Below are 56850 nucleotides of genomic sequence, written 5' to 3'. Positions count from 1 at the left end.
TGGGCTGCGGCTGCTGTGGGACCGGCTGCAGGCATGAGATCCGGGTTGCCAAGGGCAGCGAAGAAATCCTCGCCGGAGATTTCCGCACCTTCCATCTCGAAGCTCGGCATCTCCTCCTTCGAGTAGGTGGTGTAGAAATCCTGCAGGCGTATGGAGGAGCCATCCTCAAATGTCAGAACGAGGTCGTCCCCATCCCTGGCAAAGAGCGCGGCGTCGGAGGGAAATTCCAGCACAAAGCGGCTGTCTGCCGCGCAGGAAACGGTTTGGGCTGTGTTGGCCTGGGGCTTGACAAGACGTATGTCGGCCATGATGTTCTCCTAAAATATGAAAAAACAAATGCTGTATTCGAATGAGTCACGCAAATTGACTTGTTGTCGCTTTTTTTGAACGCAAAAAGCCCCGTGCCGGCATAGAACTATATGCCGGTACGAGGCGTACGTATGAGAAGAATATCAGAAATCTTTCTGTATTCGCTAATTGTATATTCTTGAGCAGAGAGGAACATTGCAAAAACCTTGTTATTTCAAACAGTTACAAGGATAGTTACTGTTTTGCAAAAGTTCCAATCTCTAGCAGGAACCAACATCCTCCCCGACTCGCAATTTTGGAGAGCACGTTCGCCTCTTCTATGCCTTCTGTGCCGAAATCTGTCAAGATCGTTTTCGCCTTCTCCCAATGCCGCGATATCCTGCAAAATGCGCTTTTGCGAGGAACCTCCCCCCAGTGCCACACAAAGCTCTTAGCCAGACCACACCCTGCGCGCAGCCGCCATGCCACTTTTTGATGCAAGGACGAAAATGGCTGCCCGCTTGAGAGGCGAACCTCCCAAACGGACAGCCACGTGATGTACAAATGACGAAAAAGCTACTTGACGCCCAGGTACTCGTAGCCGGCACCGGTCACTGCGGCTTTGAGCTCATCCTCGCTCACGTCGCGGCTCATCTCCACGACCACCTGGCAGGCCTTGTGGTCAGCAGTTGCGCAGACAACGCCGTCGATCTTTTCCAGAGCTTCCTTTGTGTGCTTTTCGCAATGGGGGCACATCATGCCCTTGACGCCAATGGTCTTGATCATGGTCTTCTCCTCCCTGGAGACTTTTCCTTGCGCAGCGTCCCCTTGAGGAGCCGCTGTGATTGTTGTGGGTTGTGTCTGTGGTTCTGATGGTGCGGGTGCAGACTGATTCCCGGAACCTGCTTCCCTGTCGTTGGCATCCCTGTACACCTTCGCAAAGTTGAGGCGCAGGGCATTGGAAACAACGCAGAAGCTTGAGAGACTCATGGCAGCCGCGCCAAGCATGGGGCTCAAGGCAATGCCGAAGCTGTGTACCAGGGCACCTGCTGCCACGGGTATGCCGATGATGTTGTAGATAAAGGCCCAGAACAGGTTTTCGTGGATGTTGCGCAGGGTGGCCTTCGAGAGCCTGATGGCAGCCGGAACGTCGCGAAGCGTGCTCTTCATGAGCACCACGTCCGCAGCGTCAATGGCCACATCCGTGCCTGCGCCAATGGCAATGCCTGTGTCCGCGCGGGTGAGCGCAGGGGCATCGTTGATGCCGTCGCCGACCATGGCCACCTTGCCCTGCAGTTTGAGCTCGCGGACAACGCGCTCCTTGCCCTCTGGCAAGACACCGGCAATGACCTCGTCCACACCTGCCTGTCTGCCTATAGCCTTGGCAGTGCGCTCATTGTCGCCCGTGAGCATGACAACACGTATGCCCATTGCGCGCAAGTCCGCTATGGCCTCTGCGCTGTCTTCCTTGATGACATCGGCAACTGCCACAAGCCCCAGGAAGACATTGTCCCTTGCAAAGAAGAGCGGTGTCTTGCCCTCTGCAGCAAGCTCCTTGGCCCTCTCGCGCATGTCCTTTGATACTTCGGCCCTTGAGGAAACAAAGGCGAGGTTTCCGCCGCAAAGCCTTGCACCGTCCAGCATGCCCTCAAGCCCCTGTCCGGGCAGGGCCTGGAAGTCCGTCACTTCCCGAACCTCTCCCAGGCCCTTTTCGGCTGCGTGGTGCACAATTGCACGCGCAAGAGGATGCTCGCTGCGACTCTCAAGGGCATGGGCAAGCGCAAGCAGTTCTTCGGAACTCACACCGGCAGGCACGATGTCCGTGACCCTGGGCTCGCCCTTCGTGATGGTGCCGGTCTTGTCCAGAGCGACTATCTGTGTTCTGCCTGTCTCCTCAAGAGAGGCCGCGGTCTTGAAAAGAATGCCGTGTCTTGCGCCAAGGCCGTTGCCCACCATGATGGCAACTGGCGTGGCAAGCCCCAGGGCGCAGGGGCAGGAGATGACGAGCACTGCTATGCCGCGGGCAAGGGCAAAGCCCAAGGTCTCGCCTGCCAAAAGCCAGATGACAGTGACGAGCAGGGCTATGGAGATGACCACGGGTACGAAGACGCCTGAGACGCGATCCGCTATCTTGGCAATGGGAGCCTTGGTGGCAGCTGCGTCGCTCACCATCTGTATGATCTGCGCCAAGGTTGTGTCCTGGCCCACGCGCAGGGCCCTGCAGCGCAGATAGCCCGACTGGTTGACAGTAGCTGCGGAGACGTGATCGCCCGGAGCCTTGTCCACGGGGATGCTCTCGCCCGTGAGGCTTGCCTCGTTGACTGCGCTCATGCCCTCGATGACTTCGCCGTCGACAGGGATGTTTTCGCCCGGGCGCACCACGTAGATGTCGCCGACCTTCACCTCCTCGACAGGGACATCCTTCTCCACGCCGTCCTGCCAGAGGGTGGCGCGCCTGGGTGCCAGGCGCATGAGGGCGCGCAGGGCGTCCGTTGTGCGGCCCTTGGATCTGGCCTCGAGCATCTTGCCCACTGTGATGAGGGCAAGGATCATGGCTGCGGACTCGAAGTAGAGGCCGTGCAGCCCTTCCTGCAGGGCGGCTGCGTTGCCGTCTGCGGCACTCCTTGTCATGCCGAGCAGGACCACAATGCTCCACACAAAGCTCGCACTTGAGCCAAGGCCCACCAGGGTGTCCATGTTGGGAGCCCTGTTGACAATGCCATGCCAACCATTCACAAAGAACTTCCTGTTGATGATCATGATGGCGACTGCCAAAAGCATCTGCACAAGGGCAAGCCCTATTGGATTGCCGTTGAGGAGCGCGGGAACGGGAAAGCCCGCCATGGTGTGCCCCATGGACATATACATGAGCGGGACAAGAAGAACGAGGGATGTGACAAGACGCCTTTTCAGGATCGGCGTCTCCTTGTCTGCCAGTATGTCCTCGGACATGGCTGCATCGGCTGCGGGGACCTTTTGCCCCTGCCCGGCATCGCTTGCCTTGCCGTCAAGGGAGGAGGCGCCGTAGCCGGCCTTGATCACGGCATCGATAATCTCCTTGCTCGTGGCCGTGCCCTCCACACCCATGGTGTTGGTGAGCAGGCTCACGGAGCAGGAGGCAACACCGGGAACGCCGGAGACGGCCTTCTCCACCCTGGCGCTGCAGGCTGCGCAGCTCATGCCTGTTACGAGAAATTTTTCCATGACAATATGCCTTTGCGAAGCGTCATGCTTCGGGAAAAGGGTTGCAAAACACTATGAAATAGAAATTCTATTTCTATTCTTTGCCCCATTTTTAGCGTGAATGCAAGAGCCCCAAATGGGGAGCGTACACTGTTTTCGGTGTACTGAGCTGTTTTCCTTGCGGCTATTGCCCTGGCGGACACTTGTTGTGCTTGCACTGATGCGGCTGCCTTTCGGCCCTGGCCCACGTGCCCCATGCCTTGTCCATGATGTATCCTGCGGGATCTGCATCCCGTTTGCATGAAATGGAAATTCGTTTTTTCCAAAGCTCTTTGCAAGAGTACGGAGAAAAAATGTATCGACCAACCAAAAAGTCAAGGGGAGACGGCAATCTGACGACAAAAACGCCCTTGTGCCTGCGCGAGTGAAACAGTTTTATGAAAAATATTTCATAATTCTTCTTGACATGAAAAATTTATTGGCTATATATGAAATATATTTCAAACACAGGGAGAACACATGCAGCGCAGAAACAAGACCCGCAACATCGGCTTCGTGCCGGGCTGCACGCGCTTCGCAGCCCAGGGGGGCTCTGAGGAAACGGGCGACGTAACCATTGGCCTGGACATGATTGAGGCCATGCGCCTCGTGGACGCGGAAAACCTTTCCCAGCAGGAAGCGGCAGCCAGCATGGGGGTCTCCACTCCCACTCTCTGCCGCATTCTGGGGGAAGCCAGGCGCAGGACCATCACGGCCCTTTTGGCCGGACAGAACATCCTGATTGAAGGAGGAAACATTATGCTTACAGAAGAACGCGGAATGGAAAACCGTACAAACGGTGGATACGGAAGGTATGGCCAGCAGGGCATGCGCGGCAACGGTGCAGGATACGGCAGGGGCCGTGGCCAGGGGCACGGCCAGGGCCATCACCCGGATATGAAGGACAACGGCACATGCTCCGGCGAGAGTGCCACATCCGCTGCCAACGAGGCCTCTCGCGGAACAAACGGTCACTGCCATGGCAGGGATCATGACCAGGAGCAGGGACATCACGGCATGGGACCTGTCGTTCACTACCACTACCATTACCACTACAACTGCGCAGCACCCGAAGACAGTGAAGCACCCCGTCTGCCACAAGACAACTGCGCTGCGCAGACAAGCCGGGAAAGACAGGGGGATTAACCGGAGACGCAACTAATCGGAATGCACTGGTGCGGACTGTATCATTTGTGTTTTCGTTTTTTTTGTAACACAAATATTGCGCAATCGAGACCATGAATTTTACAATCTGCATACCATATGCACCATACAGACAAGAAATTCCGGCCACAATCATGAAAAATACAGGACATGTTCTTGCAAGAGAGTGCGCTGTCCTGTACTTTCACAATAACTCACAGGACATGGTCCCGTAGGCGACACCAGGCGCGGACCCGGGGAGAGGCCCGAACACGGGAGGTCCCTGTCCGCACAGAACAAACACCCAACATCTGAACACTTTTTGCGGGGGCCCTTCCCCGACAACCGGAGGCCCTATGGCAGGCAGACTCCTTGGCAGCGCAGGCGGCGTCATGGGCGCAATGGCCCTTATCAAAATCTTTTCCGCGACATCCAAAACAGGCTCTACCCTAGCAAAGGTGGCCGGTACCCTCCTGAACAGCGGAGGAGGAGCCGGCAAGGGAGGCGGCAAGGGCTCCGGTCAGGGCAAGAGAAGCGGCAAGGGAAGCAGCGGCGAGGGAAGCATTGCCGAATCAATGCTTGCAGCCCTGAAGGAACTGAAAACGAACGGCGCAGAAGGAGGGAACAGGCGCAAGCCGGCAGGAAACGCCAGGGGACAGTCTGGCGCATCCGCTCCTGCTCCTGTCAGTGACACAGTTGTGGACACCACCGCGCTCGGACAGGAATCTCGGGAATCCGGACTGGATGCAGACAGGCAGGCCCTGGCAACCCTTGCGGGAAATATAGCGAGCTTTGTGGACGGCCGCGTGCGCATCCGCCACGCTGGCCTCTCCTCTCCCGAGGCTGCCTCTGCGCTGCAGACACTGCTTGCGGCAAACGGCCTTGCCGCCTCCTTCAGTCCCAGGGGCTCCTCGGTGCTCTTGACCTACGATGCGAAGCAGCTGGACAAACCGGGCTTTTTGCTGCGTGCCCTGCCCCTCGGACGCTACCTGCGCGACTGCGACGCGGCCTTCGGAAGGAGCGAGGCGTAGGAAAATACGGCCCTGAAACGGATTTTTCCTGTCTCGGGGCCCTGAACCCGCAAAATTTGCGGCCAGTCGAAATTGTATAGAAAAGTGCTTGTCTTTGTCGTCTTTCCGTTGTAGCTTTTTTGGGCCTTTGATTTTTTTGAGCTTTGGTCTATTTTGCGCGAGACTGCATGAAGGGGATTTGTCCCTTTCGTGCAGTCTCTTTGATTTTCGGATACGGCAAGGGGCTGGGTGCGGCCCCCGTTCCCTTGCGCAAGACGACCTGCCCGCACATGGTGGAAAGTTATGAGCACGTGTATTGGCGTCATTGGTGGCAGTGGCCTGGACAACCCTGACCTTTTTGTGCCCGAGTCCGAGAACGAGGTGGAAACCGCGTACGGCAAACCATCCAGCCCCCTGCGCAAGGGGCGCCTCAAGGACACCGATACGGAACTTGTCCTGCTTTCCCGCCATGGAATTGGGCACACCATTCCTCCCCACAAGGTCAATCACAGGGCCAATATCGCGGCATTGAAGGAAGCAGGCTGCACACATATCGTGGCAACTACTGCCTGCGGCTCCCTGAGAGACGACCTGCACCCGGGCTCTCTTGTCGTACCGGACCAGTTCATAGACTTTACGCGCAATCCGGTCACCTTCTTCGACTCCTTCGCGGACGGCGTACAACACCCTGCCATGGCGGATCCCTTCTCGCCTCTAGTTCGCAGGGCTCTCCTGGACGCTGCCACAGAATGCGGCATGGAGGCCAGGGACGGAGGGTGCGTTGTGAGCATTCCGGGCCCCAGATTCTCCACCAGGGCAGAGTCGCGCATGTTCCGCGTCCTTGGCTGTGACATCATCAACATGACTGTCGCGCCCGAATGCATCCTCGCATTTGAAGCACAAATCCCCTACGCGGCCGTCGCCATGGTCACGGACTACGACAGCTGGGACGAAAAAAGGCCTGCCCTGAGCATAGAGGACATCTTTAAGGTCATGGGAGAAAACGTGGACCACATCCTGCAGATCCTTCTGAAGACTTTCCCGCGCCTTGCCTGACACAATTTCGTGAAAACAGAGTGGCAGATACAGGCAAAAACACTGATATAGCCGCAACAACGGCATCTGCCACTCTGAACAAATCGTTTTTTTGCGAACGTGTTCACTCTTGCATGACACAAAATTTGGGTCATAACCACTTTCTCCATATTTGATAAACCATTCTCGAAAAACAGCAGGGCGTTCTTTTACGGGACGACCTGCCTTAAGGATGCTGTCTCAGTATGTGAAGATCCTGACGAATTGTGCGAATTGCTGCAACAGCTGCTCTAGTATCCTTTTCAGAAAGAAAAGATACCAAAGTCGTATATCCTCTATTGCCTGTTGGGCAAATACTGCTTGTGGCATTTAGGGGGCTCCACATTGTTTCCAGCCTCAAGCAGGGCAAGCCAGGAATCCACTTCCTCTAATGTCAGATGAAGGCCGGATTGCTGAAAATCCTGCCAGGACGCCATTGCTTCCTCCCAGCAGCGTTGCTGCTTTTCTTCTTTCTCCACATATTCTCGTATTGCTTCACACAGTATCCAGTGCGGCTTTCTCTTCCGTGACTCGGCAGGAGCCATCACACGGTTTCGCAAGTCATTGTCTGGCTTGATACTTGTGACAGTGCCGGACATACTGCTCCTCCCTGAATTGGTATTCTTTGGTATTACCAATTTTTGCATTGATTCCACAGAGCGGCAAGTTGTGTTCTGACAAGGCTCAAAAAAACGGGCGGCAGATGCCGCTGTATATGGCTTGGCCTACCGGATGACATCCACAACATCCTTGGGCTCTGTATCGGTGTTTCCACCGACATCTGCCTCTGTGCGTGAAAAAGGGAACAAAGGGCGCGCCAAAAAAATCAAAAAGACATTCCGCAAACTTGCGCGTTTGCGACCAGGCTTGTTGCGCCAGGCAGGCATTGACATTGGGGGCGGGCAATGAGAAGTTAAATCGTCGCCAACAAAACCTTGTTTCAGCCCCTTTTGGGGGACAGGCAAGGGGGCGAGAGCCAGGCACAAGACGTACCTGCCAATCAATCCTCTTGGGGTCCCTGCTGCAGCAACATTGTCCCTGCTGCCGAAAATGGCCCAAGGGAAAATTTCCGGGAGGAATTTATGAATATATCCTTCACCTTCAAGAACTTCGAAGCTTCCGAACACCTCAAGAAGTACGCCCGTCGCCGCATGGAAAAGCTCGGACGCTTTTTCGGCAAGGCCGCAGGGCTTGAAGTCGGAGTCGTTCTGACTGTGGACAAGATTCGCAACCGCTGCGAAGTCACAGTCGTGGGAGAAGGACTTCATCTTGCCGCGAGCGAGCAGACGAACGACATGTACGCTGCCATAGATCTGGTCTACGACAAGCTCGAAAGCCAGATTAAGAAGTACGTCTCAAGGGTCAAGGAGCAGCGCAGGCAGGCGCGCAACGCGACCATCGACGTCTTTACCTACAACCTCGAGGCAGAAGCTCCCGAAGAGCAGGAGAATATCGGCACGGATCGCTTCAATCCGAAGCCCATGCCAGTTGAAGAGGCCATGATGCAGCTCGACAGCATAGGCAGTGACTTCTTTGTCTTCCTCAATGCCGACAACGGCCGCATCAACGTCATCTACCGCCGCCGCACCGGCGACTACGGCCTCATTGACCCCATAGTCTAACTATCCCAAAAATCTTCCCGCGCATGAGCGGGGCATAACACTGCAAAGGGCTCATGGCACGCATGAGCCCTTTTGCGCAAAAGGCCGGGGAAATCCCCTGCCAAAACTCAAGGGCGGTCAGCCATGGACAAGTCCCCTTCTCCCGCAGGATCCCCGCAAAACAAAAAGGATGCCGAAGCCCCGGCGCCCCAGACTCTGGGGAAAAGCGCAGCTCTTCCCTCCGGCACTCCGGCCAGGGCCCTGCCCGAGGCGCGCGCGAGCAGCAGACTGTGCGTGATCACTGGCCTCTCGGGATCCGGCAAGAGCACAGCCATGCAGGTCTTCGAAGATCTCATGTATTTCACCGTGGACGGCCTTCCTGCCAGGATGGCGCCGGAGATGGTGAATCTCATGTCGCGCCCCTCCATGGCGCACTTCAAGGGCATTGCCCTGGGCCTCGACATACGCCAGTCCGCCTTTCTGAACGAGATCGACGATGTCCTGGACGAATTGCGCAGGCAGGGTTTCAAGCCCCAGCTCATCTTTCTCGAAGCCGAGACATCGGAAATCATGCGCCGCTACGCGACCACAAGGCGCCCCCATCCCCTGGAGAGGGAAGGCGTGGGTCTCGAGAGCGCTGTGCTCATGGAGAGAAAGCGTCTGTCACAGCTGCGCAGCCAGGCGGATATGGTCATCAACACAACAAAATACTCCATCCACGACCTGCGCCGCGTGATCCAGAAACGCTTTCGCGACGGCGAGAACAACGCCCGCGCCCTGAGGGTCTTTGTGACCAGCTTCGGCTTCAAGCACAGGGTACCCAAGGAGGCGGACTACGTCTTTGACCTGCGCTTTCTGCCCAACCCCTACTTTGTGAGCGAGCTCAAGGAGAAGACGGGCCTTGACCAGGACGTGGCAGACTACGTCTTTGCCACCCCAAAGGCCAGGGAATTTCTGAACAAGCTCGAGGACCTCATCTTCTTCATTCTGCCGCTCATGGAAAGCGAGGGCCGCTATCGCCTTACCCTGGCCTTTGGCTGTACAGGGGGGCACCACAGGTCCGTGGCGGTGGCCGAGGCAGTGGGCAGGGCCATAAGCCAGGCAGGATACCCCACAACCATCGAACACCCCCATCTTGAGCTCGGCTAGGAGCAAGGGACAATATCCCCAAAAAGGACAGGAGAGCCCCTTCCCCGCATATGCAGGGGACAAGGAAAACCTTTGCGCACACTCAGCACACGCGTGCGCGAAATTGCGTGCTTTCTTGCCATTTTCGGGAAAAAGGGGTAGTTCCTTTTGTGCTTCTTTCCCCCTGCAACTGCAGATCCTCGCGGATACAAAACGGAGATTGCGCCTATGGCTGCGGAGACAAACGACGGTTCCCTGGATGTGGGTATCATTGTGGTGGCCCATGCCGACTATGGTTCGGTGCTTTTGCGTACTGCCGAATTCATTCTCGGCCCCTTGAGCGACTGCACATCCATCAGCGTGGACATTGGCCAGGAAGTTCCGGAAACGGTACGTCGTCTCAAGGACGCTGCGCAGCGCCTGGACAAGGGTGCTGGCGTCATCATCCTCACGGACATGTTCGGAGGAACGCCCACCAATCTCGCCCTCTCCCTGCTCGCCTCTCACAACGTGGAAGTGGTGACCGGTGTGAACCTTCCCATGGTGCTCAAGGTCTTTACTTCCAGGACAACGCCCCTGGCAGAGCTGGCAAAGACTGCCTGCGAGGCCGGCATCAAGGGCATTGTGGTGCCTGGCGCCATGCTGAAGAACCGTCCGGCGGACAAAACGCCCAAAAGCCCAGACAGCGGGAGGTAGCCACCTTGTGGTTTCGTGTGGACAACAGGCTTATTCACGGCCAGGTCATTGAGGGCTGGATGCCCTACACAGGCGCGCGCCATCTGGTTGTTGTCAATGACGAGCTCGCAGGAGACTTTCTGCGCCAGCAGATCATGACTCTGGCAGTCTCGCGGCACATCCAGGTTCATTTCGTACGCCTTGAGGATCTTCCTAGGACGCTCTCCCAGTGCGGCCCGGACACCTTTGTCCTGTTCGAGAACTGCCAGGACGTGGGCGCTGCAGCAGGCCGAGGCGTGCAGATTCCCGTGCTCAACATAGGCAACATACACTATTCCGAGGGCAGGCATCAGATCTATCCCCACGTGGCCCTGTCCGACAGCGATATCGAGATGCTGCGCGAGCTCATCAAGGCGCAGCACACGGAGCTGGATTTCAGAGCCGTTCCCTCCGAAAAGATGAGGCCCCCGCATGTACAGCTTTTCTAATCTCTTTTTGTCGGGGATTCCCTACTGTTTTTTTTTGTGCTCATAGGCATAGCGCGCTTTTCCCACATCATTGGGCTTGTTGAGCGCCCGCTTGCCTTGAGCCTTGTGGCAGCCTTTGCCACGGATCTGTGGGATGTGGCCCTGCCCCTGGGCATAACCCTTGAACTTCTGTGGCTGGACGTGGTTGCCATGGGTTCCATCATTCAGCCCTTCGGGGGCATGGCCTTCCTTTTGCTCTTCCCCTTAAGTGCGACACTTTCCTGGACACAGCCGGGTGTTCTGCTCCTGCCGCTTGTCCTGTGCATTCTGGCTGCCCATCTGGGGGCCTACTGCGAACTCAAATACCGCATACAGCAAAACTGCCTGCTCGACAGGGTGGGCAGGATGCTCGCCAGGGAGAGCGAGGCAGGCGAGGTCATGGCGTGTACTGCGGAAAGTCCGGACATACGGAAAACGCTGTCGAACCGGCCACCGAGTGCCGTGAACGCGCAGACCGAGCAAAACATTCCTGAAAGCCTGCTGCGCGAGTGTTTTGTAGGCCGCATCTGCTGGCACATCCTGCTCTATCTGGCAAGCTACTCCATCCTGTGTCTTGTGATCTCCACGCTCATAGACTGGAACCTCTATCCAGTGCTTCCCAATCTGCAGTGGGTCTTTGTCTATGCCCTTGCCGCCATTGGGGCCATCCTCTCCCTGCGCCAGCGCAGGGCCTATATCGTCTGCGGGCTGAGCATTCTGGTCATTGTGGCCCTGCTTGCGGGCGGAGAGCTGATCAAGACAGCGAACTAATCCCTGCGAGCTTTCCTGCCGAAAGCAGACTGCCGAGCATGGGGCAGCTGCCCGCAACTCCCGACGACATTCCCTCAAAACAGCCTGTGCCCGAACGGTCAGGCCTGTCTGTCTGCCCGCTCCTGCCTTCTTGCCTGAAGCGAGAGCCTGTAGGCCTCGCGCAGGCTCTCGGCGCTGGAAAGCGCAAGGCCAGCCAGGGTCAGGACAGTGCCAAGACAGATCATGGCCGTGAGCGGCTCATCAAGCAGCACGTGGGAGGTGAACACTGTCACTACCGGAGTGAGGTAGATATAGACCGAGGTTTTCAGGGTGCCAAGCACGTGTATGGAAAAATTCCAGGAAACAAAGCAAATGGCCGAGGCTCCCAGGCCCAGAAAAACAATGTTGGCAAGGCAGACAGGATCCGTCAGAGCCTGCGGCAGGGGACTTGCGTCGCAAAGCCAGAGGGCAGGCAGCATGAAGACGAGGCCATAGAAAAAACTGTGTCTGGTGACCTGTATGGAAGAATAGCCGAATTCGCCGGCCTTGCGCACAAGCAACGAATAGCAGGCCCAGGCAAGAGCTGCCAGAATGGCCAGCATGTCGCCCCTGGGGGAAAGATTGAAGCTTGCGCCGTTGAAGCTGATGAGCGCAATGCCAGTCATGGCCAAAAGAAAGCCCGCAAAAAAGCTTGGCCGCAGCTTCCCTTCCGCGGGAAGAAAGACGCGCTGCAAAAGAGCAGTGAACAGGGGAGCCACAACGACCATGACGCCCACGTTGGAGGCAAAGGTATACGTCAGGGCAATGTTTTCCAGAAGGTAGTAGAGGAAGATGCCGAAAAAGCCCACAGCGGCAAAGTGCAGCTCCTGGCGCGGGGAAACATTGCACATGGGGTGTGGCGCGACAATCCACAGGGCGATATAGCCAAGCAAAAAGCGTGAAAAGAGGATTTCGATGGGTTGCATGGAATCAAGCAGCACCTTGGTGGCTATAAAGGTCGTACCCCAGAAAAGGATGGTGAGAAGGGCCGCGACATGCCCCCTCAAAAGTGCGCAGCCTGCGCCTTGCGTATTCATTTTTCCTCCTTGTCTTGCTGCCGAGCGCCGAAGCCTGCCATGTCCTTGTAGAGGCCAGGGGGAATGCCGATGCAGGCCGTGAAGATCCGCGTGAAATGGCTCTGATCGCTGAAGCCCGTTTGCGCGGCCACTTCAGCTGGGGAGACGCCCTTCTCGAGCAACTTTTTGGCCGCATCGACACGAATATTGGCAAGGTATTGATGCGGCGTGATACCTTTTTTGCGCACAAAGCCTCTCAACAGGGTAGATTTGCTCAGTCCACTTCCTGCGCAGAGATCGTCCAGAAGAACATGCTCTGTGTACATGGTCTCGAGGTAGTGGCAGGCCCACTCGATCTCTTCCCTGCAGGCGGGAACGCTGTCGGAAGGAGCATACGCATAGCGGGCAAGGGCAAGATCAAGCAGATAGCCGAAGACTTCCTTTCTGCGCAGGACACTTTCCCCCTGGGCAATGGCAGTGTGGAGCAGGCGCAGGTATAGGGCCATGTCCATGTCCGGTACGGTATTGGGGGAAAAGACGGGCAGAGAGTTCCTGCCAGAGGATCTCGCCCAGCTCTCCATGACCCTGACCGGTATGCCAAGGCTCAAATAGGTGAGCGATGCTCCCTCCTGTTCGCAGCCATGGTTGTCACCCGGATTGATGAGCAAAACATAGCCAGGGCTCAGGTGGTACACCTTGCCCCTGCACTGCATGACTCTGCCGCCTTCCTCAACAAGGCCGAAGACATAGTGGGTATGAAAATGCCTGGCAAAGGGACGGACAATGCCCTCGAAGCGGTAGCTTTCCACTCCGAGCTCCTTGTCCCAAACAAGCTCAGTCCGTGCAGTATCCATGCGGCAACCTCCGGCGCTTTTTCTAGCACAGACCCTCCCTCTCAGGCTTGTACAAAATCTTCATCACCAAATACCGGTGCTCTTTCCCGCAAGAGTGAGGCTTGCCTGACACAAGGGGCACAAAATGCATGGGGGCGCGGCAAAGGCCGCGCCCCCATGCATTTTCATTCCCTGCGGATCAGAGGATCGACTTCTTTCTCCTGGACGATGTGGGAATATCCATGACGGATCTGTATTTCGCTACGGTCCTGCGGGAAATCTTGACCCCCAGCTCTCTGTACAGGATTTCGGCAATATTCTCGTCCGGCAGGGGAGAAGACTTGTCTTCCTCGGCTATGAGCTTCTTTATCATATTCTTGACGCTTTCCGAGGCCAGCTGGCTGCCGTCGCTCCTGGAGACTCCGGAATTGAAGAAATACTTGAGTTCGAAAAGGCCGTGAGGGGTGGCAACGTACTTGTTGCTCGTGATGCGACTTACCGTGGATTCGTGCATGCCGATGTCCTCGGCTATTTCGCGCAGGATGAGCGGCTTGAGCGCAGTGGGGCCTGTTTCGAAAAATTCGCGCTGATGCTGGACTATGCTTTCCATGACCTTGTACAATGTCCTGTTGCGCTGTTCCAGACTGCGTATGAGCCAGTTGGCTGCCCTCTTCTTCTCGGCGCAGAAATTCTTTTCCTCGGGCGTTCCCTGTATGCTCGTTTCGAAGGTCTCGGACAGGGTGAGCTGGGGCAGATTGTCGTCGTTCAGGACAATCACAAAATCCTCGCCTACCTTGCGCACGTAGACATCGGGGCTGATGTAGGTCGGCTCGCTGCTGCCGAAGCTGGCTCCGGGCATGGGATCCAGACTCTGGATCATGAGAAGGTATTCCTTGAGATCCTCCTCGTCGAGCCTGAAGCGACGCATGACAGGCTTGAAGCGCTTGGCCTCGAAATCTTCCAGATACTCGGACACAATACCCACAAGGACGGGATCCTTGTCCAGACCACGGTCGTAAATCTGTGCCAAAAGGCATTCCTTGGCATCGCGGGCTGCCACACCCACGGGATCGAAGGTCTGGATGCGCTTCAGAACGGTGAGTGCTGTTTGCGTATCCGTGCCAGCCATCTCGGCAATACCCTCGATAGATTCCGTGAGATAGCCGGAGGAAGAGAGGTTGCCAATGATGAGCTCGCCTATGGCCACTTCCTCGTCCGTCAGACTGGAAAGATGCAGCTGCCAGAGCAGATGCCCCTCAAGGGTTGTTTTCTCGGCGTAGCGCTGCACGGGAGAGGTGTTCTCCTCCTCTTCCTGAATCTCGCGCTGCTGATAGTCCTTCGGGGCGCTGGCAAAATCTCCCAGATAGTCTTCCCAGTCCGCATTGCGGGAGGATTCGTCCTCGTAGACAGCGTCCTTCCTGTCTCCCTCGCGAATGTCCTCGCTCGAAGGCGCCTCCTCGACGCGTTCCGGGAGCTTTTCCTCAAGGTAGGGATTTTCCAGAAGTTCCTGATGGACAGTCTCTACAAGTTCCAGTCTGGAGAGCTGCAAAAGCCGTATTGCCTGTTGCAGCTGCTGGGTCATCATGAGCTTTTGCTGCAATTTGAGCTGCTGACGAAGTTCAAAGGCCATAACTTGAGACACAACCTCGCGAAAAAAGAAGTCTATCCTGCCAAAAGAACATGGTTTCCGCGGGATTGTGCGTTCAAGAGGGGATCGCAAGCGAGCATGCACTCTCCCGAAGAAATTTTTTGTTCACAATGTCCAAGATTGTTTCGACACTGCCATAATCCGGAAGATTGTGCAAGTTTTCTCTTGCATTTTGGCGCAAGCATTCTCCCTGGCAAAGCCATTGAAAGCACGAATATTCCTGTCTTTTTTGGGAACAGACTCTTCTTTTTTTGCACCCTTGCAAGAATGGGGCCGAAACGTTCTGTCCCACTGACTTTCTTCGCCCCACATTCGCTTCGACCTCTTGAGTAGGGCCTGCCCCAAAATGGCAAGGGGGAGCCCTTTGGGCTCCCCCGCATCCTGAAGATTATTGTTCTTGGCTCAAACTCTGCGCCATCCTGACACCTGCCTCATAGGCCATGTGCAGATCCTTCGGGAACTGCTCGTCCCTGTGTCTGGCCTTGTGAGCCTCGTCGAAGAGGATGCCACATACTTTTTGCAGTCCGCGAACTGACAGGTGCCAAAGATCCTGCTGCCCCTGAACTTGCAGGCAGGGCAGCTGCGGCAGCCAGTGAAACTGATGTCGCAAAGGGCTAGCCCTTGAGGGCCTGCGCGACCCTGTCGAGCTCGTCGCGAATGGCGATGTGCTGGGGACAGGCATCTTCGCACGCGCCGCACTTGAGACACTCGGAGGCAGGTTTTCTGTCGTGACCTTCCACAAGCCAGCTCTCCCAGTGGCGGGCAGCCGCCAGATCCTTGTAGAGGGTGAGATAGTTCATGGCCGTGAAGGAGCCGGAGATGCCGATGTCATTGGGACAGACCTTGGCGCAGTAGTTGCAGGTGGTACAGGGGATGAGCGGAATCTTCGCAAGCTCTTCCTGGGCCTTCTTCAGGGTCGCGAGCTGTCCCTCCGAGAGGCCCGCAAAGTGCTGCATGGTGGCAAGGTTGTCCTTCATCTGTTCAATATTGCTCATGCCGGAGAGCACAGTGATGACGCCTTCCAGATTGGCAGCAAAGCGCAGGGCCCAGGAGGCAGCAGAGCTTTGGGGCTCGGCTGCCTGCAGGACATCGAGCACGGGCTTTGGCGGATTGGCAAGAAGGCCGCCCTTCACGGGTTCCATGATGGTGACGGGCTTGCCGTGCTTTCTTGCGACCTCGTAGCAGCGGCGAGACTGGACAGCAGGGTAATCCCAGTCCGCGTAGTTTATCTGCAGCTGCACAAATTCTGCCTCGGGATGGGCTGTGAGCACTGCTTCCAGCTCCTCGGGGGTGGAGTAGAAGGAGAAGCCGATGTGTTTGACGAGCCCCTGCTCCTTCTTCTTCTGTACAAAGGACCACATGTCGTAGTCCTCGAAAAAGTGCGTGCGGCCCTCGCCCACGTTGTGCAGAAGGTAGAAGTCGAAATAGCCTGCCCCTGTCTGGCGCAGGGAGGTCTCGAACTGGGCAATGGCCTCTTCCCTGGTCTTGCAGTTGATCCAGGCAGCGTTCTTGGTAGCGAGCTGGAAGCTTTGGCGGGGATGGCGCTCGACAAGAGCCTTGCGGATGGCGTCCTCGCTGCCGGGATAGGCCCAGGCCGTATCGAAATAGGTGAAGCCCGCGGCAAGGAACATGTCGACCATTTCCTTCACCTGTTCGACGTCGATGGCGCCGCCCTGAAGGGTAGGAAGGCGCATGAGACCAAAGCCGAGCTTGCCAATATTTTCACCGAGATAACCCATGATCTTCTCCTTGGGCCAGCCTTGTCTTCTGCGTGAACAATGTCACTGCAGGCTTTTGCCAGGCTCGCAGGCCTGTGCGAGGCATGCCTTTTGTAAGTCTTGTCACACATCTACTGCAAAATGACGCTTGCGGGAACTGGAAAAATGGTTAGCGTTGCATGAACTAAAAATTAATACAAAATGGAAGCGCAGGAAATCCTGCGCAAAAGCATGAGCAGGAACACCCCACAAGTTTCGGTCACTGCTCCAGAGAGCGTGCCTGTACTCACAAGTCCCCTTGCGGCTTTTCTTGCGAGATCCTTACATGGTAGCGATCGAGAATGTCCTGCAGGCTTATTGCCCGCATGGCCTCTTCCGCCTGCTCCTGCACTGTGTCGTAACATTCACGCAGGACATACTGGATGTTGACCCCCACCCCGCACTCGGGATTCGTGTGTGTGTCCTGATGCAGCAGGGGCTTGTCCCCTTCCACGGCCCTGTAGATGTCGAAAAGGCTTATGTCGCTGGCAGGACGTGCAAGCGAGGGTCTGGGGTGTCCCCTGACGGAAGTGACAAGGCCAGCCTTGCGCATGACGGACATGAGCTGGCGCACAAAGGCCGGATTTGTGCGTATGCTTGTGGCAATAGCGTCGCTTGTGAGGGGTTCGTCCGCACTCATGGCCACAAGGGCAAGAACATGGGCAGCGTCGCTCAGTCTGGTAGAATACTTCATAGACCTCTCCTTAGATGTAATTTTTATTCTAACAACCTATTGACAGGAAGGCAAACTCAGCCTACATCTTGCACACTGGTTGTTAAAAATAAATTTACATCTATTGGAGGAGCATGCATGAGCTTCTACGAAGATCTGGTTATCGAAACCCAGGGCGCCTACACCCGCTACCATCAGGTCTACGCTGCCGGAGGTACACCCTATGAGCTGAGCACAAGGGCAGCCCTGCCCTATACGGAACAGATCGCGCACCTTGTGAGGGAAATCAAAGAGGCGGACTGCGTCCTTGTTGGCGGCGCCTCGGGACTTTCCGCAGCCGGAGGCGGGGACTTCTACTACGAGGACAACGCCTCATTCCGAAAGTATTTCGGCAAATTTGCGGAAAAGTACCATCTGAAGGGCGCCTTTGACGGCACCATGCGTCGCTGGGACGACAGAAAGGAGTTCTGGGGATACCTTGCCACCTTCCTGTACACCACCCAGACGGCACCTGTGCGCTCGCCCTATCTGGACCTCGATGTCCTGCTTCGTGACAAGGACTTCTTTGTGCTCACGACCAATCAGGACACGCAATTCCTAAAGCTTTATCCGGAAAACATGGTCGCGGAAATCCAGGGGGATCACCGCTTCTTCCAATGCTCTGTCTGCTGCACGGACACCACCTGGGATGCCCTGAAACCCGTAGAGGACATGATCACAGCCATGGGCGAGGGAACCTCTGTGCCAGAAGACCTCATCCCCCGCTGCCCCCACTGCGGCAGGGAGGCCTTTCCCTGGGTGCGCGGCTACGGAAACTTTCTCACAGGCGCGAAGTACGAGGAAGAGTACGAGAAAGTCTCCCAATGGCTTTTTGCCCACAAGGATCAGAAAATCCTCTTCCTGGAACTGGGCGTGGGGCGCCTGACGCCCATGTTCATCCAGGAACCCTTCTGGTATCTGACGCTGCGGCTGCCAAACGCCCGCTACATTGCCGTGAACAACAAATACAACTTCCTGCCCAGGGTACTGGAGGACAGGGGCATGGTCATTGTGGAGGATCTGGCCAGGGTTTTGGCCGACGCGCACAAACTGAGTAAACAGGATACAAGGGAACTGTCTCCTGCAGGAGGAAACCATGTTGCTGGCTGAAGCTGCTGCAAGAATATGCGAGGCAGACGCCATCCTCGTGGGCGCAAGCAACGGTCTTTCCATCAGCGAAGGCCTGCATCTTTTCGCGGACAACAAGGCCTTCCAGGAACTTTTCGGGGATGTGCGCGAAAAGTATCATCTGCACAGCATCCTTGCCTGCATGTGCGCCAACTGGCCCACAGAGGAAGAGAAGTGGTCCTTCTGGGCGAGACTCATAGGGCACTACTGTCTTGCCTACACGCCAACTTCCCTCATGCGGGACCTTGCGGCTCTGCTTGCCGGCAGGGACCATTTCATTGTGACTTCCAACGGCGAGGGGCACTTCGCGCGCTGCGGCTTCGAGGAAGAGCGCATCTTCGAAATCGAGGGCAACTGGCTTTTCATGCAGTGCGCAAGGGCCTGCCACGAGACACTCTACAAAACTGAAGACACTGTCAGGGCCATGCTTGCCTCGCTGCAAGAGTCCGGGCGCATCGGGGAGGAGCTCATCCCAAAATGCCCTGTCTGCCAGGGCCCCATGCAGGTCCACGCGGCCACAGACGAACACTTTTTGCCTGATCGCGACGGAAACGAGCGCCTTTCCACCTTCCTTGACAGGGTCCGCGACAAAAGGCTTTGCGTGCTGGAGCTTGGCATAGGCTCACGCAACCAGCTCATCAAGGCCCCCTTCATGCGCCTTGTGGCAAGCCTGCCCAAGGCAAGCTACGTGACCATAAACCTTGGCGAAATCTGTATTGCCGACAACATCCGCGACCGCGCAACAGGCCTCGACGGTGCACTGAACGACATCATCCCCGCTCTGCGCAGGGCCTGCGAGAGGCACAGGCACTGAACACGTTCCTTCCACGATAGGCGAAGCCATTGGGCCACAAGGGGCAGGATTTGTTCCTGCCCTTTTTTCGCGCCCGTTCCAAAGGCAAGCGGGCCTTGTTTTTTCCCCGTCCCCTGCGCTTTTCTCAAAACCGGATCCGAAACTGGCACGCTCCTTGACTTTGTGAAAGGTATGAAGGAAAAAAATGCTTTCTGCATTAACCTCTAACAGGCTGCACAGGGGCCTTGCCCCATGTCAGCGCGAGACACACATCACATGAAAACCAACGCAAGCTGGGGTGGTCGCTTTAGCGAGGGACCCAAGGAAGCAGTTGCTGCCTATACCGAATCCGAATCCTACGACAGGGCCCTGGCCTTCCAGGACATCAGAGCCTCCAAGGCCCATGCCCGCATGCTGGCCCGCCAGGGGGTCCTCACGCCTGAAGACGGCGCTGCCCTTGAAAAGGGCCTCGACATGGTCGCAGAGGAGATCTCCAGGGGCGAGTTCACCTGGAAGCCCGAGCTCGAAGACGTGCACATGAACATCGAGGCCAGGCTCACCCAACTCGTGGGCGAGGTGGGCAAACGCCTGCACACCGGTCGTAGCCGCAACGATCAGGTTGGCCTCACCTACAGGCTCTACGTGAGCGACACCCTCGCCGAATGGCAGCGCCTTCTGCTCGCCCTGTGCAAGCGCTTTGTGGCAAGGGCCGAGGATCACGCTGAGCACATCTTGCCTGGCTGCACCCATCTGCAGCCAGCCCAGCCGGTGAGCCTTGCGCACCACCTCCTTGCCTATGCCTTCATGTTCAAGAGGGACTACGAGCGCATCGAAGACACGTTGAAGCGCGTGCGCATCTCGCCCCTTGGTGCTGCAGCCCTTGCCGGCACAACCTACCCCCTGGATCCTGCCTCTGTGGCAAAGGAAGTGGGCTTTGGCGGCATCTACCCCAATTCCATGGACGCTGTCTCGGACAGGGACTTTGTGCTCGAAGCCCTTTTCGACGGCTCCCTCATCATGACCCACCTCTCGCGCTTTTGCGAGGAAATCATCCTCTGGGCCAACCCCAACTTCGGCTTCGTGAAGCTGTCCGACGGCTATTCCACAGGCTCCTCCATCATGCCCCAGAAGAAGAACCCGGACGTTGCCGAACTCATGCGCGGCAAGACTGGCAGGGTGGACGGAGCTCTCATGGCCCTGCTCACAGTGGTCAAGGGCCTGCCCCTTGCCTACAACAGGGATCTGCAGGAGGACAAGGAAGGCTTCATGGACGCCTCGCATACGGTCATGACCTCCCTCTCCGTCATGGAGGGCATGCTTGGCGAGCTTGGCTTCAATACCGAGCGCATGGAAGAGGCCTGCCGCAGGGGCTTTCTGAACGCCACGGAAATGGCCGACTACCTTGTGGGCAAGGGCGTGCCCTTCCGCGAGGCCCATCACATCACAGGCCACGCAGTGGCCCTTGCCGAACAGCGCAACGTGGGTCTGGAAGACCTTTCCCTCGAGGACTTCCGCTCCCTGGATGCCCGCATCGGAGAAGACATCTACCCTGTGCTCGACTGCCACGCAGCAGTGCGCCGCAGGGAAACGCCCGGAGGCACTGGCCCAAAATCGGTGCAGGCCCAGCTTGAGCTTTTGCGCTCCTGGCTCAACAGCCAGGGCTAGGGGTGGCAGATGGCTGAACGACGCTACACGCGCAGGCAGAAAAGAGCGCAGGCCCAGAACAAGTCCGAGGCAGCCCAGGCGCCTCAAAAGGCACCATCCACGCGCAGGCAAAAGGCTACAGGCTGGAAGGTGCCCCTCATCTTCTGCGCTGTCATCCTTCTTCTGACCGGAGCAGGCTGGCTCTACCGCAAGGTGACAGCGCCCCCGCCCCTGCCCATCAACGCGGAGCTCTTCGACTACGCCTCGAAGGCCCACTTTGACCTGGACGCGGACGAGGAAGGCCGCAAGTTCAAGGAAGAGCTCATCTCGGCTGGCCGGGGCTTCAGCCCGGCCTACGCCAAGGACGAGAAGATCGCTGCCGTGGCTGGTCAGGCCATTGATGCCGGCCGCCTGGACGTTCTGGTCACTGCCATTGGCGTTATCCGCGACGGGGACAGGCGCACAAAGCTTCTGAAGCTTCTGGCACCAAAGGCCATGGAGCGCTGCGAGGATCTGCCCTGGGCTGTCTTTGCAGTGCGCAACCTGACCCACGAGTACGGTACGGCCATGGATCTGACGCGTACCCTGAACGCTCGCTACGAGGAGTGCAAGCGCACAATGCCCGAGGGCTGGCCCATGACGCTCATTCCCACAGCCCCTGTGGGCCAGGACACCAAATACTCGCAGGGCGGCGACACCCAGACCGATGCAAAAGCGCAGACAAAGGGTGCAGCCGACACTGCGCAAACAGGCAAGTAACGCAAATTCGGGGCAGGGGGCGCAAGCTCCCTGCCCGTCATGGAAGAGGCCCGGAACATTCCCAAAAAAACAATATTTTCGAGGTGGTCATGCCGCAGCAAACACAGATTTCCGTTTCCTGGCCTTCATGGGTCGAGCAGCATCGCATTGACGACGCTCTCACAGCCGCTGCCTACGAAAACGCAGGGCCAGCTGCCAGGGCTGCACTCAAGACGGCCATGGCCATGTACTTTCGCTACGACGACTCCACGCGTGAGATCATCCACGAATACCGTTCGGACCACATGTCGGGCTTTTGGAGATCACGCACGGTCTTCCCTGCACCCTGGGCCATTGTCGCGGTAACACCCCGCTACGTTGCTGCAGCCCGCGTGCTGGCCGCCCTCATGCCTGCCATCATAAGCGGCGTCTCGGCCATAGCCTGCGTGTGCGTGGACGGGGAGCCCACAGCCTCCTGCCTTGCCACCCTGGATCTCGCAGGCATCGACGATGTCTTCAGCCTCAGCGCAGCAGAGCTCTCTGCCCTGCTCGAAGAGACCCAGCCAGGGCCCGGCCGCCTGGTCCTTTTGCACACAGGCGAGCTCGACATCTTGCGCAGGCAGGCCCGCTCCCTGCACATCCCCTGCTTCGAGGAACGCAGGGCACCTGTCCTGACCATACCAAGGCCCGAGCTCTTTGACCTCGACGTTTTGACCTTTGCCCAGGGCGAGGACTGCGTACAGCGCGCGCTGCACAGCCCGGCCCCGGCAGCCCCGGACGTGCTCTACGCCTCCGGGGAGGCTGTGCAAAACCACTGCCTTGCCAAGACCCATACGCCCTTCTCGCTGGGCATGGCGCCATTGGCCCTGGCACCCGGCTGCGAAGGCTTCTGGCTGCACCACGGCCTTGGCAGAAGCTTCTTTCTGGCCCACAGGGTGGGCTTTGGCACAAGCGACGGGGAATAGCCTGCACGCCACAAGGCAGGCATGAAAAAGACCTTGATGGACGCCCCTGAAGGACGACAAAAGGCACAACGGGAAGCTGACATGGACCTTCGCAAACTTCGCAACATAGGCATCATAGCGCACATTGACGCGGGCAAGACCACGCTCACGGAGCGCATTCTCTTCTACACCCGCAAGATCCACCGCATGGGCGAGGTGCACGACGGCACGGCCACCATGGACTTCATGCCCGAGGAGCAGGAACGGGGCATCACCATTTCCTCTGCCTGCACCACCTGCCTGTGGAAGGAGCACCAGATAAACCTCATCGACACGCCAGGGCATGTGGACTTTACCATCGAGGTGGAGCGCTGCCTTAGGGTGCTGGACGGGGCTGTGGGCGTCTTTTGCGCTGTGTCCGGCGTGGAGCCCCAGTCCGAAACCGTGTGGCGCCAGTCCGAGCAGTTCGGAGTGCCGAAGATCGCCTTTGTGAACAAGATGGACAGGCCGGGCGCCAATTTCGAGGCCTGCCTCGAGGCCATGAAGACGCGCCTTGGGGCAAATCCCGTGCCCATCGTTCTTCCCTGGGGCGCTGGCGACAGCTTTGAGGGTGTCATAGACCTTATTTCCATGAAGTACCTCACCTTCAGCCCAGAGGACGAGGGCCGCACCATACAAGAGCACACGCTTTCCAAAGACATGGAAGCAAAGGCCGAGGAAGCCCGGGACAATATGCTCAATCTCGTGGCCGACCAGGACGAGGAGCTTCTCGAGGCCTATCTTGCAGGAAGCGTGGACGAGGCCCTCATCCGCGCAGCCTTGAGAAGGGCCACGCTTGCAAGGACCATCACTCCTGTCCTTGCCGGCTCTGCACTCAAAAACACCGGCGTCCAGCCCCTTGTCGACGCCATCTGCGACTTCCTCCCCTCCCCTTGCGACATGCCAGAAATTGAAGGCTTTTCCACCAGGGACGAGCCTGTCCGCATAGTGCCTGACGGCGCAAAGCCCCTGGTTGCCCTGGTCTTCAAGGTGGTCATGGACGGCGGCCGCAAGACTGCCTTTTTGCGTGTCTACCAGGGATCCTTTGCAGAAGGGGATGTTCTCACCAACACTGGCGAGAAGAAGGACGATCGCGTAAACCGCATCTTCAGACTGCACGCGGATCACCAGGAACAGCTGGAGAAAGCCTGTGTAGGCGATATCGTGGCTGTGGTGGGCCTGCGCAGCGCGCACACTGGCTCGACCTACGCCAAGGGCGTTGACGTGCGCCTTGAGGCCATTGAGAGCCTGACACCCGTCATCACCCTGGCCCTCGAACCCAGGAATGCGGACGAGGGCAAGGTCCTTGACGAGGCCCTTTCCCGCTACTGCGAGGAGGATCCCACGCTTGTGAGCCGCATGGACGAGGAGTCCGGCCTGCGCACCATCTCGGGCATGGGCGAGCTGCACCTTGACGTCATCCTCGAGCGCATGCAGCGCGAGTACAACATCTCCCCGCGCGTGGGTGCCCCCCAGGTCATCTTGCGCGAGACCATCACGAAGGAGGCCGCAGCCCAAGCCTGCTTTGACCGCGAGCTTGGCAAGGTTCCGCACTACGGCAACGTGGAGCTTGCCGTAAGCCCACTTCCCCGCGGCCAGGGCAATGTGGTTGAGACCGGCGATTTTCTGCCAAAGGACAAACAGGCTGCCATCAAGGTCATACAGACGCAGTTTGTGGAGGCAGCCCTGGAAGGTGCCAGGGACTGTCTGCAAAGCGGTGATCTCACAGGCTACCCCGTGGTGGACACCAAGGTTGTCATAACGGGCATAGAACGGCGCGATGGTGTAACCACCGTGCCTGGCTGCCACATGGCAGCTGTGCAGGCCTTGAAGGAGGCTCTCTCCAAGGCAGGTCCTGTGACACTGGAACCCATCATGCGCGTGACCATGAGCCTTCCGGAAAGCGAGCTTGGCTCTGCCATCTCCCTCTTCAACTCCGTGGGCGGTCGCATAGACAACATGGAGGATCAGGCAGGCCAGAAGATTGTGCACGGCACTGCCCCCCTGCGCCAGCTCTTCGGCTTTTCCACAAGGCTGCGCAGCGCAACCCAGGGACGTGCCGGCATGGTCATAACCTTCGAGCGCTTCGACAGACCCTGACAGGGAGCCCAAAATCACGCCTCTTCATTTCACGCCACCCCGGGCCCCAGTCCCGGGGTCCAAGGACCTTTCATGCAGACCACGACAAGACAGGGCACTCCTGCCACTTCCCCTGCTCCCAAGAAGAGCCTTGGGCAGCACTTTTTGCGCAACCCAGATATCTGCAAGAGGATAGCCGCGCTGGCCAACCTGCAGGATGAGGACCTTGTGCTCGAGATTGGTCCAGGGCCAGGCGCGCTTACAAAGGTGCTCGAGACCCTGCCTCACTCGAGGCTCCTCTTGCTCGAAAAGGACACCCACTGGGCAAATGTGCGCAAAACAGAGGCAGAGGCAAGAACGGAAGTTCTTTGCATGGACGCTCTGGCCTTCCGCTGGGAGGAGCTTGAAGGGCCCTGGAAGATCGTCGGAAATCTCCCCTACAACGTGGCCTCCCCGCTTATCTGGGACATAGCGGCAAGGGCCAAGGCCACGAAGCGCGCTGTCTTCATGATCCAGAAGGAAGTGGGGGAGAGGCTGTGCGCAAGCCCCGGCTGCAGGGACTACGGCGCCCTTTCCGTGTGGGTGCAGGCTTTCTGGCAGGCAAGCTACGACTTTGTGGTGAAGCCTGGCGCCTTCACTCCTCCCCCGAAGGTGGACTCTGCCGTGTGCTCCTTTGTGCCAAGGCCGACAAGGCCGGACGATATGCAGGCAAAAAAACTTTCCAGAGTGATAAAGCTCTGCTTTGGGCAGCGCCGCAAGCAGCTTGGGGGCACATTGCGCAAGGCAGGTCAGACAATCCTTTTGGAGGGCCTTGAGGAGCGGGGTATTGCCCCAAGCGCCAGGGCAGAGGAGCTGAGTGTGGAGGATTACCTCTTCTTGAGCGCCTTCGATGGGAGAAAGGCCGAGCAGGCATAAAAGCCGAGGCAGCGTATCAAAAGCAGCTTCCTTGACGGCCTTTGTCATCTTCCGTATTTTGCCGCCCCGGGATACCCATCCCCTGTCACGCACACTGTTCTCTTCGCCTTCACAAGGTGCTAATTTTCCACGAGATTTTTCATGAAAGTAGAATGCCAGCACTGCGGCTACATTGAGCACGTCAACGCCCATATAGGTCCCAAGCTCTGGGCCTTTTCCATAGCCTTCGGCCTGCTCCTTCTGGGCAAGGCCTATTTCTTCGATTCCTGGGGCGTTTTTCTGCAGGTATGCCTGTGCATGGTCCTGGGCTTCATAGCCCTTGTAGTTTCCTCGGACGAAATCGCCAGCATCAACAAACTGGACCACTACTGCCCCGAGTGCGGCAAACGGGCCTGGCGCATACGGCTCTGAGCCATCATGCCTTGTGTCTGCCTGACCTACAGGCAGGGCACCATGTAGTACGGCAAAAAAACAATGCCGCCCTCTTCCCGCATGTCCCTTGGGTGAACGACATAGGGGATGCGCACCATCCCGGCGTACTTTGTCATGAACTTTTTGAGCGACGAGAGCGTGTAGTTTTTGCCGGACTTCACCTCAATGGGCGAAATGTTGTGTCGTGACGACAGGGTGCTGCTGGCAATGAGAAAATCGATTTCCATGCGCGAGGCCGCGTCTTCCCGCGAGGAATTGGAGTAGAAATAGAGTTTGTGGTTTGATGCTGCGAGCATCTGGGCCACAATGTTTTCCACCAGCATGCCCCTGTTGATCTCGAGCCTTTCGAAGAGCTGCGGATAGAGCCCCTGGGAAACGATGGCTTTCTCGTCGAAGGCGTGGCTGAGCAAAAGGCCTGTGTCCGCCATGTAGCACTTGAGTGTTGTGCGCCCGCTCCCCAGATTCAGGCCAACGTTGGGCTCTGTAGAATTGTAACAGGTGTTGACGATCATGGCGTCGTCAAGCCAGAAAAGCGCATCCTTGTAGTCGCGAAAACGCGCCTCCTTCTTGAGAGAAGAGAGTCGAAACTTTTTTTCGTGTTTTTGCAGCTGCGAGGGGATTTCCTCGAAAATACTGCGTACTCTGGTCTCGTACCCCACAGCGTGTTTTGCAATGTCCGCGCGGTAGAGGTCGAGAATGGTACGCTTTACTCTGTCTGCAAGGGCAAAGTCCCTGTTTCTTGCAAAATTGTCCACAACCTGGGGCATGCCACCTACAATCATGTACTGGCGAAAGAGATCCATGGCCTTGTGATGCAGGGCCTGCCCCAATGCCCTTTTGTTCGCAAAGCACTCCTGTATGAAGGGCATGAGTGTCTCGTATCCCAAAGCCCAGAGGAATTCCTCGAAGTCCATGGGAAACATCCTCACGTGCTCTTCTTCAGAGGGAATGACAATGTCCTGTACGTTCCTCTTGATGGACATGAAGGAACCGGTTTCCAAATAATCAAAGCGCCCGTCCTCGACAAGGTACTTGATTGCCGCGCGGGCGCGGGGAAAGAGCTGTACCTCATCGAAAACGACAAGGCTTTCCCGCCTGTGAAGCCGGACGTTGTAGAGAGCAGACAGTGTGGCAAAAAAGGTATCAAGGTCTTCGAGGCCCTCGTTGAAGAGGGTTTTTACTGCGCTGCCAGCCCTGTTGAAGTCGATGAAGAGGAAGGTTTTGTACTCCCTCTTGGCAAACTCAAGGGCAATATGGGTCTTGCCCACGCGTCGTGCACCGTCGATCAGTAGAGCCGTGCGCCCGCCCTCCTCCTTCCATTGCTTCAGTCTCTGGTAGATTTTTCGCTCCATCCTGCTCTCCCATAAAAACCATGAAATTCCAGTGTATTGCAATATGCCGACAACACGAATTCATGATTTTTTTCTCGCAAGTCAACACCTTTTCAAGGTTTTTGTATGCCACTTGTCACACGTTTTCAAGATTTTTATCGAGACAATTTTATACTTTTTCAGGATTTTTTCTTGTTGGCAGTTTTGTGCCACCGTATGCGTTTAGGAAGAGGAAAGGCTGAAATCAAATATAGTACGCTAATATTTCCTGTTTTTTCAGGTTTTTATTTTTCAGACTTGTAGCGCGTCAAAATTTCTTTCTGGCAATGTTCGTATATCTGAACAGCAGTACGCAGACAACGAGAGAGCCCGGCTTTTTCCCAAACACCGGGCTCTCTTCCACAGCAATCGCTGTGGCGTTCAATATCCTTGCAAATCCCTACTTCAGATTGGCCCTGAAGAAGCTCTCCATCTTGTCCCAGGGAATGACGTCCATCTGATCGTAGAGATCCGTATGCGACGCTCCGGGGATGATGAGCAGCTCCTTGTTGTCGCCCTTGAGCAGCTTGAAGGCCGTCTCACTGAAGTAGCGGGAATGGGCCTTTTCGCCGTGCATGACAAGGACAGCGTTTCTGATCTCGCCTGCATAGGCCAGGATGGGCATGGTCATGAAGGAGAGTGCAGAGGTAGCGTTCCAGCCCTGGGCGCTGTTCAGGCAACGGGGATGGTAGCCGCGCTCTGTCTTGTAGTAGTCGTAGTAGTCCTTCACGAACTGTGGTTCTTCGCCCGTGATCTTGTCGGGAAGACCGCCACCTGCTGCGTAGCTGCCGCTCCTTGCGTCCTTCGTGCGCTGTTCGCACAACTGTTCGCGCAGCTTGTAGCGCGCGTTGGCGTCCATGGAATCAAAGTAGCCGTTGGCAGTCACGCGGGTCATGTCGTACATGGTCGAGGTCACAGTAGCCTTGATGCGAGTGTCCATGGCTGCAGCGTTGAGGCCCATGCCGCCAAAGCCGCAGATGCCGATGATGCCTATGCGCTCCTCGTCCACGTCGGGCCTTGTCACAAGGTAGTCCACGGCAGCGCAAAAGTCCCCCGTGTTGATGTCGGGAGAGGCCACGTTGCGCACCTCGCCCCCACTCTCGCCCACAAAGGAGGGATCAAAGGCAAGAGTCAAAAAGCCGCGTTCCGCCATGGTCTGGGCATAGAGGCCTGCAGCCTGCTCCTTCACTGCGCCAAAGGGGCCTGCGACAGCTATGGCAGGCATCTTGCCTTGCGCGTTTTGGGGAACGTAGACGTCCGCGACCAGGGTGATGCCGTAGCGGTTTTTGAAAGTGACCTTGGAATGGTCCACCTTGTCGCTCTTTTGGAAGGTCTTGTCCCACTGCTGTTCCAGTTCCATGGCTTTGCCTCCTGATTGTGTGCTATTTCCGTCCGCAGCCTGTGCTTCTCCACCAACAACCAGCATGCAGCCAAGCAGAGGAGCCAGCGCCAGTGCGCCGAGTCTTTTTCCTATGTTCATGAGAGTCCCCTATCCTTTTGGGGGCCTTGGGATTGGCCCATTGATGGTTTGCACCCTCAACCTAGCGCAGGCGACTCAAAAATAGCAAATACTTATATTTTATGGCATAGCATACGCCAAAAGCATGGCTGAACCTTGTTGCATGACCTTGCGCGCCCCTTTGTGCAAAGCGGCTTCTTGCCACCCTATGACGCAGGGATCGCAGGAATGCATGGCTCGACATCCCGAGACCATAGGCTTTCCTTTCACTGACATCAAATTCTGCGCCCGTACCTGTCAGAGCGGCAAACGCCGCCCAAGCGCCTGTTCCTCTTTGCGCACCCAAAACAAAAGGGGCTCCCCCAACAAAGGGAGTCCCCTCTTCATTATCTTTCCAAGCAAAGGATGGCGTTAGCCCAGTTCGCGGCGCACCACGTCCGCCAGTTCCTTCGTGTAGAGCTCGACCTTTTCCGGATCCTCGGCCTCCACCATGATGCGGCACAAGGCCTCGGTTCCGGAGTAGCGCAAAACAACCCTGCCGCGATTGCCGAGAGCCTGCTCGATCTTTGCGACAGTCTCGCCAATGACCGGCTTTTGCTCGAAGGGCACCTTCTGCTCCACGCGCACGTTGAGGAGCTTCTGGGGGAAGAGCTTAAGAAGTCCGCCGATCTCCGAAAGCGGCTTGTCCTTCTCGCGCAGGATGCGCAGTATCTGCAACGCTGCCAGAAGGCCGTCGCCAGTGGTGGAGAATTTGCGGAAAATAAGGTGTCCGGACTGCTCGCCGCCGAACATAACCCCTTCCCTGCGCATCATCTCCATGACGTAGCGGTCGCCCACCTTGCTACGGAGGAGCTTTCCGCCATTTTCCTGCATGAAGACCTCGAGGGCCAGATTGCTCATGGCAGTTGCCACTATGGCATTGCCTGGCAGCTCGCCCCTGTCCAGAAGGTCCTTTGCGCACATGGCCATGAGCTGGTCGCCATCGAGGATGGTGCCGTGCTCGTCTGCCATGATGAGGCGGTCTGCGTCGCCGTCCAGGGCAATGCCCACGTCCGCGCGCACTTCCTTTACCTTGGCTGCCATGGTCTCGGGATGCAGGGCACCCACGTGATCGTTGATGTTGAGGCCGTTGGGAGATGTGCCTACGCGCACAACCTCGGCTCCGAGTTCCTCAAGGGCCAGGGGAGCCACCTTGTAGCTTGCACCGTTTGCGCAGTCCACCACGATGCGCAGGCCGCTCAGCGTCATGCCTGCAGGGAAGCAGCTTTTCGTGTAGACAATGTAGCGGCCGCCAGCGTCCTCAATCTTGGAGGCCCTGCCCACCCTGTCGGAAGGCGGATAGGGCCAGCGGTAGTCCGCGTCCAGGACCATGGCGGAGATGGCGTCCTCCTGATCGTCGGGCAGCTTGAAGCCCTCCTCGTCAAAGAACTTTATACCGTTGTCCATGTACGGATTGTGGGACGCGGAAATGACCACGCCGAAATCCGCGCGCATGCTCCTGGTCAGAAAGGAGATGGCCGGGGTCGGCAAAGGGCCTGTCATGATGACCTTCATGCCGGCTGCGCACAGGCCGGCAGTGAGGGCGGATTCGAACATGTAGCCGGAAAGCCTCGTGTCCTTGCCTATAACCACCTTGTGCTGGCAGTCGCCCTTTCGCTTGAAGAACATGCCTGCGGCAAGCCCCAGGCGCAGGGCCACGTCCACGGTCATGGGCCAGGTGTTCGCACGGCCGCGAAGGCCGTCAGTGCCAAAAAAACGATCCGACATCACTTGTCTCCAAAATGCCGTTTGTGCCAGGACCCGGCAGGATCCTGGCACAGGCAAAAAAACGCTTGTGGCCTAGCCCCTGGCCTTCTGCTCCACTGCAGCGCGGATAAAGTCCCTGAAGAGCGGATGGGGCTGCATGGGCCTGGACTTGAACTCGGGATGGAACTGGCAGCCGAGGAACCAGGGATGATCCTTCAACTCCACGATTTCCACCAGACTGTCGTCCGGGGAAACACCGCTGTAGACAAGACCCTTTTCCGCCAGGACATCCTTGAAGGCGTTGTTGAACTCGTAGCGGTGGCGGTGACGCTCGTGCACAAGGTCCGTACCGTAGGCTTCCGCAGCCCTGGTGTCGGGAGCGATCTTGCAGGGGTAGGCGCCAAGGCGCATGGTGCCGCCCTTGTCGCTTGTCTCGTTGCGGCGCTCCACGTTCTTGGTGTGCACATCGTACCATTCGGTCATGAGATAGATGACCTTGTTGGCGCTGTTCTTGTTGAATTCCTCGCTGTTGGCGTCCTCAAGGCCTGCCACGTGGCGGGCGAACTCAATGACTGCGCACTGCATGCCAAGGCAGATGCCAAAGAAGGGAATCTTGTTCTCTCTCGCATAGCGGATGGCGTTCACCTTGCCTTCCACGCCGCGGTAGCCGAAGCCGCCGGGCACAAGAATGCCGTCCACGCCTGCAAGCAGGGTGGCTGCAGATTTCTCGTCGATCTGCTCGCTGTTCACGTAGCGCAGGTTCACTGCCACGCGGTTGGCAACGCCACCGTGCATGAGAGCCTCGTGCAGGCTCTTGTAGGCCTCCTTCAGATCCACGTACTTGCCCACAATGGCAATGGTCACCTCGCCCTTGGGGTGGGCAAAGTTGTAGACCATCTCCCGCCAGGGCTCGAGATGGGCGTTCCTGGCAGGCAGGCGCATCATGATGGCCACCTTCTGGTCAAAGCCCTCCTCGAAGAAGGACAGGGGCAGTTCGTAGATGTTGCCAACGTCAATGGAACAGAAGACAGCGTCCGGATCCACGTTGCAGAAGAGTGCGATCTTCTTGCGCAGATCCTCGGGCATGACCTGCTCGCAGCGGCAGAGTATGATGTCCGGCTGGATGCCGATGGAGAGAAGCTCCTTTACACTGTGCTGGGTGGGTTTGGTCTTGAACTCCCCTGCTGCGCGCAGATAGGGCACAAGTGTCAGATGGATGTTGAGGCAATTGTCCCTGCCAAGATCGGAGCGCAGCTGACGTATGGCCTCAAGGAAGGGCAGACCCTCGATGTCGCCCACAGTGCCGCCGATCTCGATGATGGCAACGTCCGGCGCGTCCTCACCCTCGCCAAGGGCCAGCACAAAGCGCTTGATCTCGTCCGTGATGTGGGGGATGACCTGCACTGTGCCGCCGAGATAGTCGCCCCTGCGCTCCTTGGCGATGACGTTGTTGTAGATGGCGCCCGAGGTGGTGTTGTTCTTGTGGGACAGGGAAATGTTGAGATAGCGCTCGTAGTGACCGAGGTCGAGATCGGTTTCTGCGCCGTCGTCGGTCACGAAGACCTCGCCGTGCTGGAAGGGGTTCATGGTGCCCGGGTCCACATTGATATATGGATCCAGCTTCTGGATGGTGACCGAAATGTTGCGGGCCTTGAGCAGGGCCCCGAGGGAAGCCGCAGCAAGCCCCTTGCCCAGTGAGGACAACACGCCGCCTGTCACAAAGATAAATTTGGTTTTCAAAACTCCTCCCGCGCTGCGTTGGCAGCCCTGGCTGTATGGCAGGAAAGGGACCTGCTCTCTAAGGTGCAAAACTCTCCAAAAAAAATGCGCAACAAAACGAAAAAAAACGCAAGAAAACGCAAAAAAAGACAGATCCTCCGGCCCCTTTCGAGGATCCGCTTGGGGATATGCAAGGGGCGCAGGAACCGGAAAAACTCGCAACGCGCCTCCTTATAGCCGAAAAGACAGGATTGTGCCAGATTGACGAGCGGCAAGGCAATGTGTAACTTAAGGACCCATTTCAGCTAAGGAGCTTCTCATATGGGCAGAGTCAACACCCTCGTTATCCAGGGCTACGGCACCAACTCCCAGGAGGAAACGGCCTACGCGGCCCGTCAGGCCGGAGCAGACAAGGCGGACATCGTCTTCTTCTCGGACATTGCACAAGGGCGCGTCATCCTGGACGAGTACGACTTTCTCATCTTCCCGGGCGGATTTCTGGACGGGGACGATCTCGGCGCTGCCCAGGCAGCGAGCATGCGCTGGCGCTACATGCGCGACTGCACAGGCACACGCCTCTACGACAGGCTGGAAAAGTTCTACCGTGACGGCAGACTCATCCTGGGCATATGCAACGGCTTCCAGCTTCTGGTGAAGCTTGGCCTTCTGCCTGGCTTTGACGGAGATTTCACCCGCCAGGTCTCCCTTGGGCACAACGAAAGCATGCGCTACGAGGATCGCTGGGTTACGCTGGCGCCCAACCCCAAGAGTCCCTGCGTGTTCACGAAAAACCTGCCGCTCATGCGCATGCCCGTGCGCCACGGCGAAGGTCGCCTTGTGCCTGCCTCGCAGGATGTTCTGGACAGGCTTTTGCGCGAGGAACTCATTCCCCTGCGCTACGCCAACCCCGCGACCGGCGAGCCCACGAACGAGTATCCCTACAATCCCAACGGCTCTGCGGACAATGCCGCGGCCCTCACGGATCCCACAGGCTGCGTGATGGGCCTCATGCCCCACCCCGAGGCCTTCAACCACGTGACCAACCATCCCGGCTGGACGCGCGAGGAAGTGGACGCCCCTGGCACCATGCTCTTTTTGAACGCTGTCCAGCATCTGCGCGGACTCTAGGCCGCAGGACAATTCCCGGAGATTTGCGCCATGCAGGTTGCAGACATTGTTTGCGCCATCGAGAAGATTGCGCCCCTCAAGGGTGCCGCGTCCTGGGACAAGTCCGGGTTGCAGGTTGCCTGCAGGCACACCGAGGTCAGGCGCCTTGCTGTGGCCCTCGACCCTGTGCCAGCCACAATCGAAAGGGCCCTTGACGAGGGCGCGGACTTCATTCTGACCCACCACCCGCTCTCGCTCTCGCCCCATCTTCCGAACAGGCTCGACAACTACCACACAGTGCTTTCCCTGCTCTTTCGGGCGGACGCCGGGCTCTACGCTGCCCACACCTCGCTCGACGTGCAGCCGGACGGCCCTGTGGGCTGGCTTGCAAGGCACTTGTGCCTGCGCCACCCTGTCCTTCTGGAGGAGACAGGGGAAGGCATTGGCTTTGGCCTTGCAGGGGATCTGCCTGCCCCAAAAAGCCTTGCGGAACTGGTCGCTGCCCTGTCCCAAAGGGTGGACATGTCCCTTGCGGTCACGGCTGGCAATGTTCCGGAAAAAATCGCCCGCGTTGCCTACTGTACTGGCTCGGGGGCCTCGCTCATGGAAGAGGCAGAGAAAAGCGGTGCGGATCTCTACATCACGGGCGATGTCAAATACCACGCGGCTCTCGACGCGCGCATAGCCATTCTCGACGTGGGCCACCACAGTCTCGAGGAGGAGATGATGCGCGAGATGGCGCAGCGCCTTGGAACGATTTTTGACATCGAAACCTTCTTCGTGCCCTCGCATTCGCCCTTCGCGAGCGCTGTGACAAGATAGGCCAAGACAGGCTTGCACGCTTAAACCAACTTTTTGCTCACAAAGGCTTTTGCCTCACCCATATTCGGACACCCAAATACATATATCAGGATACACAGGAATGGATCAGATCATGGAAAACAGGGAAGCAGATCAGCAGCACCAACTCTACCTTCGCAGAATCAAGAGCCTGAAGGAGCTGCAGAAGATCGACGACAGGATCTACGAAAAGAGGCAGCAGCTCGAGATCGAGCCCAGGGAACTGGAGGAGAAGGAAGCCGAGCTTGCCCAGAAGCAGCAGGACATCGAAAGATATCAGGACAGAATTAACCATCTGCGCGAACAGGAAGCCATGCTGCGCAGGAACATGGAAGAGGAAAGCGAGCGTTTGCGCAAGAGCAAGGACAAGCTCATGGACACGCAAAACGAGCGCGAGTACAACGCCGTGACCAGGGAAATCGATACCATCGAAAAGATGGCACAGCCCCGCGAAGTGGAGCGCGTGACCCTGCTCGACGAGCAGCGTCGCATCGAATCCATCATTGAGGAGAAGGAGCCAGACTATCTGGCCCTGAAGGCAGAGGTTGAGGAAAAGCGCCAGTCCCTGTCCGAGAAGATGGCTGTTCTGGAAAAGGATCTTGCCCTGGACGAGGCCGAGCGCGAGGAAAAGTGCAAGGATGTGCCCGACCCCATCCTTGAGCGCTACGAATTCATCCGCGGCCGCCTCGAACACCCTGTCATTGTCTCCCTCACGGAGGCCGTGTGCCCGAGCTGCCACATTGCCCTGCCGCCCCAGACCTTCAACGAACTTCTGCGCGGCATAGACATCAAGAACTGCCCCTCCTGCCAGCGCATCATTGTCTGGCGCGATCACTACATCGCAGACGATCCCGAGGCACAGGCAGCAGCTGCCAGGGAACAGGAGAACGGCAGGCACACCACGAGAAAGCCTTCCATGGGCCGCTCTGCAGCTCTGGACAAGGGAGACTACAAGGAAGAGCGCGAGGACGTGTCCTTCGTGTCCTCTGCGGACGTCCTTGACGACGAGCTGCACCACATGGGCGACATCGAATCCACCCTGGACAGCATGAGCACCATGGCCAATGTGTCCGATCTGACGGATATGACCGAAATGACCGGTCTGGACGGCCTTTCCGACGAAACCGAGGAAAACGAGCCCGAGAAGTAAAGCCACACTTTTTCCTGGCCCGGGGACATTCCACCCCGGGCCAGTGCACATCAGGCGGAGTGGGACGGATCGTCGCTTGGGGGAGACCCCGAGAGGAAAGTCCGGGCTCCACAGGGCAGGACGCCGGGTAACACCCGGGAGGGGCGACCCTCTGACAGCGCCACAGAAAGCAAACCGCCCAGGTATTGGGTAAGGGTGAAACGGTGGTGTAAGAGACCACCAGATCCGGCAGCAATGCCGGATGCTCGGCATACCACGTCCGGAGCAAGACCAAATAGGGGAGGCGGCTTGCCCGGCCACATGTCTCCCGGGTCGGTTGCTAGAGGGCACAGGCGACTGTGTCTCCAGAGGAATGACGGTCCCGCGATCCCTGACGGATCGTACGACAAAACCCGGCTTACAGTTCCGCTCCGCCCATTTTTTCAGACAGACAACACCCCGGAAAGGGAGAGCAGGATGGACACAAGGCAAGAGACTGTACAAAACGTGGAGGCACCCTGGCTTGTCCTGCTTGCCGCGGGAAAGGGAACGCGCCTTGCCGCACAGACAAGGGGGCTTCCGAAACAGTTTCTGACCTACAGGGAACGCCCGCTCTACTGGCAAAGTGTTCGCACGAGCGTTGCCTCGGGAACAATCGCGGGTGTGGTCCTGGTTTTTCCAAAGGATGCCTTCGAGGAGAACAGGGAGCTTGCCCTTGGCTTTGCCCAAGGTGACGGGATCAACCTTCCCCTGCTCTTTGCCAGGGGGGGAGCAAGGCGACAGGATAGCGTGCTGGCTGGCCTTGAACTCGTTCCCAAAAGTGCGACCCACGTTCTTGTGCACGATGCGGCACGTCCCTTCTTTTCCACAAACCTTGTACATGCCCTGTGCGAAAAATTGCGCGAGGGAGCCATTGCCGTCATCCCCGGACTTGCGGTCAAGGACACCATAAAGCAGGTGGACGGTTGCGGCATGGTTCTTGCGACACCGGACAGATCTGCCTTGCGCGCAGTGCAAACCCCCCAGGGATTCGACAGAAGGCTTCTTTGGGAAGCCCATCATGCCCTCAACACCCAATCCAATACGGTGACAGACGACGCGAGCCTCATGGAGGCTGCAGGCCACAAGGTATGGATAGTCGAAGGGGAGGAGGCGAATTTGAAGATAACCACTGCGGACGATCTGAAGACCCTGGAGAAAACTGTTCCCTGCACGGGCTTTGGCTACGACGTGCACCGCTACGGTGGCGAGCGTCCCCTGGTTCTTGGCGGTATAGCCATCCCCTCGCCCTATACCATTGCCGCCCACTCGGATGGCGATGTTCTTTTGCATGCCCTCATGGACGCCCTGCTTGGCATGATAGGCAAGGGAGACATAGGGGAGCTTTTCCCGGACTCGGATCCGGCCTTTGACGGAGCAAGCTCCGTAGAGCTTCTCAAGACTGTGCTGGGCCTTGTGCACGAGGCTGGCGTGACACTCACCCACGCGGACGTAACGGTCATTGCCCAAAAGCCGCGCCTTGGGGCCTACAAGAAGAGCATACGGGAAAATCTGGCTTCCCTGCTTGGCCTTGACATAGCCCATGTCAACGTGAAGGCCACGACAGAAGAGGGCCTGGGCTTTACAGGCGAGCTTTTGGGCATCAAGGCCTGTGCTGTGGTCGCAGGTCTTTCCGGCGAATAGGATGCGACACCTTCTGCTCTTTGCCCTTGCGAGCGCCCTGGGAGGCCTTGCACGCTACGGCTTTTCGGCTCTCGTGTCCGCCCTTGTCAAAAGCGCCTTTCCCTGGGGCATCTTTCTCACCAACATTCTTGGCTGTTTTCTGTTTGGTACCATCTGGGGCATGGCTAGCGTGCACAGGCTTTTTTCGGACGCCACGCGCGTTGTGATTCTGACAGGCTTTATGGGATCCTTCACCACCTTCTCGACCTTTGTCTTCGATTCCAACGCGCTCCTTGAAAGCAGGGCCTGGCTTGCCCTGGCCCTCAATGTGGCGGGCCAGGTCATTATCGGCATAATAGCCCTGCAGCTCGGCATGCGCTTCTCCGGACTGATAGCAAAATTCTTTGGCTGACATGCCAGAAAAGCACTTTGTACCGTAGCCCCCGCATCAACGGGGGCTTTTTTTTGCGGCACAAAAAAAGCCCCGCGAAGACTTTGCAAACGCGGGGCAGCAATTTCTTGAAGCAAGGCTATTTCATGCCCTTGGTTCGCTTCCAGGACAAAAAGCCCTCGCCGAGCTCTTCGGATCCTGGGCGCCAGCAGTGCCTCTTGCCACCGGTCTTGACGCAAATTTCTCTTGTGGGATGCCCGGCAAAATAGGGAACGCGCAGCACGTAGGCCTCGTTGGCGCCCATTTCGCGCACAACACTGGGTTCCTTCGGCTGGATGACTTCCCTGCCATCGTAGCTGAGCTCGTACACCTCGACCACAGCGTCGTGACCCAGTGGCAGGATGGCAAAGGAGTCTTCGCCGGGGTAGGCGCCGTCCACCTCGCCCACAAAATTCACAAGCCCCAGGGAAAGCCGCATGGCCGGAAGCTCGCTCTCCTTCACAAGATGGCGCACAAGGGCCACCGAGGGCACAAATCCCTTGAGGGCACTCTCCCCTGCTGCAGGAGCAGCTTTCGCGTCAGCCTGGGCTGTTTCGGACTGGAGCTGATTCTGTGTATGGCCCTGTGACTGGATCGGAGCATTGTCGACGACAACAGGGCTCACGGTTTCGGCAACGTCAGTCCCAGAACCAGCGACAGCTGCCGAAGTCCCGGCGTTCGCGGAACTGGTTGTGGCCGGTTCCGCTGATGCTGGTGCAGTCTTTTCAGCTCCGTCTGGCGGCTGTACCGTGCCGATAGTGACAGCGCCCTCGCTCGAAGCGGCCTGGGCGGCGTAAATGGTGGCTGCCGGCAGCGTGACCAGCGACCCCATAAGCAGCATGGACAAGAATGTGCAACGCAAGCTGTACACGGTGGTTCCTCCCTTTGACCGTTTCATAGCACAGCTTTTTCCCAATGACAAAATATTTCCCTGCCCGAAAATTGCGCACAGGACAGATGGAATCTTTGCCTCACACAGACAAATTTCCTGTTCGTGCCTCTTGACCTTAGACCAATTGGTCTTTAATGAATGAATATTCATTCACATCAAGGAGGGAGCGCATGGAGCGCAGCGCGCAAAAATCCGCCACCAGGGAGCGACTGCTTGTTGCCGCCGCAGGCTGCTTTGCCAAAAAGGGCTACGCCAGCTGCACTGTGGCGGACATAGCCAGGGCCGCCGGTCTTGCCCAGGGAGCCATGTATGTGCACTTCAAGAACAAGGAAGAACTCTTCATGGAGATGATTGCCCGCGAGCACGCGCAGGGAGCCCAAAAGGCCAGGCAGGCGCTGGATACATCAGGGCACCTGGCCGGCATCCTTGCCATCATGGAGAGCTGTGTGCGCGATGTGGGCTACCCCGTGGATCACGGGCTTTGGACCGAAATCCTGGCCGTGGCTGCCAGGGACGAGCGGGTGCGCGCTTCCTTCAGGCAAAGCGACAGGCTCATGCGCGAGGTCTTTGCCCGCCTGCTCGCGTCAGCTGCCGAGGCTGGCGAAATCGATCCCGACCTTGATTTCGAAGCCGTGTCCTGTTGGCTCTATGCCCTTGTGGACGGGCTCATTGCAAGGACTGCCATCGATCCCGACTTTGATATGGAAAGGCACAGCGCGCTTTTCAGACGCCTTGTGCGCCAGGCCCTGCAACCTGTTCGGGACTAGCAGGACTTGCCTTTCCCAAAAAAAACTTTCGACAGCCTCCGGGGACAATTCCTGGGCCCAAATTTCAGGAGAATATCATGACAAGACCCAAAACCGTGCGCCTTCTTTTTCCACAGTGGCAGGGCGGCTACGACGAGACCCCCTACCCTGGCCAGATCTACGCCTTCGGCTCGCACCTCATGTCCTTTCTTGCCCCCCAAAACGACGATCCCGTCATCGAGGTTCCCGTGCCGGCCTGGCACGAGGGCATTGAGGCACCCAAGGAGGGAGGCGTCTTCTACCGCTCTGTCATCATGAAGCAGATAGAAGCTGCCACAGCCATTCTCGAGGAGAGGCAGCCAGAGCGCGTCATTACCTTTGGCGGAGACTGCCTTGTGAGTCAGGCGCCCTTTGCCTACCTTGCAAAACGCTATGGAGACAACCTTGGTGTCCTGTGGATTGATGCCCATCCGGACATCACGACACCCGCAGACTTCGATCACTCCCACGCCATGGTTCTCGGCAACCTTCTTGGCGGCGGCGAGCCTGCCATGGCGGGAATGGTGGAGAGAAAACTTCTTCCCTCCCAGGTCCTCTATGCCGGCGTAGACAACGTCTTCTCCCACGAACGCAAGACCATGGACGAGATGGGACTATGCGCCATCCCGAGTGCGTCCGTCAAAAAGGACAGCACTGATGTGCTTGACTGGATCGAGCGCAACCACTTTGAGCACATTGCCATCCATCTGGATCTCGATGTGCTCGATCCCGCCTTCTTCAAATCCCTGCTCTTCACCAATCCGGACGTACCCAACCCCATAGAGTCCGAGCACGGCAAGCTGAGACTCTCCCACGTGGCGCGCCTTCTGGCAGACGTGGAAAAGGCGGCAAACGTCGTAGGCATGAGTTTTGCCGAATACATGCCCTGGGACGCACTCAATCTCAAAAAGATGCTCGCTGGCCTCAAATTCATGCGCTAGGCATGGCTCGCACGATCAAAAAAAGGGGGCAGTTTCCCTGTCCCCCAAAACAAAAGCCTTTCCTGTGTATCAGGAGCCCTGCCCGTCCAGAGCCTCCAGCGCCATGGCTGCAGCGGCCTGTTCGGCCTTCTTGCAGCTTGTCCCCTCTGCCGTGAAGCAGCGCCCATCGGGCAGGCGCACCTCCATGGTGAAAAGTCGCGCGTGGCTCGGGCCTGTCACGGAAACTTGCGAATACACAGGCCTGTCCCCGGCAAAGAGATGCTGCACGCGTTCCTGCAGGCAGGTCTTGTGGTCCTGCTCCTTCTTGCCCTCGTGCGGATCCTCTGGCCAGATCCTGCTGAAGACAGTGGCTACCGAGTGCTGTGCTGCCGCATATCCCCCGTCCTCGTAGACGGCTGCAAGGACTGCCTCGAAAACGTCGCTCAAAACGCTGTCTCGCTTGCGTCCTCCCTGGCTCTCCTCGCCCCTGCCAAGGAAAAGCATCTTGTCCAGACCAATCTCCCTTGCCCTGCAGGCAAAGCTTGTGGTGTTCACAAGGCTTGAGCGAAGTCTGGTCAGATCCCCTTCCCTGGTATTGGGAAAGCGCTTGTACAGTTCCCAGGACACGCACAGCTCAAGTACCGCGTCGCCAAGAAACTCCTGCCTCTCGTTGTGGGCGGATTCGAGGCCGTATTCGTTGGCGTAGGAGGAGTGCGTGAGAGCCCGCAGCAAAAGACCCCTGTTGACAAAATGGTAGTCCAGGGTCTTTTCCAGTTTGAGAACGTCGTCTTCATTGAGTTGGCAGGGGGATGTTTTCATACAGATTCCGGGAAAAATTTTGGCAGGGACAGGGTCTTGTTCCAAGGCTAGGCTTCACCATACCCTATTTGGGCGCAAAAGCAAGACGCGTTGGCGTTTTTCATGCGTTGCCAACTCTTCCCGAAATTTCCCTTCTCAAAGGTTCCCTTTGGCATGCCCCCAGGCCGAAGGGAACTTTTTTTTGCTTGACAAGGACGGCTGCTTGCTACTAGGCATCTTCTTCCCTGCAGCCCCCTTTGGCCGCAGCCAATCTTTTATGCTACCCATTTATGCCACCCATGGGGCGTGTCCCCAATATCCATACAAGGAGAGAAAAATGGCAGCCTTTGACATCAAGATGGTCAAGCTTGTTTCCGGCGAGATTGTTCTCGGCAAGTACAATGCCGAAAAGGACATGCTCGAAAATGTCGTGCAGCTGCAGAACGTGCCCACCCAGCAGGGCATGCAGATGCTGCTTGCTCCCTACGGCTTTCCCTTCGAGAACACCTTCGACGCCTGCATCGAGGGTCGCTTCATCCTCTACCGCTTTGCCGAGACAGCCAAGGAGCTGCAGGACAAGTACATCGAGGTGACCACCAACCTCTCCGTGAGCTCCAACCTCGGAAAGATCCACTTCGGCGGATCCACCACCTCCGGTTCCGGACTCATCCACTAGGCAAAAAGACAGTCTGAGGGGCCTTCTGCCCCTTTTTTTTTCCTAAGCAGACAAGGACAACCCCTCTGCCCCTATGCGCGAACTTCTTCCCCTCCTGACACAGCCAAGCCGCTATCTCGGCATCGAACAGGGCTCGGTCCACAAGGATCCGGCCACTGTCAGCCTGCGCTGTGCGCTCTGCTTTCCGGATCTTTACGAGGTGGGCATGTCCCACCTAGGCCAGAAGATTCTCTACGGCATCGTCAACGACCACCCCTCCTGGTGGGCCGAGAGGGTCTACGAGCCGGACGCGGCAGCCTGCCAAATCCTGCGCGATACAGGAACCCTTCTCGCGACCCTGGAGTCCGACACGCCCCTGGCGGAAATGGACTTTATCGGTTTTTCCATCACCCACGAGCTGTGCTATACGGACGTGCTCAACATCCTGGATCTTGGCGGCATTCCCCTGCGTACCAAGGATCGCCCAGAGGATCTTGGCGCCTGTCCGCTCGTGAGCGCAGGCGGCGGTGCTGCCTTGAGCGCAGAGCCCATGGCACCCTTCCTGGACTGCGTGGTCCTTGGCGACGGGGAGGAGACGCTGGTCGAGCTGCTCGAAGCCCTTGAGAAGGCCAGGGAGAAGGGCACGCCCCGCTCTGTCTTTTTGCGCGAGGTCTGTCACATCCCCGGCGTCTACGTGCCCTCGCTCTTCAGTGAAACAGAAGACGGCAGGCTTGTTGCGCAGGACAAGGACATACCCACGCCAAGGCGTCGCATCGTGGCAGACCTTGAGAAAACCTTTTCCCCCACAAGCCAGGTTGTGCCGCTGGCAACCGTGCACAACCGTCTTTCATTGGAAATAGCCAGGGGCTGCACCAGGGGATGTCGCTTCTGCAACGCGGGCTTTGTCTACAGGCCCTCCCGCGAGCGTTCGGTAGAGACAGTGAGCGGCATCTTGTCCGACTGTCTCAAAAACACGGGCTTTGACGAGATAAGCTTTCTTGCCTTGAGCGCCGGCGACTACTCGGCCCTGAAGCACCTGTGCCTTGATACCCTGGATCGCTGCGCAAAAGAGCAGATCGCCCTCTCCCTGCCTTCCCTGCGCGTGGGCTCCATTGACGACGACATCATGGACAGGATGTCCAGACTGCGGCGCACGGGTGTTACCCTGGCTCCTGAAGCAGGCAGCCAGCGGCTTCGCGACGTCATCAACAAGGGTGTGACAGAGGAGCAGCTCATCACCCACGTGCAAAAGCTCATTGAGTACGGCTGGCGCCAGGTCAAGCTCTACTTCATGATAGGCCTTCCCACGGAAACAGACGAGGATCTTCTGGCCATTGTGGATCTGTGCCGCAAGGTGCGCTACGCGGGCGGCCCGGGTGCTCCAAAGCTCGCTGTCACGGCAGCACTCTCGCCCTTTGTGCCAAAGCCCTTCACGCCCTTCCAGTGGGAGGATCAGATCTCGCTTGCCGAGATAGACAGGCGCGTGCACATTGTCCTTTCGGAATTCAAGAAGATCCGCGGCCTCACCCTGCGCTGGCACGAACCCAAGGTGAGCCATCTCGAAGGCATACTCTCCCGCGCAGGCCGCGAGATGGCGGACGTGGTGGAATCTGCCTTCAGAAAGGGCGCCATCCTCACTGGCTGGAAGGAGCACTTCCGCCTTGAGCCCTGGCTTTGTGCCCTTGCGGAACAGGGTCTTGATCCCGAACGCTGCACGAAAGGACAGGCGCCTGGATCTCCCCTCCCCTGGTCCCACATCGAGGCAGGCGTCACAGAGGAATTTCTTTTGCGCGAGCTTGAGAAGGCCAAAAACGCGAAGGTCACCGCGGACTGTCGCTACAACCCTTGCAGCATGTGCGGGGCCTGCGACAAGGGCAAGCGCCAAAGCGGGCTTGCCAGAACCGAGGGGCAGGAGGTGAAAAACCGCCTTGTCTATTCCGAGCGCGACCAGGTGCCCAACAATCCTGCGCGCGACGAGAATGGACGCCTCATACTGCGCGATATCAAGCCGGAGCCCCCGAAGCTGGACCCGTCCCTTGTGGTGCGGGCCGTGAGCCTGCGCGTGTGGCACACAAAGCTCCAGAACTCCGCCTTCCTCTCCCAGCTCGAACTGCAGGCTGTCCTTGACCGGGCTTTACGCAGGGCGGACATTCCCATGGCCTTTTCCCAGGGCTTTCATCCGCTGCCCCTCATAAGCTTTGGCAGGGCCCTGCCCGTCGGCATGGAAAGCATGTGCGAATGGTTTTCCGTCACCTTGCGGGAGCGCATGGACGAGAAGGACTTTTGCGCACGCATGAACGCCTGTCTTCCCAGAGGCATGAATGTCTGGAAGGTGGAGGAAGTGGCCTTCAGGGACAAGGCAAAGATCGCCCTGGAAGAGGAATTTTCCGTCCGTGTCCTGGAACTGGATCCCGAAAAGGTGGCAAAGGCCTTTTCCGACTTCATGGCAAGGGAGAGTTTCCCCTTTGCCCGCGAGACAAAGAAGGGCGAAAGGGTCACGGATGTGCGCAGACTTGTCACAAGTGTCGAGACCCTGGCAGGGGAAACGAGCCTGCGCTGCTCATGGAAGGACGAGTACCTCTCCCCCTTCCACATCTGCCAGGCAGTTCTTGGTCCCCTTGTGGACACAAAACCCCTGACCCATCTTCTGCGCATTGTGAAAAAGGCCCAGTACCTCTAGGGCCAGGAGCACGCGTCCGGCACCCGGATGCTGACAAAAGCCGCCACGGCAAAGGACTATTTTCCAATGGATATTATGACCTTCCTCACCAGCCCAGCCCCTTCGGACAACAGGGATGCGGACGAATTTTCCCAGAGCCTGCAGACCATGCCCACGGAAGAGATCCTCAACGTGTGGGCAAGCTCCCAGGCCCTGTCCATGACCCTGCAGAAGACCTTTCTGCCTGCGGCAAAGCTCCACTCCGCGACCGAGGATCTGATCATCCTGGAACTTGTGCGCCGCCAGCTTCAGGGGAGTCAGCACAAGCCCCGTCCTGTGGCTGCCATGGAGCGCGATGCCCTGGCAGACAAGCCCAGGGAACTTCAGCGCACGGAACGGTAGCCTCCGGGAACACCCCTGGGGCTCAGGACCAGCTGCCAGAGCTGTATGTCCCTTGTCCTGAAGGCTGCTGCACAGCTCAAGAGGTAGTAGCGATACATGCGCCGTACCTCTTCCTCGCAGGCAAAGCTCCCTTCGGCAAGGCCCTTCTCGAAGCGCTCGTACCAGGCCATGAGGGTCTTGTCGTAGTCCGCACCAAAGTTTTCCCAATCCTCCAGCACAAAGGTTCCCTCTATGGCTCTTGTGACAGACACCGGCGAGGGCAGCATGCCGTTTGGAAAAATATATTTGTCAAACCAGGGATCCACACCAGCCTTCTGGTGATTGGCCCCTATGGTGTGCAAAAGGAAAAGGCCCGTGTCCTCCAGAAGGTCATGGGCTTTTTGCATGTAGGTTGCGTAGTTTCTTGCGCCCACGTGCTCGAACATGCCCACTGAGACTATGCGGTCGAACCTGCCTGTCAGGTTCCGGTAGTCGTCGCAAATCCACCGTACCCTGCCCTGCGTATCCTTTTCCTTTGCGTAGCGTATCTGCTCGCTGGCAATGCTTATGCCCGTCACCTCCACCTCAAAGTGCGAGCTTATGTAACGGGCAAGGCCGCCCCAGCCACAGCCAATGTCCAGCACGCGCATGCCCCTTTCAAGATGCAGCTTGCGACAAATGAGGTCCATCTTGGCTTCCTGGGCCTCGTCGAGGGTGCGCGCGTTTTTCCAGTAGCCACAGCTGTAGTTCATGGTAGGGCCAAGCATGCTGGCAAAGAGCGCGTTGTCCATATTGTAGTGCTTTCTTGCCACCTCCACGGACCTTGTCTTCGACTGCATGTTGAAGACGTGCTGGCGCAGGGCAATGAAGAGCACAGGCAGGGAATGCGAGAGCCTGCGCTCGATATGCGCACGGATGGCCTTGCAGAACATGACGTCCAGAGCCTCGCAGTCCCACCAGCCTTCCATGTAGGCCTCGCCTGCGCCCAGAGTGCCGTCGCGGATCACCCTGTCGAACAAATCCTCGTTGTTGACAACCAGATCCCAGGGGCGTGTGCCGTTGACACGGATGTCAGCTTCTTCCAGTGCCCTGACAAGCAGATCTCTTGATTTGTGCATGTTTTTCCTCCCTGATACCTCAGATCCTTCGGCGGGGAAAAACAGGAAAACAAGCATTTTCCTGCGAAAAAAAAGGAGTGGAGCAGGCTCAAGCGCGAACATTCTGCAGCAGGTCTTTGTACTCATGCGCCGAACAGGATGGCTCTTGCCCCATACTAGATCCTGTGCAGGCCGTGTCAAGTGACAACTACTGAGTATCATTTTATATTTTCTGTAAGAAAAGCTCCTTTTTCCGGATGGATGCACATGGAGTATGGCAAAGCCTGCAAAATTGTCCGCAACTGTGCATCCCCTGGTTCCTTGTGCATATGTCGCTCTTCCGTTACCAGTGAGAAGGGCATGACAGACTCAGATACTGTCCTGCATGTCACGCAGCCTCCTCTCGCGCCAGATACAGCCTCTTGAGGACGAGCCTCTCACAAATTTTTATAAAAAAAAAGAACATTAACAACAATAACTTGCGTATTTTCTTTGCCTGATTGTCCAGATTTTGTAAAAAAAAGCTTGACGGACACGCCCTGAAACTATATGTTCTCTTTGTTCACGGGCCATTAGCTCAATTGGTAGAGCAGTTGACTCTTAATCAATTGGTTTGGAGTTCGAGTCTCCGATGGCCCACCATTCGAAAGCAATGCCCCTGCGTTTTTCGCGGGGGCTTTTTCTTTGCCCGCAAGGTGACAGGGAAAGGCAAGTCGGGTATGCTTGAGGGCACGTAAAAACAGTCTGGATATTTCTGTTTTCGCAAATCCCAACGCAGGCTTCTCACACAAAAACCGACTGCCGCCCGGGTTCGCCCGGGGAAGGGATTGCCACATGAGTTTTAGTACAGTCCACATATACCGCATATCCGGGAGGCAGCTCCCGCTTCTCCTTGCCTTTTTCTTCACCTTCCTTTCATTCCTTCTTTCCTCCTGCCCTGCCCTTTCTGCCCAGCCCAACGTCCATGCCCGCTTCTCCTTCGGAACGGACAAGGACGGCATTGTGGCTGCCCTTGGCATGAAAATCCCCCAGGGGACCCACGCCTACGCCAACGATCCGGGAGATGTGGGACGCCCGGCACAGCTCACCCTCATCCTCGACGAGGCGGGCGCAAGCGATGGCCCCCTGCCGGTCTACTACCCCAAGGGTGCCATACAGCGCGACTTCTTCGACAAGAACGCCAGCATCAACGTCTACGAGGGCGAGGTCTACTTCTTTGTCCCCTTGCCAAAAGAAAGCGCAGGCAAGCGCTTTTCCGCTTCCTTGAGCCTTCTTCTGTGTTCTTCCACCAGCTGCACACCCCTGGATCTGACGCTCAAGGGCAGGGTTCCCAAAAAACCCAGTTCTGCCGGCAAAGAGCCCTGGTTTGCCAGATGGCAGAAGCTTGCCCGCGAGGGAGCCCCAGTGGCCTCCGATCCCGGCATGGGCCAGTTTTCCATGGACATGGGGAGCATGGAAACCATGGGAACCATGGCGTCCGGAAGTGGCGTGACCCTTGTTGATCCGTCCACTCTCCCCCAGGCGGACGCGCAAGCAGCAAATCTTTCCGGACAAACCGAAGAAATGCGGGAAGCACCCCTGCCAGCCCCGGCAGGCTTCGACTTCGAGATAGAGCCTGTCTTTGCGGACACAAGCGTCGAGATTTACGGCCTTGGCAAGGCTCTTTTGCTCGGCATCCTGGCAGGCCTTCTGCTCAACGCCATGCCCTGTGTGCTGCCTGTGCTCACCTTCAAGGTGACAGGCCTGCTCATGGCCAACGCCCACGGCTCCGAGAGTGTCAGGCGCTTTCGCGAACACAACATCTTCTTTGCAGCTGGCATCCTCACCCTCTTCACCTTGCTTGGCATATTGTTCGGCGTGCTGGACATGATGTGGGGCCAGCTCTACCAGAGTCAGGAATTTCTCCTCGTCATGCTGGTCCTGGTCTTCCTCATGGGGCTTTCCATGCTGGGCGTTTTCACCCTGCCAGTCATAGACTTCAAGACACTTTCCAAAACCAGGAGCCCGCGCCTGCAGGCCTATCTCACCGGCCTTGTCTCCACCTTTCTTGCCACGCCCTGCTCAGGCCCCCTCCTTGGCGGCGTCTTGGGCTGGGCCTTCACCCAATCCCTGGGCGTCCTTGTCGTTGTCTTCTGGGCAGTTGGCATTGGCATGGCCCTGCCCTACATAGTCTTCAGCATCTGGCCCAATCTCGCAAAAATCCTGCCGCGTCCGGGCTCCTGGATGCTCATGTTCGAACACGTCCTGGGCTTTCTGCTTTTGGGAACAGCCCTCTACCTGCTCTCCATCCTGCCCGACGAAAAGCACATTCCAGTGCTCTTTGCCCTGCTTGTGACTGCGCTTGCCGCCTTTTTGTGGGATCAGGTCTGTGGCCTTGAGGCGCCCAAAATACGCAGGCGCATCGGAAGTGTCCTCTTTTTGCTGGTCATAGTCATGGCCTCTGCCTTTGCCCTGAACATGGAAAGAACACCCACCGTCTGGGCAGAGTTCCAACCGCAGGAGTTTGCGCAAAACCTCGGCAAAAGACCCATGGTAGTGGAATTCACAGCTGACTGGTGTCCCAACTGCAAGTTTGTGGAGGCTACGGTCTTCAGCGAGGATCGCCTAAAGCGCATGAAAAGGACCTACAACGTGGACTTTATCCGCGTGGATCTCACGGACGCCAATGCCCACGGCACAAAGCTTCTGGAAATGCTTGGCAGCCGCAGCATTCCGCTCACTGCCCTCTTCCCCGCAGGCCAAAACGCCACGCGGCCCACTGTCCTGCGCGACGTCTTCACCGGAGCAAGCTTCGACAAGGCCGCAAGGGAGACCTTCCAGCAGTAACCGGGCAGCCGCCCCCTCAAAACAAAGCTCAAACTGAAAAACGGGATGTGGAACAAAATCCACACCCCGTCTTTTCGCACAGGAATATTTTGTGCCAGGCTAAAGGATATACTGGCTCAGATCCTGATCCTCGCGCACATCGGTCAGATGCTCGCGCACGTAGTCTTTGTTCACCATGATCTGGGCTCCGGGCATTTCCGGAGCGTCAAAGCTGATGTCGGCAAGGACCTTTTCCATGATGGTGTAGAGCCTGCGGGCGCCGATGTCCTCAGTGGCAGTATTGATTTCCTCTGCAAAGGAGGCGATTTCCTCCAGGCCATCCTCGCTGAAGCTCAGGCGTACGCCTTCTGTGCCAAGCAGGGCCGAATACTGCTTTGTGAGGGCATTGGTAGGCTCCTGCAGGATACGCAAAAACTCGTTCTTGCCCAGGGGGTCGAGTTCCACGCGCAGGGGAAAGCGGCCCTGTAGTTCGGGAATGAGATCGCTTGGCTTGCTGAAATGGAAGGCGCCAGCAGCAATGAAGAGAATGTGATCCGTGTGCACGATGCCGTACTTGGTATTGACTGCACTGCCTTCCACTATGGGCAGAAGGTCACGCTGCACGCCCTCCCTGGAGACATCTGCGCCTCGCGACTGATTGGCGGAGGAAGCGATCTTGTCTATCTCGTCAATGAAGACAATGCCCAGCTGTTCTGCGCGCTTCTTGGCTTCCTCGACGATCTTGTCCTCGTCGAGAAGGCGCTGCGTCTCCTCCTGCTGCAGGATCTTGAAGGCGTCGCGCACCTTGACCTTGCGGCGGCTCTGCTTCGGGGGAAAGGCCCTGGAAAAGAGGCTCTTCATCTGGTTGCCGACCTGTTCCATGCCGGGTATGGCCATGATGTCCACGGATCCTGCCGGACGTTCGGTCACCTCAATCTCGATCTCGCGATCGTTCAAAACGCCCAGGCGGTACTGCTGGCGCAGCTTTTCCCTGGTGGACTGATGCTGGTCAGAGCCTGCGCTGTTGGGCAGAAGGCAGTCAAGGAGCCTGCTCTCGGCAGCTGCCTCGGCAGCTGCCTGTACGCGCTCCGTCTCCTCCTCGCGCACAAGGACTATGGCTATTTCCACAAGGTCGCGGATCATGGATTCCACGTCGCGGCCCACATAGCCCACTTCCGTAAACTTGGTAGCCTCGACCTTCACAAAGGGCGCAGAGCTCAGTTTGGCAAGGCGCCTTGCGATTTCAGTCTTGCCAACGCCAGTTGGGCCCATCATGATGATGTTCTTGGGCGCCACCTCGTCGCGCAGATCGTCCGGCAGCTGCTGGCGGCGCCAGCGGTTGCGTATGGCTACGGCCACCATGCGCTTGGCATTCGTCTGGCCTATGATATACTTGTCAAGTTCGGCAACGATTTCACTTGGTTTCATGGTGCTCATGTGATTTTCCCATATGCGGAATGTTTGCGGCACCCCCTTTTGGGGGGAGGATCGTCCGGCTCGGGACAGGGCCCTGACGCGGATCCAAAGGAATATAAGCACTTTCGGCAAGTAGGCAATGCCCAAGGACAGAACAGATTGCGTGTGGGCTACCCCACCAGAAGGAGGCCACAGCCACCTTCCCGATTTCTTCAATGAAAATCCCAAATTGACAAGGAGAGGGGACAGAACTAGAGAAAGGGCGCCAACACTGCAAGGGCCTGCGAAGGCTTGAAGCCTCCGAGTTTGCCCTGGCAAGGAGGAAAATCTTGGGACGCGAACACACAGATACCTGGTTCTTCTTTGGCGATTCCATCACCCTCGGGGTGAACGATAGCGAGCAGCCCGGAGGCTTTGTCTCCAGACTGGCACTTCTTGGCGCCCGTGAAGGCGCCTACGCCCTTCCCCCGGCCACATTCTACAACCTTGGCGCCCGCAGGCAGAAGCTCTCCCAGATAGAGGCCCGCTTCGAGCAGGAATACACTGCCCGCCTCATGCCTGGCATTCGCCCCCGCCTGGCCTTCTGTACAGGCACAGTGGACATCAAGGGCGGAGCAGGTGCTGCTCCCTTGAGCAATGACGTTCTGCGCCTTGTCACAAGGGCCAAAACCATCGCCCCCACACTCTTCATCTGCCCCTTCCCGGTTGCCGACGAAGAGGCAAACAGGACCCTGGAAGCCTTTGGGGCGCTTGCCTGTGAAGCCTGCAAAAGCGTCAATGTTCCCTGCATCAATCTCTTCCCGGATCTTGTGCAGGCGAGCTTTGTTGACCTTCTCACGGACGCTGTGCATCCGGGCCCAGAGGGTAATGCCCTCATTGCCCAGAAACTCTGGGAGAGGGAAGAGATGCAGGTCTTCCTCAGGGTCGAGGATTAGGCACAGGTACGCGACACTTTTTTTGAGCGAGCTCACAAGCTGGAGAGAGCATGCGATACAGAAGACTGGGCAAGACAGGCCTCATGGTCAGCGAAATCGGCCTTGGAGGCGAATGGCTTGAGCGCCACAACACGGAGGAAGTTCGGGCCGTCATCGACTGTTGCGAGGAACAGGGCATCAACATCCTGGATTGCTGGATGCCAGAGCCCAATGTGCGCAGCAACATAGGCAAGGCCATTGCAGGCAAGAGAAAGAAGTGGATCATCCAGGGGCACTTCGGCTCCACCTGGCAAAACGGCCAGTACGTGCGCACCCGCGGCATGGACAAGGTGAAGCCTGCTTTCGAAGATTTGCTCACCCGTCTCGGTACGGACTATATCGATCTCGGCATGCTCCACAACGTGGACGCTGTGGAGGACTACCAGAACCTCATGGACGGAGAGTTCCTTGCCTATGCCAAGGAGCAAAAGCGCCAGGGGTCTGTCCGCCATATCGGCATCAGCACCCACAATCCCACTATTGCCAAGATGGCGATCGCAAGCGGCGAAGTGGAAATAATCCTCTTCAGCATCAACCCGGCCTTTGATCTTCTGCCGCCAAGCGAGGACATCCTGGATGTACAGTTCAAGGACGACTACACAGGGGATCTGAAGGGCATGCACCCGGAGCGAGCAGAGCTCTACAGGCTCTGCGAACAGCAGGACATCGGTATCACGGTCATGAAGGGCTACGCTGGCGGGCGCCTCTTCTCCCCTGCCACTTCTCCCCTTGGCGTTGCACTCACACCTGTGCAGTGCCTGCACTACGCCCTGACCCGCCCTGCTGTCGCAAGCGTCCTTGTGGGCTACGATACGCCAGAGCACGTCATGGCAGCAGTTGCCTACGAGGAGGCCACGGACGAGGAGAAGAACTACGCAGACATTCTGGCGAACGCTCCCCGCCACGCCTATTTCGGTCAGTGCACCTACTGCGGCCACTGCGCACCCTGTCCCCAGGGTATCGATATCGCCATGGTGAACAAGCTCTACGACCTTGCCACCATGCAGGACACTGTTCCCCCATCTGTCACTGCCCACTACAATTCTCTGTCCGCAAGGGCGGAGGACTGCATTTCCTGTGGCAGCTGCGAGACACGCTGCCCCTTTGGCGTCCATGTTGTCGAGCGCATGGAAATGGTCAGGGAACTGAACATAGGTCAGGCATAGTCCGTTTCATTTTGCAAGGGCCAGAGGCACCATCTACAGGGCTCAATGTCTGTGATATCCACAACAAAGGCAAAGGGGCGGTGTAATCGAGGTTTCGATCACGCCGCCCCTTTGCTGATATTGGCCTCCCACGCCCGAGCATGGGAAGAAGTTGTCTCGGGCCATGGGCCCGTTTTTTTGTGTTCTTGTCGCCTGACTGCGGATGTGTGACAGCCAAAAGGACTTCTACTGGGATCCCTTGCGCCTTTCACAACGGATTTTTACATCCCGGAAGGGGCACATGCCGCGTTCTTCCACGGAAAGGGCAAATTCTCTCAGGAGTGCGTCCTGCTGTCTCTTGGCCTCGACACGACATTCCTGCAGGCTGCTTGCATCGATCTCCTGTTCGGCCTCAAGGGTACCGCCCTCGGTGAGAAAGAGGGTCAAAAGGAGGATATAGGAAGTTGCGCTCATGACCAAAAGCCTTCTGTGAAAAGTGTGTGCGAAACAGGGCACAACAGGGAATCGGACCCGGGAGAGGAACTGTTTCCGCGAAAAAGGCCCTTTTCCCGAAGCCTCAAATCAAATTCTAACGACCTGCCCGATTCTGTCAAGATATTTGTACCAAATTGTCGCAAAAAGAGAGCGCGCACAAGGCAGGCAAAGTGCCGATGTCTCGCCCTCGTGTCGATTTTTGGAGGCCGGACAGTGTTCGTACAAGCACAAGGATTGCCGATAGTACCCGTGGCACATGCTCTCAAGTCGTTCACTGTCAATACTTGGGCGTTATCATGGATAAAATACGCTCTTGTCATTTCCTTTGGCTTCCATTGGCTGGAGGATGGAATAAAAATACGAAGAAATGGCGGTGCAATGAACAATGGAACATCTGTCCCGGGCTGGGGCTTCCATGGTCAAGATATTTGTACCATTGTGAATATGGGATGCTCGCGGGGCCAGTGCAAAGCAAAAAGGGCCCCTGCTTCCCCCATTGGGGAGGCGGGAGCCCTCTCGTACAATATGTCCGAATCGGCGATCTATTGGACGGCGGCTAGTCTTTCTGCACCTCGATGCTTCTGACCTTGCCCTGTTCGGGTGCCTTGCGTGCGATTTCCAGGGTCAGCACGCCGTTTTTGGAAACAGCCTTGATGGAATCGCAATCCGCATCCTCGGGCAGGGTCACACGGCGCATGAAGGAGCCGTAGCGCCTTTCCTGCACATGGGTCTTGTCGTCTTCCTTCACCTCTTCCTTCTTTTCGCCGGAAATGGTGAGCTCGTTGGCATTGACCTCGATTTTCACATCCTCGGGAGCGACGCCGGGAAGCTCCACGGACATGGTGTAGGTCTTGTTATCGCTCTTGAAGTCGATCTGGGGCAAGAGGGCCATATCATCCCTGGCAGAAAAATCCGGCCAAGGTTCCCTTGCAAGGAATCCACCAAAGAGGCGGTCTATATCATCGTGCAGTCTGGAAATACCACGCATGCCAGCCAGCGTAGGGAACGTATTTGTTCTTTCAAACAGTGTCATAATTGTATCCTCCAAAAAGATTTGTCTGACAACAAAGCAGTTTTTGAAGGGATTGTTACATGGGGTATCAACTTCTCCATGTTTTCCTTCTTTCAAGAGCATAGATACAACACAATTCTATCTTGTACAGAGGGAGAAAACAATTTTTTCTGATTTTCTGCATGCCGCGACGCACGCAAAAGCCCTATCCATTGAGGGGCCGCGCCTCAAGGGAAAACTCCTCCTGCCCTGCGCACTCTGTTCTGGCGAGTCTCACAATCTTCTTTTGCTCCCAGAATTTCCCTGAGGACACGGGCTATCGTAGCGTCAGTCTCAACCAGGCAGCCTCTCTTCCAGCATGCGTCCCGGCATCCCCAACCAGCACAGGGCTAGATCAGAAAATTCCCCTTTCAGAATGACAAAGGCATCATTGCTCAAAAGGGCCCCTGCTTCTCCTTTGGAGAGACCGGAGCCCTTGAGCAAAGATGTCATTCGTCTCAAAGCATTTTGATGGCGGCCATACATCCTCTTGAATCTCGCATCAAGTGATGTTTGAGCATTCGTGTGAAAGAGTCCTTGGTGCGAGCTACAGTGAGACTGTTGCTTGTGGATGGAAGATGGGTTGATCAAAACGGGCGTCACGTGCCCGGCGCAGCTGGATAATATTATCGAGTGTCGAGTTGGGGCCAATTCCGCAACCAGGGCAAAGGAAATCAACGCCATTTTCCAAGGCAGCAGTAGATTCGGCATACACCTCTTCGGGAGTACCAGTGAAAAGGGTGGAGGCTGTTGCCACATTGCCAAAGACGGTAACACCCTTTGCATGGGCTATTTCCACGGCCTTTTTCATGTCTGCCTTTTCCTCAATACTGATACCGGTCACCCCGGTATCACACATCATGCCAATGATAGGATCCGTCTTGCCGCAGATATGCAGCACAATGGGAATGGGGGACTCATCCACAATACGCTTGATGCAGGGTGCTACAAAGCGCTGCCAGAACTTGGGGCTAAAGAGATCAGGACTGGTAGTAGGCTCTGCCATGGTGTAGTAATCTGCCCCATTTTCCGCTGCAAACTTCACAAAACGAACCAGAGTCTCGGTAGTCACCTGCAGAATCCTTTCCACAACATCCGGCTTTTTGATGGTGCAGCGCATGAGATTCACCACATCCATCAAGTTGGCTGCAGCAGTAAAGGGACCTTCCGAAGCACCATAGATGGCCAGCACGTCACTGTAGTCTTTGAGAATTCTGAATTGTTCCTTGTAGGCGGGCAAACGCCCCAGACTAAGCAGATTGTCTGGTACGTCGAGTTCGTCTACACTTTTTTCTGCATAGGGATGGGAAGTAATGACGTAAGGCGAGTCTTGCGCCATTGACTTCACCTCACAGCCTAGTACATGGCTGACTGCCGTGATATCCGATCCCATGGCCTTGATCCAGTCGAAGCCCCCCATGTAGTGACCTGCAAGAGCCATGAGAGCCAATGCCTTGGGATCTGTATCTACAGCTGGCCTTGTCACATTGCACCCTTTCATGAAGCAGACACAACCATACGTAGTGGTAGAGCCCACGGGGGTGATGTCGACTGATTTTCCCTGAAGCCGGTTCAGTACGCGTTCCTTGAGATTCATACAATCCTCCATTGTCTATGATGGTTGGAAGTTAAGCACCGCTGGTGTTGTTGAATCATTTGTCTGCATGTTGTGCGTGCAATGTAGAACGATCACTGTTTGATATCAGCCTTGTTCTCCACCGAGATGAAGGCACAGAAAGTTGCAATGAGCATACAGACAACGGCAAGCAGCCACAAGGTGCGGTATTCACCAAGATATTCCGATGCCACCTCGGTCTTCACTGTGAGGCCACCCACAGTTGTAAAGAGAGTACCACCAGCAAAGGGGAAAAGATTGAGTGCTGCTGTAGATGTACCTGCCATGGAGATAGGAAAGAGTTCCTTGATCTGCGCATAACAGACCACAAAAAAGCCGCCAAAAAAGCCGAAGCAAAAATTGATAGCAGCCTGCACACCCCAAGAAGCAAGATCGCCTGCCGTAAGCCAAATAACGGTCCATACTGCTGTATAGCAAACTGCACCAAAACAGATGACCTTTTTTCTGGAGCGCAAAACCTTATCAGAAAGATATCCTGCCAAAGGACATCCAAGAACCATGCCAACACCAACCAGGGTCAATAGCAGACCGAACTGTGTGCTGTCCCAACCGTAGACATTCCGATAATACATGCCAGCCTGCAAGGCCTGCCATAACATAATGGTGCCATAGGTGAAGAAGTACCACACGGCCAGCGGCCAAAATTTCCGGCCAGTTGTGAAGGTTCGCTTCAGGGCTTCAACCATGGGGACACTGCCAGAAGTAGATTCGGCCACAGGCTTATTTGTCTCCTCGGCCACAATACTCTCTATGCTTGGCAGCTGCATTTCACTGGGATGATTGCGGACCAGCAATCCTGCTGCCACGGCAACAGCAAAAGTCAGGATGGCAAGGACAATATAGGTATTCTGCAGTCCTATGCTTTGCACATGGCAACCATTGGGTAGGCTGCTGCGATACCTCCGACATTACCCACTAAAAGCAATATTCCGCTCAATGAGACAAATTCGTATTTGCGGTACCAGACTGCAATGATTTTCATTATGGGGATATAGACTACGGCTGCGCCGATGCCTATGACAAATTTTCCGGCTGTAAGTAGATTGATATCAGATACATAAGCAGCATAGGCGCTCAGGAGCGATCCCAAAACGATGACCCAGATAAATATAGTTGCCGCTTTTCTTGGTCCAAGAGTGTCTGTCAAAAGACCACTGGGAAGCTGCATGAGTGTATAGGAATAGAGGTAGGCAGCAGCTAACAGAGAAACCGCAGCAGAATCCACTCCAAAGAGTGTCTTGATTTCATCGGAAACAGCCCCACCTGTTGTTCGGTGAAAATAAACCAAAAAATATGCCAATGCCAATATAGAAAATATTACCCAACGATATGATAACACTTTTTTCTTTTGGAGAGTGTAATGTATCGGTTGGTGTCTTAAGATATTGAAATCTTTATTTTTGTAATGACCGTTGCGAGCTCTTTCCTGGAGAGCGAGAGAAAGGATAAAAAGCAGGTATCCATTCAGTCGTAGCCCTGTAAATTTGATCTAGCCCCTTTGAGCAACCCCTGATAAGATGGTACCCAATAGGTGGCTTCTTAAGGCTTGGGGGACTCATGGCATT

General features: G+C 57.0%; 51 protein-coding genes, 1 tRNA gene, 1 other RNA gene and 1 pseudogene (1 of these 54 only partly in view). 33 read left to right on the top strand and 21 right to left on the bottom strand.

Going from position 1 to position 56850, the window contains the following annotated elements; all coding sequences use genetic code 11:
• A pseudogene (locus B5F76_RS08735) lies at nucleotides 1–308 on the bottom strand (hypothetical protein); its annotated part reaches 1129 nt to the left of the window's first position; the annotation flags it as partial.
• Between the two features lie 556 nt (nucleotides 309–864).
• A complete protein-coding gene (locus tag B5F76_RS08730; protein WP_087353373.1) occupies nucleotides 865–3492 on the bottom strand; it encodes a heavy metal translocating P-type ATPase in 2628 nt (875 codons plus the stop codon).
• A 498-nt stretch (nucleotides 3493–3990) separates the two neighbouring features.
• Here B5F76_RS08730 and B5F76_RS08725 point away from each other — a divergent pair, with 498 nt between their 5' ends.
• From B5F76_RS08725 to B5F76_RS08715, 3 genes are all read left to right on the top strand, one after another.
• A complete protein-coding gene (locus B5F76_RS08725; RefSeq protein ID WP_087353371.1) occupies nucleotides 3991–4656 on the top strand; it encodes a DUF134 domain-containing protein in 666 nt (221 codons plus the stop codon).
• 353 nt (nucleotides 4657–5009) lie between these two features.
• Nucleotides 5010–5684, top strand: coding sequence for a hypothetical protein (locus B5F76_RS08720; protein WP_087353369.1), 675 nt, complete (start codon nucleotides 5010–5012; stop codon nucleotides 5682–5684).
• 282 nt (nucleotides 5685–5966) lie between these two features.
• The gene (locus B5F76_RS08715) at nucleotides 5967–6719 is read left to right on the top strand and encodes an MTAP family purine nucleoside phosphorylase (protein ID WP_087353367.1); all 753 of its coding nucleotides are present in this window, start codon (nucleotides 5967–5969) and stop codon (nucleotides 6717–6719) included.
• A gap of 314 nt (nucleotides 6720–7033) precedes the next feature.
• Here B5F76_RS08715 and B5F76_RS15355 read toward each other — a convergent pair whose 3' ends face one another.
• A complete protein-coding gene (locus B5F76_RS15355; RefSeq protein ID WP_239407004.1) occupies nucleotides 7034–7174 on the bottom strand; it encodes a hypothetical protein in 141 nt (46 codons plus the stop codon).
• Nucleotides 7175–7819: 645 nt separating this feature from the next.
• Between B5F76_RS15355 and hpf the strand changes: the two genes are divergently transcribed.
• From hpf to B5F76_RS08685, 5 genes are all read left to right on the top strand, one after another.
• A complete protein-coding gene (hpf, locus tag B5F76_RS08705) occupies nucleotides 7820–8359 on the top strand; it encodes a ribosome hibernation-promoting factor, HPF/YfiA family (RefSeq protein ID WP_087353363.1) in 540 nt (179 codons plus the stop codon).
• Between the two features lie 240 nt (nucleotides 8360–8599).
• Nucleotides 8600–9487 carry an RNase adapter RapZ gene (rapZ, locus tag B5F76_RS08700; protein ID WP_446717630.1) on the top strand — a complete coding sequence of 296 codons (888 nt, stop codon included), beginning with the start codon at nucleotides 8600–8602 and terminating at the stop codon, nucleotides 9485–9487.
• Between the two features lie 207 nt (nucleotides 9488–9694).
• Entirely contained in the window at nucleotides 9695–10162 is a 468-nt protein-coding gene (locus B5F76_RS08695) for a PTS sugar transporter subunit IIA (protein ID WP_087353359.1), read from the top strand.
• 5 nt (nucleotides 10163–10167) lie between these two features.
• Nucleotides 10168–10629 carry a PTS sugar transporter subunit IIB gene (locus tag B5F76_RS08690; protein WP_087353357.1) on the top strand — a complete coding sequence of 154 codons (462 nt, stop codon included), beginning with the start codon at nucleotides 10168–10170 and terminating at the stop codon, nucleotides 10627–10629.
• Between the two features lie 36 nt (nucleotides 10630–10665).
• Entirely contained in the window at nucleotides 10666–11418 is a 753-nt protein-coding gene (locus B5F76_RS08685) for a hypothetical protein (RefSeq protein ID WP_087353355.1), read from the top strand.
• Between the two features lie 98 nt (nucleotides 11419–11516).
• On the opposite strand, the gene B5F76_RS08680 is transcribed toward B5F76_RS08685, so the two are convergent.
• The 3 genes from B5F76_RS08680 to rpoN all read right to left on the bottom strand — a co-directional run bounded on the left by B5F76_RS08680 (nucleotide 11517) and on the right by rpoN (nucleotide 14915).
• The gene (locus B5F76_RS08680) at nucleotides 11517–12473 is read right to left on the bottom strand and encodes a DMT family transporter (RefSeq protein WP_087353353.1); all 957 of its coding nucleotides are present in this window, start codon (nucleotides 12471–12473) and stop codon (nucleotides 11517–11519) included.
• Nucleotides 12470–13306 carry a helix-turn-helix transcriptional regulator gene (locus B5F76_RS08675; protein ID WP_087353351.1) on the bottom strand — a complete coding sequence of 279 codons (837 nt, stop codon included), beginning with the start codon at nucleotides 13304–13306 and terminating at the stop codon, nucleotides 12470–12472. The genes B5F76_RS08680 and B5F76_RS08675 overlap by 4 nt, the downstream gene beginning before the upstream one ends.
• Before the next feature lie 178 nt (nucleotides 13307–13484).
• The gene (gene rpoN / locus B5F76_RS08670; RefSeq protein WP_087353349.1) at nucleotides 13485–14915 is read right to left on the bottom strand and encodes an RNA polymerase factor sigma-54; all 1431 of its coding nucleotides are present in this window, start codon (nucleotides 14913–14915) and stop codon (nucleotides 13485–13487) included.
• A 415-nt stretch (nucleotides 14916–15330) separates the two neighbouring features.
• Here rpoN and B5F76_RS14890 point away from each other — a divergent pair, with 415 nt between their 5' ends.
• Entirely contained in the window at nucleotides 15331–15468 is a 138-nt protein-coding gene (locus B5F76_RS14890; RefSeq protein WP_162608777.1) for a hypothetical protein, read from the top strand.
• A gap of 79 nt (nucleotides 15469–15547) precedes the next feature.
• On the opposite strand, the gene B5F76_RS08660 is transcribed toward B5F76_RS14890, so the two are convergent.
• Nucleotides 15548–16672, bottom strand: coding sequence for an aldo/keto reductase (locus B5F76_RS08660; RefSeq protein ID WP_087353345.1), 1125 nt, complete (start codon nucleotides 16670–16672; stop codon nucleotides 15548–15550).
• 265 nt (nucleotides 16673–16937) lie between these two features.
• Nucleotides 16938–17384 (bottom strand): Rrf2 family transcriptional regulator, encoded by a 447-nt coding sequence (locus B5F76_RS08655; protein WP_087353343.1) that lies wholly within the window; start codon nucleotides 17382–17384, stop codon nucleotides 16938–16940.
• A 117-nt stretch (nucleotides 17385–17501) separates the two neighbouring features.
• Here B5F76_RS08655 and B5F76_RS08650 point away from each other — a divergent pair, with 117 nt between their 5' ends.
• The 8 genes from B5F76_RS08650 (at nucleotide 17502) to B5F76_RS08615 (ending at nucleotide 26093) form a co-directional block, all read left to right on the top strand.
• Complete coding sequence (locus B5F76_RS08650; RefSeq protein WP_087353341.1) at nucleotides 17502–18512, top strand: NAD-dependent protein deacetylase; 1011 nt, start codon at nucleotides 17502–17504, stop codon at nucleotides 18510–18512.
• Nucleotides 18499–19344 carry an NAD-dependent protein deacetylase, SIR2 family gene (locus B5F76_RS08645; RefSeq protein ID WP_087353339.1) on the top strand — a complete coding sequence of 282 codons (846 nt, stop codon included), beginning with the start codon at nucleotides 18499–18501 and terminating at the stop codon, nucleotides 19342–19344. The genes B5F76_RS08650 and B5F76_RS08645 overlap by 14 nt, the downstream gene beginning before the upstream one ends.
• Before the next feature lie 255 nt (nucleotides 19345–19599).
• On the top strand, nucleotides 19600–20988 hold the full coding sequence (gene argH, locus B5F76_RS08640; protein WP_087353337.1) for an argininosuccinate lyase: 1389 nt from the start codon (nucleotides 19600–19602) through the stop codon (nucleotides 20986–20988).
• 9 nt (nucleotides 20989–20997) lie between these two features.
• A complete protein-coding gene (locus B5F76_RS08635) occupies nucleotides 20998–21726 on the top strand; it encodes a hypothetical protein (protein ID WP_087353335.1) in 729 nt (242 codons plus the stop codon).
• An 89-nt stretch (nucleotides 21727–21815) separates the two neighbouring features.
• Nucleotides 21816–22670 carry a histidinol dehydrogenase gene (locus B5F76_RS08630; RefSeq protein ID WP_087353333.1) on the top strand — a complete coding sequence of 285 codons (855 nt, stop codon included), beginning with the start codon at nucleotides 21816–21818 and terminating at the stop codon, nucleotides 22668–22670.
• Nucleotides 22671–22751: 81 nt separating this feature from the next.
• Nucleotides 22752–24788, top strand: coding sequence for an elongation factor G (gene fusA, locus B5F76_RS08625; RefSeq protein ID WP_239407003.1), 2037 nt, complete (start codon nucleotides 22752–22754; stop codon nucleotides 24786–24788).
• Between the two features lie 72 nt (nucleotides 24789–24860).
• Nucleotides 24861–25682, top strand: coding sequence for a 16S rRNA (adenine(1518)-N(6)/adenine(1519)-N(6))-dimethyltransferase RsmA (gene rsmA / locus B5F76_RS08620; RefSeq protein WP_087353331.1), 822 nt, complete (start codon nucleotides 24861–24863; stop codon nucleotides 25680–25682).
• A gap of 141 nt (nucleotides 25683–25823) precedes the next feature.
• A complete protein-coding gene (locus B5F76_RS08615; protein ID WP_087353329.1) occupies nucleotides 25824–26093 on the top strand; it encodes a hypothetical protein in 270 nt (89 codons plus the stop codon).
• A 26-nt stretch (nucleotides 26094–26119) separates the two neighbouring features.
• Here B5F76_RS08615 and B5F76_RS08610 read toward each other — a convergent pair whose 3' ends face one another.
• A complete protein-coding gene (locus B5F76_RS08610) occupies nucleotides 26120–27466 on the bottom strand; it encodes an ATP-binding protein (RefSeq protein ID WP_087353327.1) in 1347 nt (448 codons plus the stop codon).
• A 105-nt stretch (nucleotides 27467–27571) separates the two neighbouring features.
• Here B5F76_RS08610 and B5F76_RS14885 point away from each other — a divergent pair, with 105 nt between their 5' ends.
• Nucleotides 27572–27748: a hypothetical protein gene (locus tag B5F76_RS14885; RefSeq protein ID WP_162608776.1), complete on the top strand. Its 177-nt coding sequence runs from the start codon at nucleotides 27572–27574 to the stop codon at nucleotides 27746–27748.
• Nucleotides 27749–27884: 136 nt separating this feature from the next.
• Here B5F76_RS14885 and B5F76_RS08605 read toward each other — a convergent pair whose 3' ends face one another.
• The 3 genes from B5F76_RS08605 to B5F76_RS08590 form a co-directional block, all read right to left on the bottom strand.
• On the bottom strand, nucleotides 27885–28964 hold the full coding sequence (locus B5F76_RS08605; protein ID WP_204218358.1) for an alpha/beta hydrolase: 1080 nt from the start codon (nucleotides 28962–28964) through the stop codon (nucleotides 27885–27887).
• A gap of 390 nt (nucleotides 28965–29354) precedes the next feature.
• Nucleotides 29355–30710 (bottom strand): phosphoglucosamine mutase, encoded by a 1356-nt coding sequence (gene glmM, locus B5F76_RS08595; RefSeq protein WP_087353323.1) that lies wholly within the window; start codon nucleotides 30708–30710, stop codon nucleotides 29355–29357.
• Between the two features lie 72 nt (nucleotides 30711–30782).
• Nucleotides 30783–32429 (bottom strand): CTP synthase, encoded by a 1647-nt coding sequence (locus B5F76_RS08590; RefSeq protein WP_087353321.1) that lies wholly within the window; start codon nucleotides 32427–32429, stop codon nucleotides 30783–30785.
• A 300-nt stretch (nucleotides 32430–32729) separates the two neighbouring features.
• Here B5F76_RS08590 and B5F76_RS08585 point away from each other — a divergent pair, with 300 nt between their 5' ends.
• From B5F76_RS08585 to B5F76_RS08560, 6 genes are all read left to right on the top strand, one after another.
• Nucleotides 32730–33536 (top strand): phosphoribosylformylglycinamidine synthase subunit PurQ, encoded by an 807-nt coding sequence (locus tag B5F76_RS08585; RefSeq protein ID WP_087353319.1) that lies wholly within the window; start codon nucleotides 32730–32732, stop codon nucleotides 33534–33536.
• 30 nt (nucleotides 33537–33566) lie between these two features.
• A complete protein-coding gene (locus B5F76_RS08580; RefSeq protein ID WP_087353317.1) occupies nucleotides 33567–34337 on the top strand; it encodes a Nif3-like dinuclear metal center hexameric protein in 771 nt (256 codons plus the stop codon).
• Between the two features lie 100 nt (nucleotides 34338–34437).
• On the top strand, nucleotides 34438–35505 hold the full coding sequence (locus B5F76_RS08575; RefSeq protein WP_087353315.1) for a zinc ribbon domain-containing protein: 1068 nt from the start codon (nucleotides 34438–34440) through the stop codon (nucleotides 35503–35505).
• 56 nt (nucleotides 35506–35561) lie between these two features.
• An RNA gene (gene rnpB / locus B5F76_RS08570) (RNase P RNA component class A) lies at nucleotides 35562–35921 on the top strand.
• 40 nt (nucleotides 35922–35961) lie between these two features.
• A complete protein-coding gene (ispD, locus tag B5F76_RS08565) occupies nucleotides 35962–37167 on the top strand; it encodes a 2-C-methyl-D-erythritol 4-phosphate cytidylyltransferase (protein ID WP_087353313.1) in 1206 nt (401 codons plus the stop codon).
• 1 nt (nucleotide 37168) lies between these two features.
• The gene (locus B5F76_RS08560; protein ID WP_087353311.1) at nucleotides 37169–37558 is read left to right on the top strand and encodes a fluoride efflux transporter FluC; all 390 of its coding nucleotides are present in this window, start codon (nucleotides 37169–37171) and stop codon (nucleotides 37556–37558) included.
• Between the two features lie 118 nt (nucleotides 37559–37676).
• Here B5F76_RS08560 and B5F76_RS08555 read toward each other — a convergent pair whose 3' ends face one another.
• Nucleotides 37677–38417: a hypothetical protein gene (locus B5F76_RS08555; protein WP_162608775.1), complete on the bottom strand. Its 741-nt coding sequence runs from the start codon at nucleotides 38415–38417 to the stop codon at nucleotides 37677–37679.
• 221 nt (nucleotides 38418–38638) lie between these two features.
• Here B5F76_RS08555 and B5F76_RS08550 point away from each other — a divergent pair, with 221 nt between their 5' ends.
• On the top strand, nucleotides 38639–39235 hold the full coding sequence (locus B5F76_RS08550) for a TetR/AcrR family transcriptional regulator (protein WP_239407002.1): 597 nt from the start codon (nucleotides 38639–38641) through the stop codon (nucleotides 39233–39235).
• Nucleotides 39236–39312: 77 nt separating this feature from the next.
• Nucleotides 39313–40194, top strand: a complete 882-nt coding sequence (locus tag B5F76_RS08545; protein WP_087353305.1) for an arginase family protein — start codon at nucleotides 39313–39315, stop codon at nucleotides 40192–40194.
• Nucleotides 40195–40263: 69 nt separating this feature from the next.
• Here the strand turns inward: B5F76_RS08545 and rnc are convergent, their stop codons facing one another.
• A complete protein-coding gene (rnc, locus tag B5F76_RS08540) occupies nucleotides 40264–40992 on the bottom strand; it encodes a ribonuclease III (protein ID WP_087353302.1) in 729 nt (242 codons plus the stop codon).
• A 316-nt stretch (nucleotides 40993–41308) separates the two neighbouring features.
• Between rnc and B5F76_RS08535 the strand changes: the two genes are divergently transcribed.
• From B5F76_RS08535 to B5F76_RS08525, 3 genes are all read left to right on the top strand, one after another.
• Nucleotides 41309–41647: a hypothetical protein gene (locus B5F76_RS08535; RefSeq protein ID WP_087353300.1), complete on the top strand. Its 339-nt coding sequence runs from the start codon at nucleotides 41309–41311 to the stop codon at nucleotides 41645–41647.
• A 73-nt stretch (nucleotides 41648–41720) separates the two neighbouring features.
• Nucleotides 41721–44306: a TIGR03960 family B12-binding radical SAM protein gene (locus B5F76_RS08530; RefSeq protein ID WP_087353297.1), complete on the top strand. Its 2586-nt coding sequence runs from the start codon at nucleotides 41721–41723 to the stop codon at nucleotides 44304–44306.
• 66 nt (nucleotides 44307–44372) lie between these two features.
• Nucleotides 44373–44687, top strand: a complete 315-nt coding sequence (locus B5F76_RS08525) for a hypothetical protein (RefSeq protein ID WP_144268436.1) — start codon at nucleotides 44373–44375, stop codon at nucleotides 44685–44687.
• Here the strand turns inward: B5F76_RS08525 and cfa are convergent.
• Entirely contained in the window at nucleotides 44669–45784 is a 1116-nt protein-coding gene (cfa, locus tag B5F76_RS08520) for a cyclopropane fatty acyl phospholipid synthase (protein WP_087353293.1), read from the bottom strand. The two genes, B5F76_RS08525 and cfa, sit on opposite strands and share 19 nt — an antisense overlap.
• A gap of 545 nt (nucleotides 45785–46329) precedes the next feature.
• Here cfa and B5F76_RS08515 point away from each other — a divergent pair.
• Together B5F76_RS08515 and B5F76_RS08510 are read left to right on the top strand one after the other, a co-directional pair.
• A tRNA-Lys gene (locus tag B5F76_RS08515) sits at nucleotides 46330–46405 on the top strand.
• A gap of 192 nt (nucleotides 46406–46597) precedes the next feature.
• Nucleotides 46598–48589: a protein-disulfide reductase DsbD family protein gene (locus B5F76_RS08510; RefSeq protein WP_087353291.1), complete on the top strand. Its 1992-nt coding sequence runs from the start codon at nucleotides 46598–46600 to the stop codon at nucleotides 48587–48589.
• Between the two features lie 99 nt (nucleotides 48590–48688).
• Here B5F76_RS08510 and hslU read toward each other — a convergent pair whose 3' ends face one another.
• On the bottom strand, nucleotides 48689–50005 hold the full coding sequence (hslU, locus tag B5F76_RS08505) for an ATP-dependent protease ATPase subunit HslU (protein WP_087353289.1): 1317 nt from the start codon (nucleotides 50003–50005) through the stop codon (nucleotides 48689–48691).
• Between the two features lie 308 nt (nucleotides 50006–50313).
• On the opposite strand from hslU, the gene B5F76_RS08500 reads away from it, so the two are divergent.
• Together B5F76_RS08500 and B5F76_RS08495 are read left to right on the top strand one after the other, a co-directional pair.
• Nucleotides 50314–50919, top strand: a complete 606-nt coding sequence (locus tag B5F76_RS08500; RefSeq protein WP_162608774.1) for an SGNH/GDSL hydrolase family protein — start codon at nucleotides 50314–50316, stop codon at nucleotides 50917–50919.
• A 50-nt stretch (nucleotides 50920–50969) separates the two neighbouring features.
• Complete coding sequence (locus B5F76_RS08495) at nucleotides 50970–52124, top strand: aldo/keto reductase (RefSeq protein WP_087353286.1); 1155 nt, start codon at nucleotides 50970–50972, stop codon at nucleotides 52122–52124.
• 225 nt (nucleotides 52125–52349) lie between these two features.
• Here B5F76_RS08495 and B5F76_RS08490 read toward each other — a convergent pair whose 3' ends face one another.
• From B5F76_RS08490 to B5F76_RS15470, 5 genes are all read right to left on the bottom strand, one after another.
• Entirely contained in the window at nucleotides 52350–52577 is a 228-nt protein-coding gene (locus B5F76_RS08490) for a hypothetical protein (RefSeq protein WP_087353284.1), read from the bottom strand.
• Between the two features lie 577 nt (nucleotides 52578–53154).
• Nucleotides 53155–53631 carry an Hsp20/alpha crystallin family protein gene (locus B5F76_RS08485; RefSeq protein ID WP_162608773.1) on the bottom strand — a complete coding sequence of 159 codons (477 nt, stop codon included), beginning with the start codon at nucleotides 53629–53631 and terminating at the stop codon, nucleotides 53155–53157.
• A gap of 565 nt (nucleotides 53632–54196) precedes the next feature.
• A complete protein-coding gene (locus B5F76_RS08480; protein ID WP_087353280.1) occupies nucleotides 54197–55246 on the bottom strand; it encodes a uroporphyrinogen decarboxylase family protein in 1050 nt (349 codons plus the stop codon).
• Between the two features lie 92 nt (nucleotides 55247–55338).
• Nucleotides 55339–56154: an MFS transporter gene (locus B5F76_RS15475; RefSeq protein WP_204218356.1), complete on the bottom strand. Its 816-nt coding sequence runs from the start codon at nucleotides 56152–56154 to the stop codon at nucleotides 55339–55341.
• Entirely contained in the window at nucleotides 56142–56591 is a 450-nt protein-coding gene (locus B5F76_RS15470; RefSeq protein ID WP_204218354.1) for an MFS transporter, read from the bottom strand. The genes B5F76_RS15475 and B5F76_RS15470 overlap by 13 nt, the downstream gene beginning before the upstream one ends.
• Nucleotides 56592–56850: the final 259 nt, after the last annotated feature.

Origin of the sequence: Desulfovibrio sp. An276, from assembly GCF_002159665.1 — a bacterium.
Taxonomy (GTDB): Bacteria; Desulfobacterota; Desulfovibrionia; order Desulfovibrionales; family Desulfovibrionaceae; genus Desulfovibrio; species Desulfovibrio faecigallinarum.
Note: the sequence above shows the minus strand (reverse complement) of the source record. Positions and strands in the feature narration are given on the sequence as shown.

What these genes read in the sequence shown, in the direction of transcription:
- B5F76_RS08575 (WP_087353315.1), top strand. Translation starts at nt 34,438, where the DNA reads ATGGATCAGATCATGGAAAACAGGGAAGCAGATCAGCAGCACCAACTC.
- B5F76_RS08650 (WP_087353341.1), top strand. Translation starts at nt 17,502, where the DNA reads ATGAGCTTCTACGAAGATCTGGTTATCGAAACCCAGGGCGCCTACACC.
- B5F76_RS08715 (WP_087353367.1), top strand. Translation starts at nt 5,967, where the DNA reads ATGAGCACGTGTATTGGCGTCATTGGTGGCAGTGGCCTGGACAACCCT.
- B5F76_RS08580 (WP_087353317.1), top strand. Translation starts at nt 33,567, where the DNA reads ATGCAGGTTGCAGACATTGTTTGCGCCATCGAGAAGATTGCGCCCCTC.
- B5F76_RS08645 (WP_087353339.1), top strand. Translation starts at nt 18,499, where the DNA reads ATGTTGCTGGCTGAAGCTGCTGCAAGAATATGCGAGGCAGACGCCATC.
- B5F76_RS08695 (WP_087353359.1), top strand. Translation starts at nt 9,695, where the DNA reads ATGGCTGCGGAGACAAACGACGGTTCCCTGGATGTGGGTATCATTGTG.
- rnc (WP_087353302.1), bottom strand. Translation starts at nt 40,992, where the DNA reads ATGAAAACATCCCCCTGCCAACTCAATGAAGACGACGTTCTCAAACTG.
- fusA (WP_239407003.1), top strand. Translation starts at nt 22,752, where the DNA reads ATGGACCTTCGCAAACTTCGCAACATAGGCATCATAGCGCACATTGAC.
- B5F76_RS08535 (WP_087353300.1), top strand. Translation starts at nt 41,309, where the DNA reads ATGGCAGCCTTTGACATCAAGATGGTCAAGCTTGTTTCCGGCGAGATT.
- glmM (WP_087353323.1), bottom strand. Translation starts at nt 30,710, where the DNA reads ATGTCGGATCGTTTTTTTGGCACTGACGGCCTTCGCGGCCGTGCGAAC.
- B5F76_RS08545 (WP_087353305.1), top strand. Translation starts at nt 39,313, where the DNA reads ATGACAAGACCCAAAACCGTGCGCCTTCTTTTTCCACAGTGGCAGGGC.
- hpf (WP_087353363.1), top strand. Translation starts at nt 7,820, where the DNA reads ATGAATATATCCTTCACCTTCAAGAACTTCGAAGCTTCCGAACACCTC.
- B5F76_RS08480 (WP_087353280.1), bottom strand. Translation starts at nt 55,246, where the DNA reads ATGAATCTCAAGGAACGCGTACTGAACCGGCTTCAGGGAAAATCAGTC.
- hslU (WP_087353289.1), bottom strand. Translation starts at nt 50,005, where the DNA reads ATGAGCACCATGAAACCAAGTGAAATCGTTGCCGAACTTGACAAGTAT.
- B5F76_RS08730 (WP_087353373.1), bottom strand. Translation starts at nt 3,492, where the DNA reads ATGGAAAAATTTCTCGTAACAGGCATGAGCTGCGCAGCCTGCAGCGCC.
- B5F76_RS15355 (WP_239407004.1), bottom strand. Translation starts at nt 7,174, where the DNA reads ATGGCGTCCTGGCAGGATTTTCAGCAATCCGGCCTTCATCTGACATTA.
- B5F76_RS08560 (WP_087353311.1), top strand. Translation starts at nt 37,169, where the DNA reads ATGCGACACCTTCTGCTCTTTGCCCTTGCGAGCGCCCTGGGAGGCCTT.
- B5F76_RS08495 (WP_087353286.1), top strand. Translation starts at nt 50,970, where the DNA reads ATGCGATACAGAAGACTGGGCAAGACAGGCCTCATGGTCAGCGAAATC.
- B5F76_RS08680 (WP_087353353.1), bottom strand. Translation starts at nt 12,473, where the DNA reads ATGAATACGCAAGGCGCAGGCTGCGCACTTTTGAGGGGGCATGTCGCG.
- B5F76_RS08525 (WP_144268436.1), top strand. Translation starts at nt 44,373, where the DNA reads ATGGATATTATGACCTTCCTCACCAGCCCAGCCCCTTCGGACAACAGG.
- rpoN (WP_087353349.1), bottom strand. Translation starts at nt 14,915, where the DNA reads ATGGCCTTTGAACTTCGTCAGCAGCTCAAATTGCAGCAAAAGCTCATG.
- B5F76_RS08630 (WP_087353333.1), top strand. Translation starts at nt 21,816, where the DNA reads ATGCCGCAGCAAACACAGATTTCCGTTTCCTGGCCTTCATGGGTCGAG.
- rsmA (WP_087353331.1), top strand. Translation starts at nt 24,861, where the DNA reads ATGCAGACCACGACAAGACAGGGCACTCCTGCCACTTCCCCTGCTCCC.
- B5F76_RS08655 (WP_087353343.1), bottom strand. Translation starts at nt 17,384, where the DNA reads ATGAAGTATTCTACCAGACTGAGCGACGCTGCCCATGTTCTTGCCCTT.
- B5F76_RS08530 (WP_087353297.1), top strand. Translation starts at nt 41,721, where the DNA reads ATGCGCGAACTTCTTCCCCTCCTGACACAGCCAAGCCGCTATCTCGGC.
- cfa (WP_087353293.1), bottom strand. Translation starts at nt 45,784, where the DNA reads ATGCACAAATCAAGAGATCTGCTTGTCAGGGCACTGGAAGAAGCTGAC.
- B5F76_RS08555 (WP_162608775.1), bottom strand. Translation starts at nt 38,417, where the DNA reads ATGCTGCTTATGGGGTCGCTGGTCACGCTGCCGGCAGCCACCATTTAC.
- B5F76_RS08720 (WP_087353369.1), top strand. Translation starts at nt 5,010, where the DNA reads ATGGCAGGCAGACTCCTTGGCAGCGCAGGCGGCGTCATGGGCGCAATG.
- ispD (WP_087353313.1), top strand. Translation starts at nt 35,962, where the DNA reads ATGGACACAAGGCAAGAGACTGTACAAAACGTGGAGGCACCCTGGCTT.
- B5F76_RS08550 (WP_239407002.1), top strand. Translation starts at nt 38,639, where the DNA reads ATGGAGCGCAGCGCGCAAAAATCCGCCACCAGGGAGCGACTGCTTGTT.
- argH (WP_087353337.1), top strand. Translation starts at nt 19,600, where the DNA reads ATGAAAACCAACGCAAGCTGGGGTGGTCGCTTTAGCGAGGGACCCAAG.
- B5F76_RS08615 (WP_087353329.1), top strand. Translation starts at nt 25,824, where the DNA reads ATGAAAGTAGAATGCCAGCACTGCGGCTACATTGAGCACGTCAACGCC.
- B5F76_RS08490 (WP_087353284.1), bottom strand. Translation starts at nt 52,577, where the DNA reads ATGAGCGCAACTTCCTATATCCTCCTTTTGACCCTCTTTCTCACCGAG.
- B5F76_RS14885 (WP_162608776.1), top strand. Translation starts at nt 27,572, where the DNA reads ATGCCACTTGTCACACGTTTTCAAGATTTTTATCGAGACAATTTTATA.
- B5F76_RS08635 (WP_087353335.1), top strand. Translation starts at nt 20,998, where the DNA reads ATGGCTGAACGACGCTACACGCGCAGGCAGAAAAGAGCGCAGGCCCAG.
- B5F76_RS08485 (WP_162608773.1), bottom strand. Translation starts at nt 53,631, where the DNA reads ATGACACTGTTTGAAAGAACAAATACGTTCCCTACGCTGGCTGGCATG.
- B5F76_RS08605 (WP_204218358.1), bottom strand. Translation starts at nt 28,964, where the DNA reads ATGAACATAGGAAAAAGACTCGGCGCACTGGCGCTGGCTCCTCTGCTT.
- B5F76_RS08725 (WP_087353371.1), top strand. Translation starts at nt 3,991, where the DNA reads ATGCAGCGCAGAAACAAGACCCGCAACATCGGCTTCGTGCCGGGCTGC.
- B5F76_RS08675 (WP_087353351.1), bottom strand. Translation starts at nt 13,306, where the DNA reads ATGGATACTGCACGGACTGAGCTTGTTTGGGACAAGGAGCTCGGAGTG.
- B5F76_RS08510 (WP_087353291.1), top strand. Translation starts at nt 46,598, where the DNA reads ATGAGTTTTAGTACAGTCCACATATACCGCATATCCGGGAGGCAGCTC.
- B5F76_RS08585 (WP_087353319.1), top strand. Translation starts at nt 32,730, where the DNA reads ATGGGCAGAGTCAACACCCTCGTTATCCAGGGCTACGGCACCAACTCC.
- B5F76_RS08660 (WP_087353345.1), bottom strand. Translation starts at nt 16,672, where the DNA reads ATGGGTTATCTCGGTGAAAATATTGGCAAGCTCGGCTTTGGTCTCATG.
- B5F76_RS08610 (WP_087353327.1), bottom strand. Translation starts at nt 27,466, where the DNA reads ATGGAGCGAAAAATCTACCAGAGACTGAAGCAATGGAAGGAGGAGGGC.